This is a genomic window from Epilithonimonas sp. (assembly GCF_032054305.1).
Taxonomy (GTDB): domain Bacteria; phylum Bacteroidota; class Bacteroidia; order Flavobacteriales; family Weeksellaceae; genus Epilithonimonas.
Window position 1 is genome coordinate 115,344 of sequence record NZ_DAMBSX010000004.1, and the last position, 57,671, is coordinate 173,014.

The 57,671-nt window shown below is 36.1% G+C and carries 56 protein-coding genes (2 of these 56 cut by a window edge); 26 read left to right on the forward strand and 30 right to left on the reverse strand.

The annotated features are described in order from the left end of the window. From RTX21_RS09665 to RTX21_RS09745, 17 genes are all read right to left on the reverse strand, one after another. Positions 1 to 389, reverse strand: partial view of a hypothetical protein gene (locus RTX21_RS09665; RefSeq protein WP_312767199.1) — the 5' portion only. Its footprint begins 292 nt before the window's first position; 389 of the gene's 681 nt are visible here — the first part of the coding sequence; the start codon lies at positions 387 to 389; its stop codon lies off the left edge, out of view. Then, positions 382 to 1,251, reverse strand: a complete 870-nt coding sequence (gene rfbD / locus RTX21_RS09670) for a dTDP-4-dehydrorhamnose reductase (protein ID WP_312767201.1) — start codon at positions 1,249 to 1,251, stop codon at positions 382 to 384. Before rfbD ends, RTX21_RS09665 begins: the two co-directional genes overlap by 8 nt. A gap of 1 nt (position 1,252) precedes the next feature. Further along, positions 1,253 to 1,732, reverse strand: a complete 480-nt coding sequence (locus tag RTX21_RS09675) for an acyl-CoA thioesterase (protein WP_312767203.1) — start codon at positions 1,730 to 1,732, stop codon at positions 1,253 to 1,255. A gap of 58 nt (positions 1,733 to 1,790) precedes the next feature. Next, a complete protein-coding gene (locus RTX21_RS09680) occupies positions 1,791 to 2,291 on the reverse strand; it encodes an OmpH family outer membrane protein (protein WP_312767204.1) in 501 nt (166 codons plus the stop codon). Between the two features lie 38 nt (positions 2,292 to 2,329). Then, complete coding sequence (locus tag RTX21_RS09685) at positions 2,330 to 2,965, reverse strand: OmpH family outer membrane protein (RefSeq protein ID WP_312767205.1); 636 nt, start codon at positions 2,963 to 2,965, stop codon at positions 2,330 to 2,332. A 22-nt stretch (positions 2,966 to 2,987) separates the two neighbouring features. Next, positions 2,988 to 5,522 (reverse strand): outer membrane protein assembly factor BamA, encoded by a 2,535-nt coding sequence (gene bamA, locus RTX21_RS09690; protein ID WP_312767206.1) that lies wholly within the window; start codon positions 5,520 to 5,522, stop codon positions 2,988 to 2,990. A 27-nt stretch (positions 5,523 to 5,549) separates the two neighbouring features. Further along, entirely contained in the window at positions 5,550 to 6,296 is a 747-nt protein-coding gene (locus RTX21_RS09695) for an isoprenyl transferase (protein ID WP_312767209.1), read from the reverse strand. Between the two features lie 5 nt (positions 6,297 to 6,301). After that, positions 6,302 to 7,096: a DUF6089 family protein gene (locus tag RTX21_RS09700; RefSeq protein ID WP_312767212.1), complete on the reverse strand. Its 795-nt coding sequence runs from the start codon at positions 7,094 to 7,096 to the stop codon at positions 6,302 to 6,304. 178 nt (positions 7,097 to 7,274) lie between these two features. Beyond that, entirely contained in the window at positions 7,275 to 9,779 is a 2,505-nt protein-coding gene (locus tag RTX21_RS09705) for a polysaccharide biosynthesis tyrosine autokinase (RefSeq protein ID WP_312767213.1), read from the reverse strand. A gap of 2 nt (positions 9,780 to 9,781) precedes the next feature. Continuing rightward, positions 9,782 to 10,642, reverse strand: coding sequence for a polysaccharide biosynthesis/export family protein (locus RTX21_RS09710; RefSeq protein ID WP_312767216.1), 861 nt, complete (start codon positions 10,640 to 10,642; stop codon positions 9,782 to 9,784). A gap of 27 nt (positions 10,643 to 10,669) precedes the next feature. Beyond that, complete coding sequence (locus tag RTX21_RS09715) at positions 10,670 to 11,779, reverse strand: MraY family glycosyltransferase (RefSeq protein ID WP_312767218.1); 1,110 nt, start codon at positions 11,777 to 11,779, stop codon at positions 10,670 to 10,672. Between the two features lie 21 nt (positions 11,780 to 11,800). Continuing rightward, complete coding sequence (locus RTX21_RS09720) at positions 11,801 to 12,808, reverse strand: glycosyltransferase family 2 protein (RefSeq protein ID WP_312767220.1); 1,008 nt, start codon at positions 12,806 to 12,808, stop codon at positions 11,801 to 11,803. Between the two features lie 77 nt (positions 12,809 to 12,885). After that, on the reverse strand, positions 12,886 to 13,956 hold the full coding sequence (locus RTX21_RS09725) for a formimidoylglutamase (RefSeq protein WP_312767222.1): 1,071 nt from the start codon (positions 13,954 to 13,956) through the stop codon (positions 12,886 to 12,888). A gap of 4 nt (positions 13,957 to 13,960) precedes the next feature. Further along, the gene (locus RTX21_RS09730; RefSeq protein WP_312767224.1) at positions 13,961 to 15,529 is read right to left on the reverse strand and encodes an EpsG family protein; all 1,569 of its coding nucleotides are present in this window, start codon (positions 15,527 to 15,529) and stop codon (positions 13,961 to 13,963) included. Between the two features lie 7 nt (positions 15,530 to 15,536). Further along, positions 15,537 to 16,595, reverse strand: a complete 1,059-nt coding sequence (locus RTX21_RS09735; protein WP_312767226.1) for an EpsG family protein — start codon at positions 16,593 to 16,595, stop codon at positions 15,537 to 15,539. A 152-nt stretch (positions 16,596 to 16,747) separates the two neighbouring features. Further along, positions 16,748 to 18,097: a hypothetical protein gene (locus tag RTX21_RS09740; protein ID WP_312767227.1), complete on the reverse strand. Its 1,350-nt coding sequence runs from the start codon at positions 18,095 to 18,097 to the stop codon at positions 16,748 to 16,750. A 103-nt stretch (positions 18,098 to 18,200) separates the two neighbouring features. Continuing rightward, positions 18,201 to 19,283: a glycoside hydrolase family protein gene (locus tag RTX21_RS09745; protein ID WP_312767228.1), complete on the reverse strand. Its 1,083-nt coding sequence runs from the start codon at positions 19,281 to 19,283 to the stop codon at positions 18,201 to 18,203. A gap of 312 nt (positions 19,284 to 19,595) precedes the next feature. Between RTX21_RS09745 and RTX21_RS09750 the strand changes: the two genes are divergently transcribed. Genes RTX21_RS09750 through RTX21_RS09760 form a run of 3 tightly spaced genes read left to right on the forward strand, consistent with a single transcriptional unit; the run spans position 19,596 to position 20,199 of the window. Beyond that, complete coding sequence (locus RTX21_RS09750; RefSeq protein WP_312767229.1) at positions 19,596 to 19,742, forward strand: hypothetical protein; 147 nt, start codon at positions 19,596 to 19,598, stop codon at positions 19,740 to 19,742. After that, positions 19,739 to 19,903 (forward strand): transposase, encoded by a 165-nt coding sequence (locus RTX21_RS09755; RefSeq protein ID WP_312767230.1) that lies wholly within the window; start codon positions 19,739 to 19,741, stop codon positions 19,901 to 19,903. The genes RTX21_RS09750 and RTX21_RS09755 overlap by 4 nt, the downstream gene beginning before the upstream one ends. Beyond that, positions 19,900 to 20,199 carry a hypothetical protein gene (locus RTX21_RS09760; RefSeq protein WP_312767231.1) on the forward strand — a complete coding sequence of 100 codons (300 nt, stop codon included), beginning with the start codon at positions 19,900 to 19,902 and terminating at the stop codon, positions 20,197 to 20,199. Before RTX21_RS09755 ends, RTX21_RS09760 begins: the two co-directional genes overlap by 4 nt. A gap of 132 nt (positions 20,200 to 20,331) precedes the next feature. Here the strand turns inward: RTX21_RS09760 and topA are convergent, their stop codons facing one another. From topA to RTX21_RS09775, 3 genes are all read right to left on the reverse strand, one after another. Next, positions 20,332 to 22,890: a type I DNA topoisomerase gene (topA, locus tag RTX21_RS09765; protein WP_312767232.1), complete on the reverse strand. Its 2,559-nt coding sequence runs from the start codon at positions 22,888 to 22,890 to the stop codon at positions 20,332 to 20,334. A gap of 152 nt (positions 22,891 to 23,042) precedes the next feature. Beyond that, positions 23,043 to 25,061 (reverse strand): FG-GAP-like repeat-containing protein, encoded by a 2,019-nt coding sequence (locus RTX21_RS09770; RefSeq protein WP_312767233.1) that lies wholly within the window; start codon positions 25,059 to 25,061, stop codon positions 23,043 to 23,045. 17 nt (positions 25,062 to 25,078) lie between these two features. Beyond that, positions 25,079 to 26,185 (reverse strand): hypothetical protein, encoded by a 1,107-nt coding sequence (locus tag RTX21_RS09775; protein WP_312767234.1) that lies wholly within the window; start codon positions 26,183 to 26,185, stop codon positions 25,079 to 25,081. Between the two features lie 161 nt (positions 26,186 to 26,346). Here RTX21_RS09775 and RTX21_RS09780 point away from each other — a divergent pair, with 161 nt between their 5' ends. From RTX21_RS09780 to RTX21_RS09880, 21 genes are all read left to right on the forward strand, one after another. Then, positions 26,347 to 29,997 (forward strand): MMPL family transporter, encoded by a 3,651-nt coding sequence (locus tag RTX21_RS09780; protein WP_312767235.1) that lies wholly within the window; start codon positions 26,347 to 26,349, stop codon positions 29,995 to 29,997. Positions 29,998 to 30,038: 41 nt separating this feature from the next. Then, the gene (locus tag RTX21_RS09785; protein WP_312767237.1) at positions 30,039 to 30,953 is read left to right on the forward strand and encodes a dialkylrecorsinol condensing enzyme DarA; all 915 of its coding nucleotides are present in this window, start codon (positions 30,039 to 30,041) and stop codon (positions 30,951 to 30,953) included. Positions 30,954 to 30,972: 19 nt separating this feature from the next. Further along, the gene (locus tag RTX21_RS09790; RefSeq protein WP_312767729.1) at positions 30,973 to 32,097 is read left to right on the forward strand and encodes a beta-ketoacyl-ACP synthase III; all 1,125 of its coding nucleotides are present in this window, start codon (positions 30,973 to 30,975) and stop codon (positions 32,095 to 32,097) included. Beyond that, positions 32,097 to 32,528: a hypothetical protein gene (locus RTX21_RS09795; protein ID WP_312767238.1), complete on the forward strand. Its 432-nt coding sequence runs from the start codon at positions 32,097 to 32,099 to the stop codon at positions 32,526 to 32,528. Before RTX21_RS09790 ends, RTX21_RS09795 begins: the two co-directional genes overlap by 1 nt. A 6-nt stretch (positions 32,529 to 32,534) precedes the next feature. Continuing rightward, positions 32,535 to 32,978: an ABC transporter permease gene (locus RTX21_RS09800; protein WP_312767239.1), complete on the forward strand. Its 444-nt coding sequence runs from the start codon at positions 32,535 to 32,537 to the stop codon at positions 32,976 to 32,978. 2 nt (positions 32,979 to 32,980) lie between these two features. Then, positions 32,981 to 33,385: a hypothetical protein gene (locus RTX21_RS09805; protein WP_312767240.1), complete on the forward strand. Its 405-nt coding sequence runs from the start codon at positions 32,981 to 32,983 to the stop codon at positions 33,383 to 33,385. A gap of 2 nt (positions 33,386 to 33,387) precedes the next feature. Then, on the forward strand, positions 33,388 to 34,383 hold the full coding sequence (locus RTX21_RS09810) for a BtrH N-terminal domain-containing protein (RefSeq protein WP_312767241.1): 996 nt from the start codon (positions 33,388 to 33,390) through the stop codon (positions 34,381 to 34,383). Between the two features lies 1 nt (position 34,384). Then, a complete protein-coding gene (locus tag RTX21_RS09815) occupies positions 34,385 to 35,137 on the forward strand; it encodes an ABC transporter ATP-binding protein (RefSeq protein WP_312767242.1) in 753 nt (250 codons plus the stop codon). Next, the gene (locus RTX21_RS09820; RefSeq protein WP_312767243.1) at positions 35,127 to 36,386 is read left to right on the forward strand and encodes an ABC transporter permease; all 1,260 of its coding nucleotides are present in this window, start codon (positions 35,127 to 35,129) and stop codon (positions 36,384 to 36,386) included. Before RTX21_RS09815 ends, RTX21_RS09820 begins: the two co-directional genes overlap by 11 nt. Further along, positions 36,376 to 36,795 carry an acyl-CoA thioesterase gene (locus RTX21_RS09825; RefSeq protein ID WP_312767244.1) on the forward strand — a complete coding sequence of 140 codons (420 nt, stop codon included), beginning with the start codon at positions 36,376 to 36,378 and terminating at the stop codon, positions 36,793 to 36,795. Before RTX21_RS09820 ends, RTX21_RS09825 begins: the two co-directional genes overlap by 11 nt. Further along, a complete protein-coding gene (locus tag RTX21_RS09830; RefSeq protein WP_312767245.1) occupies positions 36,795 to 37,928 on the forward strand; it encodes a beta-ketoacyl synthase N-terminal-like domain-containing protein in 1,134 nt (377 codons plus the stop codon). Before RTX21_RS09825 ends, RTX21_RS09830 begins: the two co-directional genes overlap by 1 nt. 7 nt (positions 37,929 to 37,935) lie before the next feature. Then, entirely contained in the window at positions 37,936 to 38,478 is a 543-nt protein-coding gene (locus tag RTX21_RS09835) for a 3-oxoacyl-ACP synthase (protein WP_312767246.1), read from the forward strand. A gap of 60 nt (positions 38,479 to 38,538) precedes the next feature. Continuing rightward, positions 38,539 to 38,796 (forward strand): phosphopantetheine-binding protein, encoded by a 258-nt coding sequence (locus tag RTX21_RS09840; RefSeq protein ID WP_312767247.1) that lies wholly within the window; start codon positions 38,539 to 38,541, stop codon positions 38,794 to 38,796. Between the two features lie 3 nt (positions 38,797 to 38,799). Beyond that, positions 38,800 to 39,999 carry a beta-ketoacyl-[acyl-carrier-protein] synthase family protein gene (locus RTX21_RS09845; protein ID WP_312767248.1) on the forward strand — a complete coding sequence of 400 codons (1,200 nt, stop codon included), beginning with the start codon at positions 38,800 to 38,802 and terminating at the stop codon, positions 39,997 to 39,999. Continuing rightward, on the forward strand, positions 39,996 to 41,057 hold the full coding sequence (locus tag RTX21_RS09850) for a beta-ketoacyl synthase N-terminal-like domain-containing protein (RefSeq protein ID WP_312767249.1): 1,062 nt from the start codon (positions 39,996 to 39,998) through the stop codon (positions 41,055 to 41,057). Before RTX21_RS09845 ends, RTX21_RS09850 begins: the two co-directional genes overlap by 4 nt. A gap of 102 nt (positions 41,058 to 41,159) precedes the next feature. Continuing rightward, positions 41,160 to 41,915 (forward strand): polysaccharide deacetylase family protein, encoded by a 756-nt coding sequence (locus tag RTX21_RS09855; protein WP_312767250.1) that lies wholly within the window; start codon positions 41,160 to 41,162, stop codon positions 41,913 to 41,915. Beyond that, positions 41,908 to 42,534 carry an outer membrane lipoprotein carrier protein LolA gene (locus tag RTX21_RS09860; protein WP_312767251.1) on the forward strand — a complete coding sequence of 209 codons (627 nt, stop codon included), beginning with the start codon at positions 41,908 to 41,910 and terminating at the stop codon, positions 42,532 to 42,534. The genes RTX21_RS09855 and RTX21_RS09860 overlap by 8 nt, the downstream gene beginning before the upstream one ends. After that, positions 42,500 to 43,153, forward strand: coding sequence for a hypothetical protein (locus RTX21_RS09865; RefSeq protein WP_312767252.1), 654 nt, complete (start codon positions 42,500 to 42,502; stop codon positions 43,151 to 43,153). The genes RTX21_RS09860 and RTX21_RS09865 overlap by 35 nt, the downstream gene beginning before the upstream one ends. Before the next feature lie 2 nt (positions 43,154 to 43,155). Beyond that, positions 43,156 to 43,530 (forward strand): 3-hydroxyacyl-ACP dehydratase, encoded by a 375-nt coding sequence (locus tag RTX21_RS09870; protein WP_312767253.1) that lies wholly within the window; start codon positions 43,156 to 43,158, stop codon positions 43,528 to 43,530. Positions 43,531 to 43,532: 2 nt separating this feature from the next. Beyond that, complete coding sequence (locus RTX21_RS09875) at positions 43,533 to 44,015, forward strand: hypothetical protein (protein WP_312767254.1); 483 nt, start codon at positions 43,533 to 43,535, stop codon at positions 44,013 to 44,015. After that, positions 44,015 to 45,187, forward strand: coding sequence for a DUF2062 domain-containing protein (locus tag RTX21_RS09880; protein WP_312767256.1), 1,173 nt, complete (start codon positions 44,015 to 44,017; stop codon positions 45,185 to 45,187). Before RTX21_RS09875 ends, RTX21_RS09880 begins: the two co-directional genes overlap by 1 nt. A 1-nt stretch (position 45,188) precedes the next feature. Here RTX21_RS09880 and RTX21_RS09885 read toward each other — a convergent pair whose 3' ends face one another. The 7 genes from RTX21_RS09885 to RTX21_RS09915 all read right to left on the reverse strand — a co-directional run bounded on the left by RTX21_RS09885 (position 45,189) and on the right by RTX21_RS09915 (position 53,310). Next, positions 45,189 to 46,835: a C45 family autoproteolytic acyltransferase/hydolase gene (locus RTX21_RS09885; protein ID WP_312767257.1), complete on the reverse strand. Its 1,647-nt coding sequence runs from the start codon at positions 46,833 to 46,835 to the stop codon at positions 45,189 to 45,191. Beyond that, positions 46,835 to 48,361, reverse strand: coding sequence for an NAD(P)/FAD-dependent oxidoreductase (locus tag RTX21_RS09890; protein ID WP_312767259.1), 1,527 nt, complete (start codon positions 48,359 to 48,361; stop codon positions 46,835 to 46,837). Before RTX21_RS09890 ends, RTX21_RS09885 begins: the two co-directional genes overlap by 1 nt. 190 nt (positions 48,362 to 48,551) lie before the next feature. Next, positions 48,552 to 49,436 (reverse strand): lipid A biosynthesis acyltransferase, encoded by an 885-nt coding sequence (locus RTX21_RS09895; RefSeq protein WP_312767260.1) that lies wholly within the window; start codon positions 49,434 to 49,436, stop codon positions 48,552 to 48,554. A gap of 53 nt (positions 49,437 to 49,489) precedes the next feature. Next, the gene (locus tag RTX21_RS09900; protein WP_312767261.1) at positions 49,490 to 49,744 is read right to left on the reverse strand and encodes a phosphopantetheine-binding protein; all 255 of its coding nucleotides are present in this window, start codon (positions 49,742 to 49,744) and stop codon (positions 49,490 to 49,492) included. An 8-nt stretch (positions 49,745 to 49,752) separates the two neighbouring features. Beyond that, the gene (locus RTX21_RS09905; RefSeq protein WP_312767263.1) at positions 49,753 to 50,973 is read right to left on the reverse strand and encodes a beta-ketoacyl-[acyl-carrier-protein] synthase family protein; all 1,221 of its coding nucleotides are present in this window, start codon (positions 50,971 to 50,973) and stop codon (positions 49,753 to 49,755) included. Between the two features lie 74 nt (positions 50,974 to 51,047). Then, positions 51,048 to 51,779: a 3-oxoacyl-ACP reductase FabG gene (gene fabG / locus RTX21_RS09910; protein WP_312767265.1), complete on the reverse strand. Its 732-nt coding sequence runs from the start codon at positions 51,777 to 51,779 to the stop codon at positions 51,048 to 51,050. A gap of 10 nt (positions 51,780 to 51,789) precedes the next feature. Continuing rightward, positions 51,790 to 53,310: an aromatic amino acid ammonia-lyase gene (locus tag RTX21_RS09915; RefSeq protein WP_312767266.1), complete on the reverse strand. Its 1,521-nt coding sequence runs from the start codon at positions 53,308 to 53,310 to the stop codon at positions 51,790 to 51,792. Between the two features lie 85 nt (positions 53,311 to 53,395). On the opposite strand from RTX21_RS09915, the gene RTX21_RS09920 reads away from it, so the two are divergent. Further along, a complete protein-coding gene (locus RTX21_RS09920; protein WP_312767267.1) occupies positions 53,396 to 54,646 on the forward strand; it encodes an NAD(P)/FAD-dependent oxidoreductase in 1,251 nt (416 codons plus the stop codon). 42 nt (positions 54,647 to 54,688) lie between these two features. Here the strand turns inward: RTX21_RS09920 and RTX21_RS09925 are convergent, their stop codons facing one another. Genes RTX21_RS09925 through RTX21_RS09935 form a run of 3 tightly spaced genes read right to left on the reverse strand, consistent with a single transcriptional unit; the run spans position 54,689 to position 57,257 of the window. Next, positions 54,689 to 55,291 (reverse strand): hypothetical protein, encoded by a 603-nt coding sequence (locus tag RTX21_RS09925; protein WP_312767269.1) that lies wholly within the window; start codon positions 55,289 to 55,291, stop codon positions 54,689 to 54,691. A 44-nt stretch (positions 55,292 to 55,335) separates the two neighbouring features. After that, positions 55,336 to 55,944: a hypothetical protein gene (locus tag RTX21_RS09930; RefSeq protein ID WP_312767270.1), complete on the reverse strand. Its 609-nt coding sequence runs from the start codon at positions 55,942 to 55,944 to the stop codon at positions 55,336 to 55,338. A gap of 17 nt (positions 55,945 to 55,961) precedes the next feature. After that, a complete protein-coding gene (locus RTX21_RS09935) occupies positions 55,962 to 57,257 on the reverse strand; it encodes an AMP-binding protein (protein WP_312767271.1) in 1,296 nt (431 codons plus the stop codon). 164 nt (positions 57,258 to 57,421) lie between these two features. Here RTX21_RS09935 and ileS point away from each other — a divergent pair, with 164 nt between their 5' ends. Then, positions 57,422 to 57,671: the beginning of an isoleucine--tRNA ligase gene (gene ileS / locus RTX21_RS09940; RefSeq protein ID WP_312767272.1), read on the forward strand. Its footprint extends 3,203 nt past the window's final position; 250 of the gene's 3,453 nt are visible here — the first part of the coding sequence; the start codon lies at positions 57,422 to 57,424; its stop codon lies beyond the right edge, outside the window.

Genomic DNA, 57,671 nt, shown 5'->3' on the forward strand with positions numbered 1-57,671 from the left:
TTCTGCTTTTTATCCGAGGAAGAAACCAGGTAAGCCACATTCTCTTCGCTGGAGATATCGTCTGTTTTAGTATAATACAAATTTAGTATATAATAAGCCGGGTCAAATTTTTGGAAAGTCCCATCTACACTTTCGATTGGTTTCAGGGAAAATGTATTGGCTCCGACTTGTTTAGCTTTTTTATAGATCTCCCCAAAGATTTTGACATCATCATTTGAGAAACCATTCACCAAAATCTCGCCTAGAAATTCCGATTTTGAGGTTTCTGATATTCTATAAAAAAATTTGTCCTTGTTCTCATTGATCTTATCTACTTTGTTAAGTGTAATATTCTGAAGATAAAAGAACTGAAAACTAAAAACACAAATTAAAAATAATAATTTACGCATGTATGATCTTTAAAATTTCTACACAATCCCTAAGACTGTTTTCCCAATATTTTGGCTCTATTTTATAATCCTTCTCTATTTTATCAAGAGACATCGTGCTTCTTTTCGGACGTTTTGCCGGTGTTGGAAATTCTGCTGTAGTGATTGCTTTTAATACAACGGAAGAACCGGAGAATTCTTTTATTTTATTTGCAAAATCGAACCAAGTTGTTTCCGGATAATTCGAGAAATGATAGATCCCGAAGGTTTTATTTTTAGTATCAATGATTTCTAAGATCGCCTCTGCCAGATTGTTCGCATTAGTTGGTTGGCCAAACTGATCGCCGACGATGCCCAATTCATTCTTGACCTCGAACAAATGCAACATGGTCTTCACAAAATTCTTGTTGAACTCCGAATACAGCCATGATGTTCTGAGAATCACGGTTTCCAGATTGTTTTCCAAAGCCAGTTCTTCTCCTTTTCTTTTAGACGCTCCATAAACCCCGATCGGGGCTGTAAAATCATCTTCTGAATAGCTGAGATTAGTTTCTCCATCAAAAACATAATCTGTAGAAACATGGAGTAAAATAGCATCGTTGTCTTTGCAAACCCGAGCCAAGTTACCAACTCCTTCAGCATTGACGGCAAAAGCTTTTTCTGGTTCCTTCTCTGCCAGATCTACAGCAGTATAAGCAGAAGCATTGATGACAAAATCAGGCTGATATTCTGCAAAAACAGTATCAACTTGCTCATAATCTGTAATGTCTAAAACTGATGAACCAGTGAAATTGAAATCATACTGATCATGATATTTTGGCGCTAATTTTTGTAAGCAATGTCCCAGTTGCCCATTTCCACCTACTACAAGTATTCTTTTCATATTATTTTGATTTATTCTGAAGTCTCAAATAATTTACCCTCTCTTTGAATGTTTTATGATCGATCTCAACAAGAAATTCAGAAAATGTTTCCAATGTAGCATCAGGCATTTTTTCTGCTCGTCTGGTTTTCATGTTGAAGTATATTACTGTTAACCAAAAAACGGCGTGGACTACCCCATTTTTATCCTTCATCAGTAATTCTACAACAGCAGTGATATCATCTACAAAAATAGTTTTGCTCGTGATTTCAACAGTTGAATTATATCTCACTTCTTTGAGATAAGCAATTTCATTCTGGATCGTAACCCAGGTGCAACCTGTTTCTCTCGTATATTGCTCATAAGTGAATCCATAGTTCTCTTCCACATGGTCTTCTCTTGCATTGAGCATATACTCCAGATATTTCACATTATTGAGATGCCCTATCGGGTCGCAATCAGCAAAACGGATTTTTACTATAGATGAAAATTCTTTTTCCATAGTACAAAAATAAAAAAACCGCTCCGAAAAAGAGCGGTTTTTAAATAGTCTATATCAATTAAAGACCTAATTCTTTTCTAACTGCCGGTGTAGCATCTATCCCTGCTTTGTAAAGCAATGCTGGAGTAGAAGCATCAAAAACATATTCATAACCTGCTGCTTTAGAAACTTTTGTAATAGCATCGTTGATCTTTTTCTCTAGTGGAGCTAGACCTGCTTCTCTTTTTTCTGCAACATCTTTCTGAGCTGCGGCATAAACTTGTTGAAGGTTATCCTGAAGTTTTTGAACTTCCTGGCTTCTTTGTTCATTTATAGCTTGAGTTTGTGTTGCAGCTTCTTTTTGATATTTTGCCATCAAATCCTGAAGAGATTTACCTTGTTTTTCCAATTCTGCCTGTTTTGCCGTTTGTAAATTTTGCAATTGCTGATCAAGAGCTTTTGCTTCTGGCATAGCAGAGAAAATTGCATTGACATCTACAGAAGCAATTTTTTGTGCTTTTGCAAATCCTGTTGCAAAAACCATTACAACTGCAACTAATAATACATTTAATTTGTTCATTTTAAAAAGTTATGTTTATATATTAATTTTAATTCATTTTATTTTGTCGCTTCTGTGCCTCCTTTTTTCAACATTTTGGCTCTTGGCACAATTTTGTCTCCTGTTTTACCTCTGCTATTACCATTATTAGATGGAGAAATATTATTTTTCTCATCTGTCTTTGGTAATGTTTTTACAAGCAAGTTCAATACGGCTTCTGTGTAATCATATTTTTTATCCAAGAATATTACACTGATGTTGTTGCTTTTATCAAGAACTATGCCCAAGTTATTTTTGGTAGACACGGTTTTAATAGCGTTCCAGATCTGGTCTTGGTAAGGTTTTGTAAGATTGGACCTAAGCTGATTAACTTCACCATTTGAACCAAATCTTGCACCGATTGTATTGCGGATACTAGCTTCCATATCCAATACTTCTTTTTCTCTAAGCTTCAGCTGATCTCCCACAAGCAAAACCTTTTCGTTTTCAAAAGCTTCTCTTTTTCTTTCGTATTCCGACTGCAGTTTTTGCAAATCGGTCTGCCATTGAGTTACCTGTGTATTCAACCTGTTCTCAGCTTCTTTATACTGAGGCAGTTTGCTTAATACATAATTGGTATCTACTACGCCAATCTTCTGCGCATAGATTTGTGTAGCGGTAAAAAGAATTGTTACAATTAATGCAATTTTTTTCATCTGACAAAAATAATATTTATTTTTATAATGGTTGGTTCATCAAGAAGTGCGTTTGCCATCCTGATGGCTCAGAGCTTCCTAAAGTTTTATCAAATCCGTAAGCAAAATCAAATCCTATCAATCCAAAAGCTGACATTGATACTCTGATACCAAATCCAGCTGATCTTTTCAGTTTAAATGGATTATATGTTCCGAAACTATTCCATGCATTTCCTGCTTCTACAAATGTCAAGGCAAAAATCTTTGCTGTCTGGTTCATAGAGATTGGATATCTCAATTCTGCAGCGAATCTGTTATAAATAGTTGCCCCTCCATAAGGCGTGATATCATAGGTAGATGATGAACTGAACCCAGTAGAAGAAGCATTCTCATAACCTCTCAACGGAACTAATTCTCTACCATCAAATCTACCATTGAACAAACCTACACCTCCAACGTAATATCTTTCAAAAGGTGGTGGCCCTAATTCTTTGCTATAGCCATTCAGGAATCCCATTTCTCCGGTAGTTCTTAAAACAAGTTTACCAATTACCTCATTATAGAAATCTGCTTTCAATTTCACTTTATAGAATTCCATCCATTTGTACTTGTCCAAAGTACTCATGGTAGAATAATCTTTGTTGCTGAACCAAGAGTAAGGCGGCGTAAACTTCAAAGAAGCCTCTATATTAGAACCATAGGTTGGAAAAACCGGATCTAGACCAGCAGAGTTTCTACTCAAACCGATATTGAAACTGAATGATTTCGTACTACCATTATATTCCAGCGCATCTCCAAAATAGAAAGGATAATTACTAAAATTATAACTCTGAAACTGTATCCCCGTATAGAGTGAGAAGTAATCATCTGGCCATTTCAACATTCTTGTAAGACCAGCAGTAGCAGAGAATATATTCATTGTCTGATCTCCTGTCGAATAGGAATAATTAACTCTGGAATAATTCAACCCAACACTCAAAGCAGTCGGTCTTGTCCCAAATACCCAAGGCTCTGTAAAAGAAACTCCATAATTGGTAAAATATTGTCCTGCCTGTGCCTGTAATGACAAAGTTTGTCCATCACCTTGCGGAACCGGTTTGAAATCCTTGAATTTCAAGAAGTTTCTCAAAGAGAAGTTATTGAATGTCAAACCAAGAGTTCCAATAAACGACCCTCCACCATATCCAGCTTGCAACTGTACCTGGGAAGAACCTTTCTCTACCAATGTCCAGTGCATATTTACTGTATTATCCTGCGGATTCGGTTTCACATCCGTCCCGATCTGTTGAGGATCGAAGAATTGCATACCTGCCAATTCGAAATAAGTTCTCTTGATATCCGATTTAGCAAATAAAGTTCCTGGTTTTGTTCTAAGTGCTCTCAAGATAACATGATCATGGGTCGTGGTATTTCCGGACCAAGTCACACGGTTCCAGGTTGCTTTTTCCCCTTCATTGATTCTGATTTCCAAATTGATAGAATCTCCTTTTACAGATTTCTCAATTGGCGTAACATTTGAGAAAAGGAATCCATTGTTCATATAAATGGATTTAAGATCAGAGTCATCTTCTTTTCCTCCGTCTTCTCCTACTTTTTTGTTGAATCCTACTGCATCATAAATATCTCCTGTCTTATATCCTAAAATCTTCTGTAGAAACTCAGTAGAAAAGGTTGTATTTCCAATGAAATTAATATCACCGATGTAGTATTTTTTACCTTCATTAAGCTTTACCTTGATATTGTAACCTTTCTTATTTCTAGAAACCGAGTCTGAAACAATCGTTGCATCCCTGAATCCTAATGAGTTATAATAACTTATCAGGTTTCTCTTATCCTCATCGTATTTATCCTGAACAAATTTTGAAGGTTTGAAGATACCTTTTATGAACCTTTTCTGTTTAGTATCTTTGAAACCGTTGTTTCTAAGCTTTCTATCAGAAACCTGCTCGTTCCCATCAAACTCGATCTTATCGATCTTTACTTTTTTACCTTTTGCAACTTCTATTGTCCAATCTACAAGATTAGCATCATTACCATTGGCCTTTTCCTGAATGGTAATTTTTGCATCAGCAAAACCTTTTGCAACATATTCCTGCGGAATCTTGTTTTGTAAACTGGATATAAGATTATTATTGATCTTGGTTCCTGGTTTCAGGTTATTTTCCTTGATGAGTTTCTCATTTTTAGATTTCCCGATACCTTTTCCTGTAAATTTAACTTCCCCAAGTTCTTTAAGGTCCTGTAACTGGAATTGTAAAACGACATTTTGCCCTTCCACATCCTGAATATAAACCTCCACTTTTGAGAAAGACTGCGTTTCCCAAAGCTTTTTGATAGCATTGCTAACTCTCTGCCCGGGAATTTCTAACTTCTCTCCTTTCACAAGACCTGTAAAACGCAAGATCTGAGCTGGTGTATATCTTTTGACACCGTCTACAACGATATCTTTCAAAACATACTCTCCATTCTGACCTGCAACAAGTTCTGTGTTTTCTGCATTGTTACCCTGTGGAACAACCTGTGCATGGAAATATGCTGAAGCTGTCAACAAAATAATGGGTATAATTCTTAATTTCATTCTTGAAGTTCTCTTTTCTAAATATTTTTATGGAATCAGCTGTTCGCTTGTTTTCCCGTATCGTCTTTCTTTATTTTGATAATCTATTACACACTGAAAGAATGTATCTTTGGTAAAATCCGGCCAAAGCACATCCAAGAACTGAAGTTCTGCATATGCGATCTGCCAAAGCAAGAAGTTGCTAATACGAACCTCTCCACTTGTTCTTATCATGAGGTCTACCTCTGGGAAGTCTTTTGTGTAAAGATGGTCTTGGAAGACCTTCTCATCGATATCATCTATATCTATTTTTCCTTCTTTTACATCCTGACTGATTTCTTTTACGGCTTTCAGTATTTCTTTCTGAGAGCCATAATTCAAGGCAAGAATCAAATTGCCATTTTTATTATCCTTTGTAAGTTCAATAATATTCATCAATTGATCTCTTACCAGATCTGGAAGTTGACTTATATCCCCTATAACATGCATCCTCAAACCTTTTGTGAAAATCTCTTCAGCTTCCAACAACAATGTTTCTGACAGAAGGGACATCAAAGTATCTACTTCATCTTTTGGACGATTCCAATTCTCAGAAGAAAAAGTATAAAGTGTAAGATATGGAATATGGATCTCGTTACATGCATTGATCACATTACGCACAGCATTGATTGCATTTCTGTGACCAAATGTCCTTTCTTCTCCTCTAGACTTGGCCCATCTTCCATTACCATCCATGATGACGGCAACGTGTTTTGGAAGCTTATCCTGATTTATAAGTTTTTTTAAATCCTGCATGATTATTATTTACAATAACAAGGTGGTCTTCCAAAAGAATAAGACAAGATAATTGTTGCGGAATTGATCCAGTCTTTTGAGTTTGGATTCCCGATGTTTCTTTGATTTATAAAATCCTGAACGACAGCATTTGTCTGTTCTTTGTCGAGAGCAGTTTTCGTAACGCTAACATCCCCGTCCTTCAACACGCTATAATCTACCTGATCAGAGAAGGTAGGGCGGAATAAGAATTCTCCAGATATCGCCCAATTGTAATTGAATTTATATTTAAGTCCGATTCCAAACGGCAACCCCATTGTAAATACTTTTTCCTGAGCATAATTTACACTAACATTTGTAGCAGATGCAATGGTAAGTTGGGGTTTGGAAGCATTCATATATAATCCGGAAATCCCAGCAAAAATGTATGGACTAATCATACTACGCTGTTCCTCATTCACCGGAAAAAAATTGTATTCAAAAAGTAGGTCCGCTGAGAATACTGAGTTGGTACCCCATAATTTTCTCATTCTCCTAGAATCTTCTTTTGCGTATCTGTCGTCAAACTGTATGTTATTAAACCCTAAATTTAACCTTACAGTCTGATAGGGATTAAAATTCATACGGTACATTATCCCTCCATAAAAAGGAAGGCCTAGATCTGACACAGGAGCCATAGGTTTTTGAAGAATATAATTTGTTCTTCCAATATCTCCCACAAAATTGCTCATACCTATCTGCACACCCAACTCATGTCTTTGAGCTCTTAAGCCAAGAAAACAGAATAGTGCAATAAGTATATAAGCTGTATCTTTCTTCATTTTCAACACACTGAAACGTCTATTATTCAAAAATTTGGTGCAAATATAAAACATTTTTAGTTTAAGGAACTTCTTAAAGTTTAGTTAAATAAAGTAGAAAAAATATAATTTATTGTTATAAAAACGAACATATTATCAAAATAGTCTATAAAAAAAACAAAAGCCTTAATAAAGGCTCTTATTTTCTATCAAAAAATTTTTTCAATTTATTTCTGACCTTGATGATTGTAGGCTCTTTATAATTTTTGTCCTCTTCAAAATAACCGTAGCCGTAACCATAACCGTAGCCATAACCGTAGCCATAGCCGTAACCGTAGCCCTGCTTGACCACAAAATCATTATAAACGAATCCTAAATTGGAAATTTCTTTATTAAAATATTTTTCAGTGATCATTTTTAACATATGCTTTTCAGTGTACTCATGTCGAACGACATATATTGTAGTATCTGCCTTTTTAATAAGCTCAAAAGAATCTGCGACCAAACCAACTGGGGGAGAATCTATGATCACATATTCATACATCTCCTTCAACTTGTCTATGAACTGCATATTACTATCACTCATCAATAATTCTGAAGGATTTGGCGGTATAGGTCCGGATGTGATTACATCCAGACCAGGAATACCGGTTTTATTAATGATCTCTTCCAACTTTACTTGCCCTGTAAGATAGTTGGATATTCCATTTTTATTATTGATTTTGAAATCTCCAAAAATCTTAGGCTTTCTAAGGTCCATTCCTAAAAGAACCGCTTTCTTACCACTCAGCCCCAATACCGATGCTATATTGATTGACACATAAGTTTTACCTTCTCCACTAATAGATGAAGTTACTAAGATGACCTTGCTCTTCTGTTCTTCATCAAACAAAAATCGAAGATTGGCTCTTATCGCTCTGAAAGCTTCTGATATGGAAGATTTTGGCTCTTCCAAAACAGTTAGGTTATTATCATAACTATTATGCCCAACAACACCTAATAATGGGATCTTGGTTACGGTCAACAATTCTTTGATACTCCTGATTTTATTATCCAGCAGTTCCCCTATTGCCAAAAAGACAAGTGGTATCAATAACAACCCTCCAATGATCTGCATCTTGGTAGCGTTGACATTAGGAGCAATCGGGCCTTGTCCAAGGTTCTTTGCAGGATCTATTATGTTAAGGTTGCTTTGATTAGTTGCAACTCGCATTTGAGATTTGGACTGTTCAGATAAGAGAGTGTTATATGTTTTTTCTATCATATCATACCCTCTCTGGGCATCTAAAAATATCCTTTGTTTCTCAGGTAAAGTAATTAGTTCATGGTCTATTACCCCTATTTGAGAATTAAGGTCAGCAAGCCTATTATAATAGCCTTGGAAATACTTCCTTAGTCCTCCTTGTGAATTATTCCTCGCTTCATTAATCAATCGATTGATCTCTCTCATCGGCTCAGAATTAGGGGTATATATAAGCGCCATCTCTCTTCGCTTAGCATAAAGAGCTTTAAGCTCTGAAACAGAAGCATTAAAACTACCATCTTCTATACCTGCAACATTAAGATTAATCATTTTCTCTATGCTGTTTGTATCTACTGAGTTTTTAATATCAGCAAGAGAATTGAGCTTTGCAAGCAATTCAGCTTTTTGGGCCTCAAGTCCATTCAGCTTTTCTAATGTCTTCGAATCAATATTTTCCATATCGAAAAGACGATTATTTATCTTAAGATTATTAAGAACTGTAGCACTGGAATCAAGCTTTTTTCTGATTTTTATGAGATTATCGCTAAGATATTCCACAGTATTTTGATCGACTGTATTCTGATCTTGCAGTCTCTTTTTTTTAAGTTCAATAACAGAATTGTTTAGAAAACTTATCGTATTATTAAGATTATATCCTGACTTGCTAATTATCATAATAGAAGGAAGTTCCTTATCAAAATCTACGGTCAGGCTGCTTACAATACCGTTCACAGCTTGATTTACCGGGATGAAGCTTACTATGATATTTTGAAGTTCTATGTTTTGGTTGGGATTGGGATTAGAAACTAATCTGAATTTAAGATTTGGAGATTCATACCATTCGTTTATTTTGATAATGGTGTTCTTTTTTCTCTGATAAGATGGAACTATCTCATAGGCTTCCGTGTTATAATTATAAAGGTAGTTGGATTGTCCTTCTTCCGGAAGAGCTATCTCATAATTATTCTTTCCTTTTGGGATGATATTTATATTATAATTAACTTGTTGAAGATGCCCCTTATCAATCTCCAAAAAAACAGGACTATCTTCTTTGTCCAAGTAAGTTGTTTTGATTAATCCTTTTGTTGTATAATTTGTTATAAGGTCCAGTTTTTTGACCAAATATTCATTATGACTTCTAGATAGTAATATCTTTTTTAAATAAACCCCATCTTGATTCCCTCCTTGTCCCCAAATAAAGTTAATGGACTGGTTCGGCGTAAAATAACTAGCTGTATTATTTGAAATACTTAGAGATAAGCTGGAAGCATAGATTCTTTGAGCATAGTACTTGCTATAAACAAATGATATGCAATAACCTATAAAGCCTAAGATAACGAACCAATACCAATTCTTGATGACCCTTTGTACAAAATGAACTGGATCAAATAAATTAAATGACCCTATCTTTTCAGCCTCTTGCTCTACACCTTGCTTATTATTCTTTTTATCGGGAATCATTATTATAATTTCGTAATAATTAAATAAATAGACATTACTGTTGTAAGTAAAGATACTCCTGTAGTAATAGTCTGAAGAGGTTCTTTCCCAAATCCATTGATGCTCTTAGCATTGGTATTTAGATAGATAATATCCCCATTCTGTAGCCAATAATAGGGCGAGTTCATCGCATCTTCTCTTGTGAGATCGAGTTTGGCAACTTTTATCCCTTCCGGGTATTTTCTATGGATAGTAATGTTTTTTCTATCAACAGTACGATTAAGACCTCCATTCATTGCGATTGCTTGCATTATGCTAAGCTGTGTCGTGTATGCTACCTTCTCCCCGGTTATACTTATTGTCTCCATATCTCCCAGGAAATAATACCTTAAGCCGTCGAGATTGAGTCTAACCTCAGATTTGCCCTGTAAAAAATTTTCATTCACGCGTTCCTGGATCTCTTTTGTCATATCCTCCAAAGTTCTGCCCTCAGCTTTTATATAGCCTATCCCGAAAATATTGACATCACCATTCGAGTCCACCTTTAATCCGTTTAAATAATATGTCAAATTACCCCCATGTCCCGTACCGGTTTGAGCCCCAGCTCCTGAAACACCTGTAGTTCCAGAGTTACCAGACGCCGATGTATTGATAGAAGAATAAAACTGAGCTGCGTCTCCATTGGGTGTAGTAACTACATTCAGTTTCAGAATATCTCCTTTTGTAACTCTATATTCAGGAACATTGTAAGGAACCAAACCCTCTTCATTGATGGTCAAACTTTCACTAGGCTGTAGATATCTAATGTCCTTTTTCGAAACACAGGAAGAAATCCCAACCAATAGCAACAATAAAAATATGTTAAATGAATAACTCTTTCTCATTAAATGTTTTTTTACAAAAGTAAATATTTAATCTTTTTTAAATCTCAATAAAACAATCGGCAAATAAGCTCCTAAAAAACCTAGCAACATCACAATAACCAATAGTTGATTGATTTTCAAATGTCTTAAAAAGTAAGCTACGATAATGATGAAGATATAGTAGGTTACAATATATGCTGTTGAGCGGCGATGTGTAAGTCCCAGATTCAACAGTTTGTGATGTATATGATTCTTATCCGGTGATAATACTGATTTTTTATGATAAATTCTTGTAATAATAACAGTCAATGTATCTATGATAGGTAAAATCAAGATAGCAACCGCAATTACGGGTGCCGTTTGCAGATGATAAAATACATCATCATTCTTTGCTATGAAAATCTCTATGAAAGAAATTCCGGTAAAAGCCAACAAAAACCCCAAAATCATAGAACCGGTGTCTCCCATAAAAATCTTTGTACTTCTTTTACTAGAAAGGTTATAGATCAAAAACCCTAAAGTAGCTGCAATAATAATAGCACAAAGGATAACAAGCGGATCATTATGTGGCCCTAACCTGTAAAAGCTTATACCAAACAACACGCTCGTGGCTATCGTATAGCAACCGGCAAGCCCGTCTATGCCATCAATAAGATTAAAGGCATTGATCAAGATAATAAATGTTAAGATACTGAATATTACACTTAAATAATAATTGACCTCATATATGCCAAATACACCAAAAAGACTTCGTATCCTTACATCAGAACCTATCACGACCAAGGATGAAACTAAGATTTGCGCTAAAAGCTTCTTGTACGCACGTAAGACCATGATATCATCCATCACACCAACAAAAAATAAGATGATGAAAGACGCGAATAGGAACTTATAACGATCAAATAATTCGTAAGCAAAAATAGGGGCACAAACACCCAAAGAAAAAAAGATGGCAATTCCTCCCAGATTAGGTATCTTTCTAAGATGTGAACTTCTTGCGCCTGGTTCATCCATCAAATTTTTCCTTCTGGATATCTTTATAATTGTAGGTATTGCCGTATATGTTATCAAAAACGAAAATGCAAAGCCCACCAAAAGCTTAAAGTAAAAAAAGGAGATTCCGGTGCTTTCTATAAAAGTTTCGAAATTATTATTCATTTAGTGTTTTTGACTTTTTTATTATTTTGTCAACAGCCTGACAATTTTCCTAAATCTAAAAAGACTTAGAATGTAATAAATTTTTTTTCTCAAGGGCAAAGATAATAGATAATTCTTACCAAACCTCTTATAATTCAATATATCTTTAATTTTTAAGCCTTTGGCTTTTACAAAATCGTCCAATCCCTGTGACATTCTGTAAAAAACGTCATCCTCTTTTACAAAAGCCAAATAAGCCAGAAAAGTGTAAACACCTTCCAAGATCTGAAAATCTTTCAAGGCCTTTTTTTGCTGAGAAAAACGGCTTTGATTAAAAAATTCGCTTACTGTTTCTACTGCTTTTAATATATCCAAGCCTTTCTTCGTATGACTTTTGCTGATAGAATCCTGTCTTTCCAAATATTGATAATGGTAAATAGGAGTGAATGCTAAAATATGACAATCGAGTAAAAGTTGCGGAATCAATTCGATATCTTCGAAATGAATTCCTCTCTTGAATCTTTTATTTTGAAATAGTCCTTTCTTGAAAATCTTGTTACAAGCAAAATATGAAATATCAGAAAAGACTGAAAGATTATTTTCCAAAATGATTTTCTCCGGAAAGTTTGGAAGTTGTGTCAGTTTCTGAGTAATGTAACCATTTTCATCCACTTTCTGGAGGTTACAGATCGTCATTTCAGCTTGATGTCTTTCCGCAAGATTGTACATCTCTTCGAACATCGTTTCAGAAACATAATCATCGCTGTCTACAAAGCCGAGATATTGTCCTTTTGCTCTATCAATTCCGAAATTCCGAGCATCACTCAGACCTCCGTTTTCTTTGACGAAACCAAAAATTTTATTTGGATATTTTCGTTGAAATTTTTCTATGATTTGCTGAGAATTGTCTTTACTTCCATCATTCACAACAAGAATTTCTATTTCCTGCAAAGTTTGATTGACTAATGAGAACAGGCATTTTTCCAGATATAACTCAACGTTATAAACAGGAACAATGATCGAAACTTTGATTTTTAATTTTCCGGACATTACCAATATGTCGCTCCTTCGGAGCTCTTCTTTATGCGAACACTATTTTCCTACAAACATTTCACTCCTGCGGAGTTTTAATTTCTTGTAAATCTTGGACTTAGAAAACCACGTTTTGCTTCGTCAAAATCAGCACGGGAACAAGGGATGCAATTGTCAATATCTTCATCTTCCCCAAAATACCAAAGATTGCTGAACACTTCTCTTTTAAAAGCATATTGCTCATCATTGATCAAGACATAAAAAGTCTCATAAGATTTTTCTTTCGGATGTGATTTTTGAATATTGATTCCTTCTATCAGATACCAGATCATCTGTGCCAAAAGCTGGTGATTAAGCTGAGAATCAGAATAGATATTATAATTGAAAATCCCGACAGACTTTAGCCTCTCGCTCAGCCCGATTTCTTTCATATAAGCGCAAATTTCTCTTCTGTTGAGTCCATTCACTTGTGGATTCATAGAAAAAGCTTCGGCAAAACTTTCAATGGCATCGCAATTGATCGTTACCAGATCGGCTTTTCGAAAATAAGGTTCCGTTTTTTCTGTAGAATTCATCATTTCTGCCAATCGGATAATATCAAACTGAACTTCCTTGATGAGTTTTACAGAATCCATCTCGTTCAAATGTTTCTGATAACCAAGATGATGATAATTTTTTATGGAGAAATTTTTGGACCCCAATATTTTACTCAGGAAATTGGATTCGTGAATCTCCTCGTCTTGTTTCAAGGAAACAACATTGCTGATCTGTGTATAATTGATGTCTTTCTGATGAAAATCGAGCGCGGAAAAAAGTGAGAAAGCAAAATCATTGCTTCCACCAACGATTACAGGAATCGCTCCTTTGTAATGACAGGCCGACAAAACTTCCTGCAAAATATAATGAGAATCTTGTGGTGTTCTTCCTGAGACCAGATCTCCCAGATCTACAATCGGAATCTCAAAATCTAGTTGAGACAGCTTATAAAACTCTCTTCTGATCCCTGTAAAATCCTGGCTCTCTGCATCTCCGTCTGCGCCTCTGTAATCTGAAACGAAAAGCAGAACAATGCTATCTTCTTTGATTTCATTGATGATCTTGTCTCCGATTTGCCATTTCTCTGTTCGGATCTTTTTTGGTGCAATGATAAAGTCTTCAAATTCCATAGTTCTAATCTACAATTTTTACAATAACATCTTTTGGTGTTTCCTTAGAAAACTGAATCAGTTGATTTCTAAGTCTAAGTGTATTTTCTTTCTGCACAGAATAAAAAGAAACCGTAGCTCCTCCGGACATATAATTGTTTTGAATGGTGAGCGTTCCGACTTTTGAAAAATAATCCGGCATTTTTACCCATTCATCAAAAACCAAAGCTACATCGAACATCTCATTTTTTGCAGTTTCAGCAACATAATTCTGGAGATTTTTATTATCCAAGAATTTCCCGTGGTCGTTCTTCCTTAATTTTGCCACTTCGATACTTCCCAAACCGTAAGTGTCCAAAAGATGAATGTTATTAAAGTAAGTGATCGCACCAATATCATTGGCAACCACTCTGGAGTTTCTGTAATATTGATGAATGAAATTTGCCAACTGTATCTGTTGGTCAAAGATATTTTTAGATGCAATCGGCTGTTTTTCCAACATTGTTCCAAACCTGATATAAAGTGTAATGAGTAAAAGAAAAACTGTTCCGAATTTTAGAATTTTGTTAGCCGAGTTTTTCCTAAAAACGTCATCAATAAAAGGAATAATTGTAAATAAAATAACTACAACCAGATAGGATTCATATCTGATCAGCCAACCAAAGTTTGCAAATAACAGATGGACTACAAATCCACAGAACACCACAAAAGGGACAGCATTTTTTGGAAGCTTGAGAGTTTGAGAGTTTGAGGGTTTTGGAGTTTTTACGTTTCTGAAAATCTGAATCAATAATATTAAAATCAATACCAGAACTGAAATTCCACGATAGGCATTTCCTGCAACTCTGGTAAAGAATCCTACAATTCCGTCATTGGTATTTCCTTTTAGGATCAACGAATTTGGAAGGAAAAATGAACCATGCTCAACGGAAATCCAACCATATGCCAATACTGGCGTGATTGCAAATAATCCTAAGGCGATACTTATGACATAATCTCTTTTAACAAAGAAAAGGTAAACACAGATGAAGAAAATAAAAAACAAACTCTCATATCTGAAACCTACGGCAATGATAGAAAACAAAGCGAGATTCGAGAAATTTCTCGGGGCTTTATCTTCAAGATATTTTTGAAATCCGAGTAAAACCAAAATCATCGCCAAGCTATGAAAAACATGTTCCATTCCTGTCATAATCATCAGATGCAAAGGCATTAATAGAACCACTGATGATAATATAATGATGTAAGTTAACCGGGAAAATTGTTTTAAATATCGATGAAAAACCAAAATTAAACCAATCCCGGCAATACTATTGGCGACCAATGGAATATATTCCCAATTACCAAAAACCTTAATTAAAATTGCCAATAAAAATGTAAAAAGCGGAGAAGATGTTGTAGATGAAAATTCGTATTGCGTAATCCCCCAAGTTTGAAATTCAGCAAAATTCTTCGCCATAGAAAGGTGAATATAAGCATCGTCCAGCGGATAAATATATCGTCCTGCAAAATCTGCAACAACCTGAATATTGAAAAAGATCAATAATCCAAGAACTAGAAATATTATTAAAAGTATTATATTTTTTCTCATCATTTTAACATTAGTTGCCCCAAAGGAAATTCGTATATCTTTCTGGTGTAAAGCGGCCCGCATTACCCTGAAACTGGGCAAACACAAAATAATAGAACACCATAAAACAAACAAAGAACAGATGCCATAATCGCTTCATATTCAATTTCAAGGATCCAATGATATTGGGTATTATTATACAGGCAAAGCCAATATAAACCCCCACCAATCTTGTAGAGAATACCGGATTGTCCCTAAATATGAAGTACAGACATATTCCTAATACTACAATATTTCGCATATATTCATAATACAGGATTTTCTTACAGGCCAACCTATCATAAGCTATCAATAAAAAAGAATTCAAGATCATGGTCCCATCCATAAAGCTGGATGCCTTATCCTCATAACCGATATATCCATTGTAACCATTGGAAACATCTTGTAGATTGAGACTACCCAAGAATGAGGAAAACAAGTTATACACCTGGAATGGTGACAATATTACACTGATCATTATTGCATAAAAAATCCTACTGGAGTTCATAGGTATCAGTACAAGCCAGTATGCCGGCAAGAATATAATTGCAGATTTGTGAAAGCCATATGCAACATATAAACATAATAAGAACCACCATATTTTTCTTTCTTTTATGAATTGGTAAGACAACAAACACATTGTCATACCCAAAGCTTGCCTCATATGCCCGCTGTCTGCTATGAAAAATCCCGGGATAAAGAATAGAAGAACCGTGAATATTGGATAAACAGAGTTCTGATAATACACCCTCATCTTTATACCAATTGTAATGATCGCACTTACCAAGGTAAAAGATTGAAACGGTCCACCGAATGAAAAAACAATTTTGTTTAACATCACATACATCCATTCGACCTCTAAATTGGACTTTCGGAATAAAATCTTATCTATTAATTCGGAATAGTCTATTGTAGGAAAATATATAGAATACATTGTCCTGTAAATTGGGTAATCAGCACCCACATTTCCTCGGAATCCTATCAAAAGAATCATGAAAATAGCTACGATCCAAATCCCGAAAGTATATTTCTTACTATTATAAACCTCCATAAAACTAAAGATTATTAGTAATAAAAAGAGAATAGTAAAAACAGGATGAAGAAAGATCATGAATGTGTTTGCTTATTATTTAATCAACAAAGATAATTTTTATTTCAAGACATTAATATCAGGTAGCCTATAGAAGTTCTTTGAAAAAATCATTACCAATAAAAATTACCTATCATCTGCATCCCAAAAGTCTGGAAAAGACAGAGATAAAAAAGAATTTTGAATTGGCCAGAATCAATGTCCTTCAACAAGATCAGAAAATAAGGCACCAAAAACAGACAAGCCCGTGCTGTTTCACCTGTCCCATAAGCGCCGGTCAGAAGCATTGCCGTGATTGCTATAATCGCTGAGAAAAACAAAATGTTGACCTTTGGGTTTTCAAAAACTTCTGTTCCTGATCTTTTTGAAAAGAAAACAGCTAAAAACCCAAAAGACAGAAACAGAAAGATCTCACCAATATCCTCCAATCTTGTCATGAGATAAACAAATGGTTGATGAAAAAGCCTAAACCCATCAGGATTTTCAGACCGGGACGCTTTCAGAAAAGTATCTAAATGATCATACCCTGTCGTTGTATAGATAATTACAAAAGCCAAAACAAAAACAACCGCTGACATCAAGCTTAGCCAAACAAAATTCCACTTTCCCTTTAATACAAAGTAAAAACTGAAACATCCCAGAAATGCGAACAGAAACAATCCAGAGAATGTGATCAGATTAGTTAAGATCAGCCCCGATGAAATGAGTAGAAATGAGACGGAATCAATTTTATTCTGATGAAAAATCTTTGCAAGTCCTAAAAGAAAGATCAGTGTTGACACCAAAACCAGCGCATCAATCGAAACCAAGAGATAAATGTTAACAGAAGGGATAACCGCAAACAAAAGCATCATCCATTTCCTCCTTGTTTCTTCGAAGCCGAGATAGACTAAAATCCTATAAAACAAAGGAAATGACAAACATCCGATGGCAAAAAACACAATGGCCAACGTCTCGATATTAGAAATATTCAGGATCCAAAAATGGAGAAGGGTTACAAATGGTGGATGCGTTTTCGTATGCATTTGAAATTGCTCCAGATCCTTCGCAAAATCTCTCAGCCAAATCTGTCCGTCGGTAATGTTGATGGCGTCAGCATAATATTGTCGTCCTTTAAAATAAAATGGCCGGAGGAAAGCAATATCAAAATCTCCTTGACTCAGATTCCCTAATAAAACCAAAACAATAGCAATCAAAAAGAGAAAATACACATTCAGCTTTTCGGCATACTTGAAAGCAAAAATCCCCGACACCAAAAACAGAAAAGCAAACATGAATCCGCTCCACAAAAACTGATTAGGATAAATGACAGAGATTGGAAAAAGAATGCCCGTCCCGGTATACCCACCATTATTTTGGTAATAGAAGTTAGCACCGGCAAAAGCTATCCAAATAAAGATCGAAGCAAAAAAAACTACCCAAGGAAAGCTTCTAAGGTTGGTCCATTGTAATTTTTCACCCATTCAAAAAATGTGTTTTTGTTTTTAAAACCCAAAAGTATTAAAATAAATACTGATTGGGCATAAAAAATCCAATAACATCAATTATTAATAAAAAGTCTTCATCCTACAAAATCTCGAAGGCAAATGTGGTAGAAGTTTCAAATTTTCCACCCTGAGTCGCTCCAAACAAAAAGCGGGGCGTTTCTCCGTCTTTATCCAACAGCAACATGGGCCGCTCTAGTCTTCCAAATCGTTTCAGATGTTTTGGCGGATCAGCTTCTGAGACATAGCTTTTCATATCAAGGTAGGCAATTTTAGGCTTTGTCCATTGGATGCCGTCTGTTGAGGTAAGATGCAGACCATACTCATGATTGTAAAATCCCATATCACGAGCAATCATATGGAATTTTCCTTTTTGCTTCCAGACGAAGGCATCTTCCAATTGGGCATTGCCAGGTAAAGATGAAAAATCGATGACCGGGTTCTCGGAAACTTTCTCGTAAGGTCCGGTTGGAGAATCTGCTTTTGCCAATCCATACTTTCGGTTACCTCGGATCGGGCCTTTCTGTGTTTCATATTCCTGCGTGTTCCAGGATTTGTAGAACAGCCAGTATTTCCCATCGTTGCCTTTCACAAAAGCAGGATTGGTGGTACAATGGTCATCCCAGGCACCTTCTTTTCCCGGAAGAAGCAATGGTTTGTCTGGTCGAGTCCAGTCGCCATCGATCGTTTTGGAAGTTGCCAATCCTATTCTTTTAGTATTGGTTTTCCCATTGGAATTGCCCATAAAAAACAACAGATATTCTCCATCTACTTTTTTGATCAATGGATTATGGCAAGTGGTTGCATCCCAATATTCGCCGCCTCTCGGACTTAGAACAATCTGTTTATGTTCGAATTGGTGAAATGGCGAATCCGCCTCTGCACGGCAAATCTCAGACCCGTTGAGCCAACCGCCCATTCCTTTTTCCTTCTTCCAGCGGGAATAGAAAAGATGAACTTTCCCATCCTCTCCCCAAATGGGCGAACTGCACCAGATATAATAACCGTCCAACGAAAATTGCCGACCGATGGGTTTCAGATTAAAATAAGGTTTCTCCGAAAAATCAAATCCTTTGGTAAATGACGAACCAAAAAATACCGCTGCCATTCCCAGAGCAGAGGTTTGGAGAAAATCTTTTCGGTTAAAGTTTTTGGATGGGTTCATATTATATGACTTTCAGCTAAGTTATAGGAATTGGGCATAAGAAGTGTCCTGCGGTTTGATGTTAATTTGAACCAAATCACAATTACATTAAATAAATCAATATTAAAATCACTATCATATATTAAAATTTATTATTTTTAACCCGTTTAACAAATTAAATTCACAAACGATGAGCACAAAAAATCAAATCAGTGTAGAGATCCCAGAAACAGTGATCTCAGATGTCAACAAAAAATTACAGGAGTGCAGATCCCCGCTGCGCAAAGTCTCCTGACTTTGAGCAATCACACAATAAAACAAAGCAAAAAAAAAATGAAAGACGGTTACACAATAAAAGACCAGCATAGACCACATTTTATAACTTGCACGGTGGTAGATTGGGTGGATGTTTTCACAAGAAAGATTTATAGAGATATTGTGATTTCTTCATTGGATTATTGCATCAAAGAGAAAGGATGATTTTGTTCGGCTATGTGATTATGAGTAACCACATTCATCTGATAGTGCAGTCCAAAGATGGAAACTTATCCGAGTTGATCAGAGATTTTAAAAAGTTTACAAGCAAAAATTGTAGAAGCCATACAGACAGAGCCGGAAAGCGGAAAGGCGTGGATGCTTGACTTATTTAAAAAAGCCACAGAAAGCCCCCCATAGCAGAAATAAAAATTACCAGTTTTGGCACTACGGAAATCACGCAGAAGAAATATATACTTTACATTTTATGTGGGACAAACTCAATTACATTCACCTAAATCCCATCAGGGCGGGGATTGTAGAAAAAGCGCAACACTACATCTACTCTTCGGCAAGCAACTACGTGACCGGAAAAGGATTGTTAGAAGTTGAATTGGCGGATAACCCGATAGTTGATGTGACTAAAAGAAATGAATTTTGGAAGTATAATAATTATGAGTAAGATGTACTCAAAGTCAGGAGACTTTGCGCAGCGGGGGACCAATATTAAAAGCACGGATTACAAATCCACTCTATCTAATTTGACAAAAAAGCACAGACCAAAATCTGTGCTTTCTGTTTTATAAAATTTTAATTACTTTTTCTTAGCAGGCGCTTTTTTCGCAGCTGGCTTTTTCGCAGCAGTTGCTTTCTTTGCCGCTGGTTTTTTCTTTTCAGCAAAAGCTTTCGGGTCTTGGGCGGTAATCCACTTTTTCACCTCATCCAGAGAAACATCTTTCAGCTCGTCTGCTTCGTATTTAGAATCGTCTTTCTTTTTCGGGATCTTGTAGATGTTTTTACCGTGTTTTACAATAGGTCCCCATCTCGCATTCTCGATAGAGATCTTTTCTGCTTCCCAATGCTGGATGTATCGGTTGGCTTCTTTCTCCAGCTTCGCATCGATCAATTCATTGATGTCATTTTGAGAAAGATTATCGAAGTTATAACGTTTCGGAACGTTGATGAAAACACTTTTATATTTGATAAAAGGTCCGAATCTTCCTGTTCCTTTAGTTACAGGTTCACCTTTGTAATTGGCAATCGGTGCATCCGCCACTTTCTTTTCATTGATGATCTCCTCTGCACGGTTTTGATCTACAGACAATGGATCTTCCCCTTTCGGAATACTGATATAAGTCTCGCCCCATTTTACATAAGGCCCAAATCTTCCTACACCAACAGAAACAGGCTGACCATCCACTTCTTTCAAATCAAAAGGCAGCTTGAACAATTCCAAAGCCTCCTCTAAAGTAATGGTTGCAATATTCTGATTCGCCATCAGCGATGCAAAAGTTGGTTTCTCCTCATCATCCTGTTCCCCGATCTGGATCATCGCACCGAATCTTCCGATTCTTGCATGAACACGTTTACCCGTTTTGGGATCAACACCTAAGATTCTTTCACCATTCGCACGGTCTGCATTTTCCTCAACATCTTCAATTCTTGGATGGAATTTCGAATAGAAATCCGTCATCATTTCCTTCCACTTCTGGTCGCCGTTGGCAATCTCATCAAAGCTTTCTTCTACTCTCGCCGTGAATCCATAATCCAAAATCTCAGCAAAATTGTTGATCAGGAAATCATTCACAACTTCACCGATATCGGTTGGAACGAATTTATTTTTATCACCACCGAACTTCTCATCAAGAACTTCTTTTTTGACTCCGGTTTTGCTCAAAGTCATTTTTACGATTTCTCTCGTTTGCGGTTCTATTTCTCTTTTATCAACATATTCACGATTCTGGATGGTTTGGATGGTTGGCGCGTAAGTCGATGGACGACCGATTCCCAATTCTTCCAGTTTCTTGACCAACATCGCTTCTGTAAATCTTGCTGCCGGTCTCGTGAATTTTTCTGTAGCTGTAATTTTTTTATAATCTAAAGCTTCGCCAACTGTTACTTTCGGCAATAACTTTTCGTTGTTTTCATCATCGTCATCCTCAGTTTTCACGATGCCGTAAGCTTTTAGGAAACCATCGAAAACAATAACCTCACCTTGCGCTTCAAAATGTTGTGGTAATTTTGCATTCCCGATCTCGATAACCGTTTTTTCGATTTTCGCATTCTCCATTTGCGAAGCCAACGTTCTTCTGTAGATCAATTGATACAATTTGTTCAACTGCACATCCCCGATTGACTTCACAGAGAAATCTGTCGGACGGATCGCTTCGTGCGCTTCCTGAGCAGAAGATGATTTGGTAGTATAATTCCTTGGCTTAGAATAATTCTCGCCATATTCTGAGATGATCTGAGCTTTCGCTCCGTTGATGGCTTCCTGAGAAAGATTCACGGAATCGGTTCTCATATAAGTAATGAATCCCTCTTCGTAAAGTCTTTGAGCCAGACGCATCGTCGTCGTCACACCATAACCCAATCTGGAAGAAGCTTCCTGTTGCAAAGTTGAAGTTGTGAACGGCGCAGACGCTGTACGAGATCCTGGTTTGGTCTCAACATTCAGAACTTTGAAATCTGTTGTTTTGGCTAGATCAAGGAAGTTCTCTGCGTCAGATTCTTTATCAAAATCTTTTTTCAGTTTTGCCAAGATCTCTTGTTGAGCATTATTAAGAAAAATCCCTTCTAATTTGAAACTTGGTTTCGGAACAAATTCGCGAATTTCTTTTTCTCTCTCTACAACTAATCTTACAGCAACAGACTGAACTCGTCCCGCAGAAAGCCCTGTTTTCACTTTTTTCCAAAGAACTGGCGACATCTCAAAACCAACGATCCTGTCCAAAACTCTTCTTGCCTGTTGTGCATTAACCAAATTCTGGTCAATATCTCTCGGATTCTCGATGGCTTTCAGGATTGCATTTTTCGTGATTTCGTGGAAGACGATCCTTTTTCTATTTTCAGGCTTCAGTTTTAACTCATCTGCCAAATGCCAGGCAATCGCTTCTCCCTCGCGGTCTTCATCGGAAGCCAGCCAAACTGTTTCTGCTTTTTTAACAGCGGCTTTTAGCTCCGCCACCAATTTCTTCTTATCAGCAGACACTTCATAGTCCGGCGTGAAATTCGACAAGTCGATTCCCATCCCTTTTTTAGGCAGATCACGGATATGTCCGAAGCTGGACTTGACCTCGAAATCTGACCCTAAATATTTCTGAATTGTTTTCGCTTTTGCCGGAGACTCGACGATGACTAAATTTTTTGGCATCCTAGAAAAATTTTTGCAAAAGTAGGCGTTTTTTATTTTATATAGAATATTTGTGATGATTCAAAAAAACTATTGCACCAAAAGAACTGTATTTTTAAACAAAAAGCCTATATCAATTGATGCAGGCTTGATTGCTAATTATTAAGTGAAATTTATTTTTTTATAATTTTCTGAGAATAAACATTTCCTGCCTTATCATTCGCAACAAGAAGATATGCTCCTGAGCTTAATTGTTTAATAGATATCGAATTATCGACAACTTCTTTTTGTAAAACGATCTTCCCATTCATATCATACAATTTGGCTTCAATCGGCAAAAATCCTTTTTTTGTTTTGAAGTTAACAACATCGTTACTTGGATTAGGATAAACAGCAAATGCCTCTTTACCATCCTGAATGTCAGAAACTCCTAGCGTAGAACCTTCTACAATATTTAATGTTGTATTAGGCGTTACATTCTCAACAGTATCTACTTTTCCGGATGGCCATTTTACTACGACTTTGGCAATCGCAGTAGCTTGTCCAATCCCAAAATGGGTATTAAGTGTGCTCATATTTCCGAAACCTGTACCACTTTGCACATCACGGATCTGTTTTCCCCAAGTTCCATAGATCTCCACTCTTGCTCCGATTCCATTTCTGTTACTTTGAACTCCTTTTAGTGTAACCTTTAGCCATTTGTTACTATTTCCGTTACTTATCAAAATATTCTGCCCGCTTTGGATATCCAAAAACCCATCATTGTTTAGGTCTCCAACTGGTCTACGATAGATATTCAGATTGTAAGGATTGCCGTTGGGAGTAAAATGAAAATTTCCATCACCGAACATAATGGTATTTCCCGCACCCAATATGTCAAGGAAGCCATCGTTATCAAAGTCGTATGTTACATATTCTCTACTAGAGTCAGTGATGTTTTCATATCCAGAACCTGCGGTAACGTCTGTAAATGTTCCATCTCCGTTATTCTTCATGACCTTATTTAGTCCATCAGTATCAGAATTGATCCCGATCATCGTGTCCATCAAACCATCGTTATTGAAGTCGCCCCAAGCTGCGGACCAACTCTGGGAAGGCTCAGCCAAATTAGCCGTGTTAGCCACATTGGTAAAAGTCCCGTTTCCGTTATTTCTGTGCAGCTCATCAATATTTCCTCCAACTCCTGAACCGCCTTCTCCGCATTTTGCGATGAACAAATCCAAATCTCCATCATTATCATAGTCCACCCAAGTAGAAGCATAATTACCTCCCGAAGGAAAATCACCTAAACCACCACGATTATGATTCATATTGGTTCCGTCATTCAGATAATATCTGTTAGGACCATTGTCATCACACACAAAAGCATCCAATTTCCCATCGTTATTGATATCTACAAAATTGGTGCGCTGTGTCAAATAGTTTTGGGTCTTTCTTTCAATCGTATATCCTGTTCCTGTCGCATTTGCTTTCACAAAAGTGACACCAGTTGATGAACCATAGATCAGATCATTGAAGCCATTATTATCATAATCTCCTGCGGCAATGCTCCATTCCGGTTCTACTATGGTACTTGGGATCGTATAAGTAACATCAGTAAATCCTCCGTCCGGTTTTTGATGAGAGATTACAATTTTTGTTTTACTGACCACAGAAACAATATCATCCAGATAATCTCCATTCATGTCAACTATACAATTATTATATGCTGAAGAAGCCCCGTTTACTATTTGGGAAGTGAACGAAAGCCTGTCCGGTACCACTACAGATTCTGATAATTTGAATTGAAATCCTGAGCTGCTCCATTTATTATCAAAGACAATATAATATGTAGTGTTGGCAGAACCTCTGAAATTTACCTGCGCAGAATATCCGGAATAATCATCATTACTGACTAAACAAGCCAATGCTGTACAATCTCCGGAATACACCATTATTCTCGTATCATTTGTTTGTCCAGGAATTACTGTGGACACTGTCACATTCATTTCTTGGGTCGGCGTGTATTTGTACCATGCTCCGGCTGTTCCAATACCGTACTCCAATCCGCATGTAGAAGGAGCTGGCGTTCCGGTAATCCCACTGACCGTATATGTTCCTATACCAGTAAGATTCACCGCATTGTTACAGGATGTTTGTGCTATCACAATAGTTATAGAGCACAAGAAGGTAGATAGTAGTAGTTTTTTCATGTTTGTTATAAGTTTTTTTAATTGCAAGTTTGCGTTAATGAATTGATCCATTGTTGTACCAATAGCAGACCTTCGTCATGTACAACTGTTCTTCCCAATAATGGCATCATATTGCTTCCATCAGTGGATTGAAGTCTATAATGCATCACCGATTTATTATAATTTCCCGGAGCAACAATTTTTGAAATTGTAGAACTAGAACCCACAGGTTCTACCGCGGTGACACATACTCCGAGGTTTGCCAGGTTTGTGGTCTGGTTAAATTGTAATCTTAGGGCACGATAATCACAACGTGCATTTTGCTGATGGCAATGAGAACAGTTTGCATCCAGATAGGAGCGCAAACGTATATCCAAAGGTTTACTGGTATCGTGATAATCTACTGTAGAATTGATAGTAGCAGGATAACTCGCCAAATAACCTTCATCTACCAGTTTTTGTAACTGATTTTTAATATTCGTGGTAGAATAATTATAGAGGTTATTCAAATTTTGAGGCTTCGTACCAATCGGGATTGCTTTACCGTCTAATCTGTGGCAGGCAAAACAGTTATCTTCTGAAGGTATGCTATAATCTGTTGAGGCCACATCACCATTCGGTTTTTTGAACGTAATACTTTGTGTACTGCCATTTTCAAAATCTTCACCGGTTAAAAGACTCGCCTCTGTCTGGGCATCATTCCAAATATATTCTGCAAAGATCCAACCTGTAGATTTTCTTATCATCAGTCGGGTTTCTATGATCTTCATAGTATTATTTGGCTGTAAGGTGGTGTAATAGAAATTTTTTATCAAGGTGGTTCCAACTGGAAAATCGAGTGTTTTACCATCTTCTTCGTATATGGCTTTCGTACCTTCCGGCATCCAGATAAATCTTTTCTTCTGGGCATAATCCGTAAACAAAGAGCTAGCCGGTTCATAAGGAATCACTTTAGCTACTGGTGTCAAATTTTTAAGATCTCCACTAAAAAAAGAATAGGCTGACAATTTGGAATACGGGACAGCATTAATATCAAAATTGACAGTAGTACCCGAGATTGAAGAATCCACAACAGTTCCATCATCTTTGCAGGAAACCAACAATGAAAAGAGCATCAGAAAATACAGGTAATAGTTTTTTTTCATATTTTTATTTTATTCACAACGAATATAATAATTAATCCTGTTAGTCAGATTTTTTAAAACACAAAAATCACTAAATTCGCAAACTTAAGTTAGTCTGAAAAAAACAAAACAATTATAACCTTATCTCTATCTGTGATCATAGTTGCAGTATTGTATTCAGAATGCATCGCTTTTTCATCAAATTATATTATCTGATTTTCAAAAATCGTCTTGCTTCCATCGCTTTTGCTTTGGGAATCCTCTTCATTTGCGGATTTTCTGCTTCGAAAATCAATTTTGAGGAAGACATCAATCAGATCATTCCAAAAAATGAAAAATCTGATCTGACAGCAAAAGTTCTGAAACAGCTCAACTTTTCAGATAAGATCATCGTCATTATTGAGAACAGATCGAAAGATGATAACTTCCAGCTTTCTGAAACTGCCGATACTTTTTTAAATAAAACAGAACCGTTACAGAAATACATCAGTTCGGTCCAAGGGAAGGTAAACGACAATGAAATCTCCGAGACCTTTGATTTTGTAAATCAGAATCTCCCTTTGTTTCTGGATGAAAATGATTACAAAGAAATCGAAAGAAAACTCAATAAAGACAGCATTGCAAAACAGGTTGAAAACAATTATGTCTCGCTGGTTTCTCCAACAAGTTTGGTTACAAAAGAATTCATTAAAAAAGATCCACTTGGAATTACGTTTCTTGGAATCAAAAAACTGAATGCTTTGAATATCAGCAAAGATTTCAAACTGGAAGATAACTACATCGTTACCAAAGACGGGAAAAACCTTCTGCTTTTCATCGACCCGAAAAACAAAAGCAACGACACCAAGAACAATGAAGTTTTTGTTGATCAGCTCAACGAAATAAAAGATGACCTCAATACGCAATTCAAAGGAAAAACGGAGATCCGCTACTTTGGTTCGCCGGTAATCGCTGTTGCCAATGCTCAGCAGATCAAAAAAGATATTCAGAATACGGTCATTATCTCGATGACGGTTTTACTGGTATTGCTGATGTATTATTTCAGGAATTTCTTTACGCCTCTGATCGTTTTTTTACCGACCGTTTTTGCCGTTTTCATTTCGCTGATGATCTTATATTTCATTAAAGATAAAATTTCGGCAATTTCACTCAGTGTCGGAGCCATCCTCATCGGAATTACGATTGATTACGCCCTTCATATTTTGACGCATTACAAGCACAACAACAATATTGAAGAACTTTACAAGGAGATTACACAACCTATTATCCTGAGCAGTGCGACAACAGCCGTCTCATTTTTATGTCTGGTTTTTGTCCGTTCCGAAGCTTTAAAAGACCTCGGCCTTTTCGCAGCGATTACCGTTTTCCTATCTTCTTTTGCCGCCTTGATCATCGTTCCACAATTGTACCATCCGAAAGAAAACAGCGAGACCAATTCTAATTTTATTGATAAGATCGGAAATTATCCTTACGAAAAGAACAAACCTTTGATCATTGGCTGTTCTCTGATGATCATTGCCTGTCTGTTCGGATTTCGTCATGTTGGTTTCAATGAAGATATTGGTGATCTGAATTATATTCCGAAAGACCTGAAGATCAGCGAAGCCAAGCTTGAAAAATTATCGGATATTACTTCAAAATCGATTTACACAATCTCTTACGGAAATTCTGAAAGTGTAGCCTTGGCGAGAAATTCTAAGTTGAGCCAGTTTTTGGAAAAAGAAAAACGTGAAGGAAAAATATTAAGTTATAATTCGCTTGGAAATGTCGTTTTATCAAAAGAAGACCAACAAAAAAAGGTTGAAAGATGGAATAACTTCTGGAATCAAAACAAAAAAAATCAGACAATTTCTGAATTGGTTCAAAACGGGAACAAGTTCGGCTTCAATGCTGCTGCTTTTGACCAGTTCAATGAAAACTTAAACAAATCCTACTCTTCCTTAAGCTTAAAAGACTACGAAAAAATAAAGGCGCTCCAAATCTCAGAATTCCTGAGCAACGACAATGGTTTTTATACGGTTTCGAATGTGGTGAAAGTTGACGAAAAGAAACGAGATGCCTTCATCAGAGATGTGGAAAAAAACCATAAAGCTTTGGCAATCGACCGCCAACAAATGAACGAGAACTTTTTGGGCTTGCTGAAAAATGATTTCAACACCTTAATTAATTATTCTCTTTTAGCGATAATTTTAACCATTATTGTTTTCTTCAGAAATTTTGAATTGTCTGTTCTCACGATGTTCCCGATCGTTTTAACGGGAGTTGTGACCGCAGGAATTCTGTATTTTCTTGGTTTGGAATTAAATATTTTCAGCACCGTTGTCTGCACTTTGGTGTTCGGAGTCGGGGACGATTTCAGCATTTTCCTGACGAAAGCGATGCAAAAAGAACATACAACAGGGAAAAATGAACTTCCAACATACCGAATCTCGATTATTTTAGCCGTTTTCACAACGATTCTTTCGATTGGCTCTTTGATCTTTGCGAAACATCCGGCTTTGCATTCTTTGGCTCTGGTTGCTTTGATCGGAATGTTTTCCGTGATTGTCATTACCTCGACTTTATATCCGTTCTGGTTTAGGTTTTTAATTATCAACCGACAGAAAAAAGGATTATCACCGGTCACTTTTAGATTATTTTTAAATTCTGTTCTATCATTTTTATATTACGGTTTAGGCGGATCGATTTTTTCAGCGATTGGAAGTATCTTCGTGAAACGTTCGAAAGGAAGAACTTTAGATTTCATCAAATTAATTTTGGCAAAATTTCTGACATCCGTTTTATATTCAAATCCGTTTGTCAAGAAAAAAGTAATCAGGAATCCGAATGAAGATTTCGGTAAACCTGCGATCATCATTGCCAATCACACTTCTTTCCTTGACACATTGGCGATTGCAATGACAACACATAAGATCGTCTATCTTGTCAATGACTGGGTCTGGAACTCTCCTGTTTTTGGAAAATTGGTGAGGGCTTTAGGTTTTTTTCCTGTTTCCCAGGGCATCGAAAATGGAAAAGAAAAATTAAAAGAAAAAATAGATCAGGGTTATTCCCTCGTAGTTTTCCCGGAAGCGGAAAGGTCTTACACCAACAATATAAAACGATTCCACAAAGGTGCATTTTACCTGGCAGAAGAATACGATTTGGATATTCTTCCGATCTATATCCACGGAAATTCCGAAGTTTTACCGAAAGGCGACTTTGTCATATATGATGGAAGCATAACTGTAAAAGTAGGCACCAGAATTCACAAAGACGATTTGAGTTTTGGAAAAAATTATTCTGAAAGAACGAAAAAAATCAATGCTTATTTCCGTAAAGAATTTGCGAAACTGAGAGACGAAATTGAAGATGAAAATTATTTCAAGAAAAAATTATTCCTAAGTTTTCTTTATAAACAAACCGAGGTTATAAAAGCAATCAAAAAGGATTTTGAAATGAACAAATCAGTTTATTTCGAATTGAATAAGCATATTCCGGTTGACGCCAATATCTTGCATATTGCTGATGACTTTGGACAAAAAGATATTCTGATGACACTTCAACAAGCCGGAAGAAAAATATTCAGTTTAATAAAAAACAAAGAAAAAAGAGAAGTTGCCGAACAAAATTATCTTGTCAAAAGAAGGAAGATAAATTATATCAATAGCCTTTCAGAGATCTCAATAAACATTGATATTCTATTGGTATCTGACAAAAATTTTGACTTCAATGAAATTGAGATTTTACCAAAGAAAATCATTTTACTAAATGTTGATAATTCTTGTTTTCAAAATACCGATTTCAATTTAAAATTCGAATCAGACTCAATTAACATATTCTGCCGCGAATAATAAATATGAAAAGTATATTTTTGTATCAAATATACTTACTAATGCCAAAAAACATACTGGTCATTTATTATTCGCAAACGGGTCAATTAGAAGATATCGTAAAGAATATCGCAAGACCATTTGAAAATAAAAAAGACGAATATCAGGTCACATATTACAGCATCAAATTAAAAAAGGACTTTCCTTTTCCTTGGCCAAGCGATGTCTTTTTCAATACGTTTCCAGAATCCTATCTGCAAATACCAAGTGAGATCCTTCCTCCTCCGGAAGATGTTCTGAATCAAAAATTTGACCTTATCCTTTTCGGATATCAGGTTTGGTATTTGACACCTTCGATTCCGATCATTTCATTTCTGAAAAGCGGTTATGCAGAAAATATTTTGAAAGACACTCCTGTTGTTACCATCTCAGGAACCAGAAATATGTGGATGCTTTCTCAGGAAAAACTGAAAGTCTACCTGCGTGACCTCAAAGCTAAATTAGTTGGAAACATCGCGTTGGTTGACAGGCACGACAACTATACCAGCGTCCTTACCATTCTACGTTGGTTAACGACCGGCCAGAAAGAAAAATCCGGAATTTTACCAGCTGCCGGAATTTCTAATGAAGAAATTGCCGGTTCTGTAAAGTATGGTAAGATTATTGAAGAGCATTTCCGCAATAATAATTTAAAGAATCTCCAGCCCGATCTTGTGAAAAACGGAGCGGTAGAGATAAGACCTTTTCTGGTAAGAGTAGAGAAAGTCGGGAACAAAATCTTTACCGTCTGGTCCAATCTTATCATCAAGAAAAAAGAAAAACGCCCATTGCTGATAAAATTCTTTAAGGTATATTTGATGGCGGCGATCTGGGTCATTTCTCCCATCGTTTTAGTCTTTCATATATTATTAGCGCCGTTATTGTGGTTTAAAAGAAAAAAACAAAGAGAATATTTACAAGGAATTAATTTAAAATAGAAAATGAGTAACGTAGTATATCACCAAATCTTCTACATACCTGCCAAACGAACCGATAGCCAATGATGATATGGAAACCTATCTGGGTCTGGTAAACAATACACCTTCCAAAGCTAGAGCACTGATCTTGAGAAATAATCAGATCAAAACCAGATATTACGCCCTTGACAAAAATGGAAATCCAACTCATACCAACGCCCAGATTACAGCTAACGCAATCAATGGGCTTTTTGACGAGAATTTTAAAAAAGAAGATATGGAACTGTTGTCTTGCGGAACAACTTCTGCAGATCAGATCCAGCCGTCACACGCATCTATGGTTCACGGTGAATTGGGTATAAACAAATCTGTTGAGATCAACACATCAATGGGACTTTGCAACTCCGGGATGAATGCGCTTAACTACGGTTTCCTATCCGTAAAAGCTGGTGTGAAAAACAATGCTGTTTGTGTAGGTTCCGAGAGATTTTCTTCCTGGATGACAGCGGACAAATTTGACCACGAAGCGGAAAACCTGAAACTATTGGAAGAAAGACCAATTGTTGCTTTCAAAAGAGAATTTTTGAGATGGATGTTGTCTGATGGTGCCGGTGCATTTTTATTGGAAAATAAGCCGAGAGAAAACCAAACTTCTCTGAGAATAGAATGGATCGATTTCTATTCGTATGCTCACGAGATCGAAGCCTGCATGTATTCCGGATGTGAAAAACAGGAAGACGGAAGTCTGAGATCCTGGGCAGATTATCCTTCCGACGAGTGGTTGAAGCAATCGATCTTTGCTTTGAAACAAGACACAAAGATACTGGATCAATACATCCTTGTAAAAGGTGCACAGAGTCTGAGAACTTCTTTCGACAAACACCAATTGGATCCTGAAACTGTAGATCACGTTTTGGCGCACATTTCTTCCGGTTATTTCAAAGATGGACTAAAAGAAGAATTTGCAAAAGTTGGCCTGGATTTCCCTTGGGAAAAATGGTTCTATAATCTTTCCGAGGTTGGGAACATCGGTGCTGGATCCATCTTCATCGCTGTCGAACAACTGATGAATTCCGGAAAACTTAAAAAAGGAGAAAGAATTCTTCTTTGTGTTCCGGAAAGTGGGAGATTTGCCTATTCTTGTGCATTATTGACGGTTTGCTAATGGAAAACAAATTACCAGACTCCGACAAAGATTTCATAGAAAGTCTCATCCCGCAAAAGTTCCCTTTTGTAATGGTGAGTGGACTTCTGGAATATTCGGAAAATCATTTGATTTCCGAATTTGTCATTAAAGTAGATAATATCTTTGTTAATGAAAATACGTTTCAGGCTTCAGGTTTGATCGAGCATCAGGCGCAGAGTGTGGCTCTGCATACGGGTTATAAATATTTTCTTTTAGGCAAAGAATCTCCGACAGGCTACATCGGCGCTATCAAATCTTTTGAAGCTGAAAGTTTACCTCAAGTCGGAGACGTATTGAGATCGGAAGCTACAATCCTTAATGAAATGATGAGCGTAACGCTGGTAGAGATCATAACTAGAATCAATGATAAAGTGATTGCAAAATCGCAGATGAAAACCGTTGTGAAATAATTTTAAATGGAACTGAAGGACGAAAGCTTGATCAACATCCACAATTTTCTGCCTCATCGCGAACCAATGCTGATGACGGATTATATTTTGGAATTGAAGGAAGATAAAGTCATCACATCATTTAAAATCACTCAAGACAATATTTTTGTTTCTGATAACAAATTTATTGAAGCCGGATTAATAGAAAACCTGGCACAAACGTGTTCATCAATCCTCGGACAAAGTTTTTTTCAGAATCCGAATGTTGAGACAAAAGTGATTGGTTTCATTACGAATATCAAAAAAATAGAAATTTTTACATTGCCAAAAGTGGACGATATCATCATCTCAAAAGCGTCATTAATCTCTCAGTTTGAAAACATCTGCAACATTTTTTGTGAGACTTTTCTTGATGATGAAATATTAATCAGAGCCGAAATTAATTTGTTTATCCAAGAAGTAAAACAGTAACGATGAAAAAGCAAGATATTCCACAGGACGAAAGTAGTATGCAATCAGCAAATATGACCGAAATGTTATATGTGACTGATGAAAATAACAATTACACCACCGCACAAAGTATTGGTTGGGAAGCCAAAAAAGCAGCGTTGGACGAATCGATGGAACTCATCTACGAAAGAATTGAAGAAGCCAGACAAAATGTGGCCAACAATCTGGTGAGTCCAATCATTTATTTTATGGAACTGAATAAAATGGATTTACAAGTTCTTGCAGCTTATGTCGACAAATGGCAATGGACTGTGAAAAGACACGCAAAACCCAATATTTTCAAAAAACTCAGCGACTCTACACTGAAAAAATATGCAGATGCATTTGGCATTTCGGTAGACGAATTAAAAAACTTCGACGGTAAATAACAATGAAAATCAATTTTGAACATCACCAAACCGCACATTGCGAAAACGGTGTTGCCTCCAATCTATTACTGAATAAAGGTTTAAAACTCAGCGAACCAATGATTTTCGGAATCGGTTCCGGATTGTTTTTCGTGTATTTACCTTTCCTGAAAGTGAATTTTGCGCCGGGATTCAGCTACCGCCCGATGCCGGGTGCGATTTTCAGCAAAGCCGCAAAAAGGCTGGGAATTAAAATCAAAAGACAGAAATTCTCCAATCCAAAAGATGCGCAAACCGCTTTAGAGAAAAATTTAGAACAAAATATCCCGACAGGATTGCAGGTTGGTGTTTTCAACCTGACTTATTTTCCTGAAGAATATAAATTCCATTTTAATGCTCACAATCTTGTCGTTTACGGAAAAGAAAACGGAAGATTTTTAATCAGCGACCCTGTAATGGATTTTGCAACTTCCCTTACCGAAGCCGAATTGGAAAAAGTACGTTACGCAAAAGGTGCACTTCCACCGAAAGGTCATATGTATTTCCCAACGCACATTCCTGAAAATGTAAACTTGGAAGAAGCCATAAAAAAAGGAATTAAAGACACCTGCAAAAATATGCTCGCTCCGGTTCCTTTAATTGGTGTAAAAGCAATGCGCTGGGTGGCAAAAAGCATCCCGAAATGGGCAGATAAAAAAGGAACAAAAGTGACCAATCATTATTTGGGACAACTTATCAGAATGCAGGAAGAAATTGGAACAGGCGGTGGCGGATTCAGGTTTATTTACGGAGCTTTTTTACAGGAAGCTGCTGTCATTCTTAAAAACGACGAATTGAAAGAATTATCCAAAGAAATCACCGCAATTGGCGACCTTTGGAGAGATTTTGCTGTTGACATTGCGAGAGTTTACAAAAACAGAAATTCGAAAAGTGATATTTATAATCAGCTTTCAAAATCGATGCTTCACATCGCTGATTTGGAAGAAGCTTTTTACAAAAAACTGAGAAAAGCGATTTAGTTTGGAGAATATTATCGAAATAAAAAACCTTTATAAGAAATATAAAAATGCAGAAGAGTTTTCTGTAAATGATATTTCTTTAAATATATCTAAAAACGAAATCTACGGAATCCTTGGTCCAAATGGAGCCGGAAAAACAACTTTGATTTCTATGCTTTCAGGTTTAATTAAACCAACTTCGGGAAGTTTTACCATCAACGGACTTTCGCCTCAGAAAAACAGCACAAAACTCAAGCAGATTATTGGCGTTGTTCCACAGGAATATGCATTGTATCCAACTTTGACTGCCAAAGAAAATCTAATGTTCTTCGGAAGTCTTTACGGTTTAAGCCACAAAAAATTAAGAGATACAATTGATGAATCTTTAGAATTAATGGGTTTATCAAAATTTGCAGATAAAAAAGTCGACCAGTTTTCGGGAGGAATGAAACGTCGTTGCAATCTAATTGCAGGAACCCTTCACAATCCGAAAGTTTTGTTTCTGGACGAGCCGACAGTTGGAGTTGATGTTCAGTCTAAAAAAGCAATTATCGACTATCTTTTAGATTTAAATAAAAAAGGGACCTGCATCATTTATACTTCGCACCATTTATCGGAAGCGGAAGAATTTTGTACCCAAATTGCGATTATCGACCACGGAAAAATCCACGCAACCGGAACGCCTGAAGAATTGGTACAAAGAGTTACCAATGCAGAAAACTTAGAAGACGTTTTCATATCATTAACAGGAAAAGAACTGAGAGATGTTGTATAAACTGTGGAGAAGTTTTTTTAAGGAAATCCTTTTATTAAAGCGTGATATCGGAGGAATTGTCATTATATTTTTAATGCCTTTGTTGCTGATAATTACCATAACACTGATTCAAGATTCGACGTTTAAAAATCTGGAAGGTTCAAAAATTCCGATTATTTTCATTGACAACGACCATTCTGAGATTTCAAAAAGAATAGAATCCGAACTGAAAGCGAGCAAAAGTTTTCAGCTTTTGACCAATTACAATGAAAATTCGGCTAAAGAAGCTGTTTTTTCAGGGGAATATCAAATGGCAATTGTCATTCCTCAGAATTTGACGAAGGATATCAACTCAAATATCGATTCAAAAGTTCAGACGATTGTCAGTTCATTTGGATTAGAATCCGATTCGACTGCGACAAAAGTTGTAGCCTCAAAAGCAAAAGATATTCATTTATATTTTGACCCAGCAACAAACGCAGGATTCAAAAATTCTGTGATGAATGCCATCAACAAAATGGTTTTTGAGATTGAGAATAGAAAAATCTATAAAGCATTTCAAGACCAATTGGGGACGACAGAAGATTTGGATAACAAGAGTTTGATTACTTTTAAAGAAATTGCTCCGAAATCAGCTTTGGAAGCCAAACCCAACTCGGTTCAGCACAATGTTCCAGCTTGGGCGTTGTTTGCAATTTTCTTCATTGTGGTGCCTTTGTCGATTAATTTAGTTAAAGAAAAAAGTCAGGGAACGAGCGTTAGAGTTCGTGTGAGCCCGACTCCGTATTACATTCATATTTTAGGAAAAACATTTACATATCTGATTATTTGCGTCATTCAGTTTTTATTGATGGTTGCCGTTGGAATCTGGCTTTTCCCGTATATGGATTTACCGCAATTTGATGTGACCGGAAAAATGTTCAACCTTATCATCGTCACTTTGTTTGCTGGATTAGCCGCAATCGGATTCGGAGTTTTATTAGGAACAATTGCCGATACACAGGAACAGTCTGCTCCGTTTGGCGCAACTTCGGTTGTTGTTTTGGCTGCAGTCGGTGGAATTTGGGTTCCGGTATTTCTGATGCCTGAATTTATGCAGAAAATTGCAGCATTTTCTCCGATGAATTGGGGCTTGAATGCTTATTACGACATCATTTTAAGAAACAGCGGAATCGGCGAAATTGCCAAAGAATTGATTTTCTTATTTTTATTTTATGTAGCAATGGTTGCCATTGCATTATTTTACGAAAGAAAACAAAATGCAGTCTAAAGATTTAACTTGTACAGAAGAAGTACGCGTAAGATTCAATGAAACAGACCCGTTGGGAATTGTCTGGCACGGTCATTACATCGTGTATTTCGAAGATGGAAGAGAAGCTTTCGGAAGACAGCACGGTTTAACTTATCTTGATATCCAGAAAGCGGGATTTGTAACACCAATTGTGAAAAGTACCTGCGAACATTTTCTTCCTTTAAAATACGGAGAAACATTCAAGATTGTTACGACTTTCGTGAATTCAACTTCAGCGAAGTTGATTTATAAATACGAGCTTTTTAACGAAGAAAATAAATTGGTTTGTTCAGGAGAAACGATTCAGGTTTTCCTGGATTCTGACAATAATTTATGTTTGTATAATCCTGAGTTTTTTCAAACTTGGAAAGATAAAATGGGATTGTAATGAGGGAGGAAGTTTACATTACAGATTACAACTGCGTCACGCCTTTAGGTTTTGATCTTTCTTCGAACTGGAATGCCCTTTTGGAAGGCAAATCCGGTGTCGCTTTACATAAAATCATAGAAAATCAGGAGCCTTTTTATGCTTCGATGATTGACTTTGAGAAATTAGATGAAGAATTTAATAAAAACTTCAACAATCACAATTTTACTCGGCTTGAAAAAATGTTTTTGCTGAGTTTAAAACCTTTGGTAGAAAAACACTCAATTTCAGAAGACACCGCTTTTATTTTATCAACAACAAAAGGAAATATCAGCTTATTAAAAAATCAGAAAGCCTTACCGGAAGGCGTTTTTCTTTCAAAAATGGCTCAAAAGATTGCTGATTTTTTTGGATTTAAAACAAAACCGATTGTCGTTTCTAACGCCTGTGTTTCGGGAGTGATGGCGATTGCTGTAGCGAAGAATATGATTCAGTCGGGAAAATATAAAGATGCTTTTGTGATTGCCGGAGATGAAATTTCCGAGTTTGTGATTTCAGGATTCAATTCGTTCCAGGCAATTGGAATAGAAATTTGTAAGCCTTACGATAAAAACCGTAACGGAATCAATATTGGAGAAGCAACGGCAGCGGTTTACATCACTTCAGAATTAAATCAAAACGAAAAATTCAGTTTTAAAGTTCTTGGAGATTCAGCCATCAATGATGCCAATCATATTTCAGGACCTTCAAGAACAGGTGACGGATTATTTGCAAGCATCAGAAATGCAATGACAGAAGCAAACGTTTCAGCAGAAAAAATTGATTTTATTTCCGCACACGGGACTGCAACAATATATAACGATGAAATGGAAGCCATCGCTTTCAACAGAATGGAATTACAAAATGCCCCACTGAACAGTATGAAAGGTTATTACGGGCATTGTTTGGGCGCATCAGGATTATTGGAAAGCATTATTTCAATGGAAAGTGCTTTGAACAATATGTTAATTCCATCTAAAAACTTCAAAGAAACGGGAACTTCTCAACCTTTGAATATTATTAAAGAAAATCAATCTGCGGAAATCAAATATATTTTGAAAACAGCTTCAGGTTTTGGTGGGTGTAATGCGGCAATTATTTTAGAAAAATGCTAAAATGAAAATGATGAAGAAAACAGACATTTGCACCATAGAAAATTCAAAAATCGTTCTCAACAACGACATTATTTTTGAAACCCACACTGAAAATTTTTTAGATTTTGCGAAAGAAGCCTACAAAAGTTTAGAGCTGAATTATCCTAAATTCCACAAAATGGATAATTTGAGTAAGCTTGCTTTTCTCGCTTCTGAAATGATTTTAAAAGACGAAGACCATAGCAGAACAGCTTTGGTTTTCGCCAATAGATCATCAAGCCTTGACACTGATTTTAAATACCAGGAAAGCATCAATTCCCAGGACAATTACTTCCCTAGTCCTGCCGTTTTTGTGTATACTTTACCGAATATTTGCGTTGGCGAAGTCAGCATCAAACACAAAATGCAGACAGAGAATGCTTTTTTTGTCTTGGACAATTTGGATGAAGAATTTCTAAACAATTATTCGGAACAGATTTTGCAGTCCGGGAAAGCCGAAAAAGTCTTATGCGGCTGGGTAGAACTATATCAGGAAAGTTATCAAGCTTTTGTATATTTGCTAAACAAGTAAAAAATTAACTATCAATAAAGTGTATCAGACTAAAAATCTATACGTTGACAAATAAAAATTATGAGCGACTTAAAATTAGAATTAAAAAACAAAATCGTAGAAGTTCTTAACCTTGAAGATGTTGCTGTAGAAGACATCAAAGACAACGACCCATTATTCGGAGGTGGTCTTGGATTGGATTCTATCGATGCTCTGGAACTTATCGTTCTTCTCGAAAAAGAATATGGAATCAAATTATCTGATCCGAAAAAAGGAAAAGAGATCTTCCAATCTATAGAAGTCATGGCGAAATTCATCGAAGAAAATCGCACAAAATAATTGATGGGTCAAAAAATTGCCATAACAGGAATGGGCATCGTCTCTGCGATCGGAAACAATGTTGGGGAAAATCTAAGTTCGCTAAAATCCGGAAAACACGGAATCTCGGATATCAGCTTATTTGAGACACGTCATTCTGGAAATATCAAAACCGGCGAAATCAAATTGTCTAATGAAGAATTGGTGCAAAAACTTCAGTTAAATGAAGATAATAATGCGACAAGAACCTCTTTATTAGGAATGGTTGCTGCAAAAGAAGCCGTAGAAAGTGCCGGAATTTCAGATATTAATGAATATAAAACAGGTCTTATTTCCTCAACAAGCGTTGGCGGAATGGATGTTACCGAAAAATATTTCTACACCTACGAAGACTTCCCTGAAAAGCAAAAATATATCGACGGTCACGATGCGGGGAATTCATCTCTTCAAATCGCTGATTATCTCGGCTTAAAAGGTATGGTTTCGACCATCAGCACAGCTTGTTCATCTGCTGCTAATGCGATTATGATAGGTGCAAAGCTTATTAAAAATGGAATTCTAGACAGAGTAATTGTCGGTGGAACGGATTCTCTTTCAAAATTTACTTTGAACGGGTTCAATACATTGATGATTCTTACTGATTCTTACAACACACCTTTTGACAATGACAGAAAAGGTCTTAATCTGGGCGAAGCAGCCGCTTTCATCATTTTGGAATCTGACGAAGTCGTGAAAAAAGAAAATAAAAAAGTTTTGGGTTATCTTTCGGGATACGGAAATGCCAACGATGCACATCATCAAACTGCTTCTTCGGAGAACGGACAAGGTGCTTATTTAGCCATGGAAAAAGCGTTGAAAGTTTCAGGTTTGGATAAAGAAAACATCGATTATATAAACGTTCACGGAACAGCAACTCCTAATAATGACCTATCCGAAGGCATTGCTATGATTCGGATTTTCGGAGAAAACCAAGTTCCGGAATTCAGCTCTACAAAAGCTTTTACTGGCCATACTTTGGCTGCGGCGGCAGGGATTGAAGCGGTTTATTCGCTGTTGGCCATTCAAAACAATCTCATTTTCCCGAATCTGAATTTTAAAACTAAAATGCAAGAATTTGATTTGAAACCTGTGACTGAACTCAAAGAGAAAAATATCGATCATGTCCTTTCCAACTCATTTGGTTTTGGAGGAAATTGTTCAACTTTAATTTTCTCAAAATCGTGAGTGCAGTTTATATCAACAGTGTAGCCTGTATCTCGGTTCAGGACACTTTAAATGAAAATTTCTTCGAGAATTTACAACCTCAGAAATCTTTTCAGGTTTTAAAAGCTATCGAACCGAATTACAAAGAATTCATTCCACCTGCAATGAGCAGAAGAATGTCCAAAACTGTAAAAATGAGTTCTGTAGCTTCACAATACGCTTTGAAAGAAGCCGGAATCGAAAATCCTGATGCCATCATTGTCGGAACAGGAATGGGTTGTTCCCAGGATTCTGAAAAGTTTTTGAAAAATGTGATTGATAACAATGAAGAATTTCTGACGCCTACATTTTTTATCCAGTCCACACATAATACGGTTGCTGGACAGATTGCTTTAGGATTGCAATGCCACGCTTACAACTTCACTTACGTGAATACATCTTCGTCTTTGGAATTTTCTATGTTAGATGCAAAACTTCAAATCAATGATGACGAAGCCGAAAATGTCTTGGTAGGCTCTACAGACGAGCAAACCGACAGAACGATGGAATTGTACAAACTCAACAATACCATTAAGAAAGAAGAGAATCTTCCGGTTGAATATCTTAATTCAAAAACAGAAGGTGTCATTTGGGGAGAGGGCGCCAGCTTTTTTGTTTTAGGAAAAGATAAAACAGAAAATTCTTATGCACAACTAAGAGATATTCAAATCATTAATAAATCAGAATTAGCAGAAACTCAACAATTCGTTGGGGATTTTTTAGCTAAAAATAATTTGAAAAATGATGAAATTGATGCTGTGATTTTAGGTTACAGTGGAGATTCGGAATCTGATGTTTATTATCAAAAAGCCTCACAATTATTTCTAGATTCATCTTTATTATATTACAAACATCTGAGTGGAGAGTTCAACACAGCAAGCGGTTTTTCAACATTTATGGCTTGTCATATTCTGAAAAGACAAGAAATTCCGGAGGTAATGGAAATTAATTCTGTGAAAAAGGAAGAAATTAAAAACATTCTTCTTTACAATCATCTTGGAGGAAACGACCATAGCTTGGTCTTGCTGGAGAAAGCTTAATAATTCTGGGCAATATTAAAAAGTAACTTTGTCATTCCGTAGGAATCTAAACAAAGCTGTCGAGATTCCTACGGAATGACAAGACAGGTTAAAAATCGGAAAATGAAATACTATTCTTTCATCTTACTTTATCTTTTTTGGAACAGCTTCATTTATGTTTTCAATGGAAGTATCTGGATGTATATTTTCTGTTTCATCCTCTTTTCAGCAACTGTGGTTTGGGGTTCATTTGATATTCAATTGAAATATTTCATTAATTCTATCACACAAAAAAGAACCAAAATCAAAGAAGTTGCTTTGACTTTTGATGACGGACCAACTGAACTGACTCCGAAATTTTTGGATCTATTAAAAGAAAAGAATATAAAAGCAACTTTTTTCTGCATAGGAAAACAGATTGAAAAATATCCCGAAACGTTTCAAAGAATTATTGCAGAAGGCCACGCAATAGGGAATCATACTTATTCTCATTCCAATAACACCGGATTTTTATCGAGTTCGAAAATGCTTGGGGAAATCAAAAAATGTGATGAAGTAATTTTTAAAATCGGGAATATTAAAACCAATCTGTATCGTCCGCCTTTCGGGGTCACCAATCCGAATATTGCAAAAGCTATCAAAAAAACTCAGAAAAAAAGTATTGGCTGGAACGTCCGTTCATTGGATACTGTAACTAACAACGAAAAGAAAATCTACAATAGAATCACGAAAAATCTTAATAAAGGGAGTATTATTCTGCTCCACGACACTTCGGAGAAAACTCACAATGTTTTGGTCGAATTATTGTTATTTTTGGAGCGTGAAAAGTACTCGACTTTCACGATGGATTCAATGACTAATTCTACAAATAATGATTAGAAATATAGCTTTAAGCTCCTTTTTATTGATCTCAGGTTTCGTCTTTGCGCAAAATACAGCGATGACTTCTGCAGAATCTAAAGCATTTGTAACGAAAGTTTCTTCTGAAACAAAAGAAATCAAAACATTACAAGCAGATTTCACGCAAACAAAAAAGATGGATTTTCTGGATAAAAGCATTGTGACTTACGGAAAAATGTCTTTAAAATCTCCAAATTCATTGAGCTGGAAATATACAAAACCCTACCAGTACAGCATTATTTTCAAAGACAACAAGATTTACATCAACGACCAGGGGAAAAAATCTTCTGTTGATGCAAAAAGCAAGACCTTCGAAAAAATCAATAAACTGATTGTTGGAAGTTCAAACGGACAAATGTTCAATGACCCGGAATTTTCTGTGAGTTATTTCAAAAATGCCAGCTTCAACATTGCCAAATTCACTCCGAAATCTGCTCAGCTATTGAAATATATCAAACAAATCGAATTGCAATTCCCAAAAAATGAATCAACTGTTTCTCAGGTCAATATGACGGAAGCATCAGGAGATACTACGAATATTGTTTTCAAAAATACAAAGATCAATGCGTCGATTGCTGCTTCAGAGTTTTCTTTATAGTCCGATTTTTTTGCTGTTGACTTCTTGTAAAACTTACAAGCTGGAAAATGTAGAACCTTTGCCAATTCACAAAAGTTTCAAGTCCGAGAATCTTTACTTCACTTCATCTCAGGATTACGTTTATAAATGCCAGATGGAAGTTTATGGTAATGATATCAGCGGAATTCTTATCATTAAAAAAATTTCCGAAACGGCACATCGCGTTGTAATGACCTCTGATTTTGGAAACAAAATGATTGATTTTGAGATCGGCGAGAACAATTATTTCAAACTCAATTATGTCTTGGCAGATCTGGATAAAAAAATGGTCATCAATTTCCTTAAAAACGACTTCCAGGAATTACTGAGAAAAAGCTATCCCATTTCTGAAAGATTTGAGAACAACGAATCTATCATTGATATTTCTAAGATTGATAAAAATATCTACTATCTGTTTTTTGATAAGAAAAACGACATCCTCACTCAAATCATTTACATCAAAAACAACAGAGAAAAAATCAATTTCTCTTTTGATGCGAAAAAGTCTACTTTTGCAGAGATAATCAATCTTCAGCACAAAGATTTTAAAATCAATATCAACCTGAATCAAATTACTGAAACAGAACAAGAAACAGAATAACCATGCAAACCATACTTACAGATTTTTACACTTTACATTCTTATGAAAAGGCCGATAACGGAAATTTCTTGGCCAATATCCTGTTGAACAAAGAACACGATATTTTTAAAGGTCATTTTCCGGGAAATCCTGTCACTCCAGGCGTTTGTATGATGCAGATCGTAAAAGACCTGACAGAAAAATTCACTGGCTCAAAATTATTCTTGAAATCGGCTTCCAATGTCAAGTTTATGGCAATCATCAATCCATTTGAAACACCAGATTTAGTTTTGGATTTGGATATCAATGAAACTGAGGACGAGATAAAAGTAAAGAATACAACAATTTTTGGCGAAACTATTGCATTGAAACTATCGGTTACTTATAAAAAATTGTAGTTATGAAACTGATGCTATCAATATTTGCATTTTTCGTGATGTTCTTTCAATCTTCGGATCTGGAAACTTTGAGAGACAGTTATGCAATAGCAAATCAATCCAAAGAAAATGCTAAAAACTTCATCGAAATTGCTGACAAAAAAACGTCTTCCGACCCTGTAATCTCCGGCTACAAAGCAGCAGCCAAAGTTTTGGAGGCAAAGGTAACAACAGACGGTAAAAGAAAAGCACTCGTAAAAACTGGAGCAACTAGTTTAGAAAGCATTATTAAAAGTAATCCTAATAATGCTGAATTACGTGTGATAAGAATGAGCGTTCAGGAAAATATTCCAAAAATTGTAGGTTACAATAAGAATCTTAAAGAAGATAAAGAATTCATTCTCAGCAACTACAGTAAGCAAAATTCTGCATTGAAAAGCTACATCAAAAAATTTGCGACACAATCCAAGACAATGACCGCTGCAGAAAAAGCGACCTTAAAATAATGACCATCCACGAAGTACAAAATGCAATCTTCGAAAAGAAAATTTGCGTTTTAATCCCTACTTACAACAACGAAAAAACTCTGAAAAGAGTAATAGATGGTGTATTAGTTTACACCGAAAGCATTATTGTGATCAATGATGGTTCTACAGATTCCACAAAGGAGATTCTTAAAGATTATCCTCAAATTTCAATCCTTAATTTACCCGAAAACAAAGGGAAAGGAAATGCGCTTAAAATTGGTTTCAGGAAGGCAAAAGAATTAGGTTTTGATTTTGTGATCACCATTGATTCTGACGGGCAACATTACCCTGATGACATCCCAGTTTTTGTAGAAGCTTTACTTGAGGAAAAAGAAGATGTTCTTCTGATTGGAAATCGCAATATGTCGCAAGACGGTATCCCAAGAAAAAGTAGCTTTGGAAATAATTTTTCTAATTTTTGGTTTTGGTTCGAAACCGGAATCAAATTAGAAGACACTCAGTCCGGTTACAGACTTTATCCATTAAATAAAATTCCGGAAAAATATTTCACGCCGAAATTTGAATTCGAAATTGAAATCATCGTGAGAACCGCATGGCGACATATTCCAGTTAAAAATGTTCCGGTAAAAGTTTTGTACGACCCGGCTGAACGTGTTTCCCATTTCCGACCGTTTCGGGATTTCACCAGAATTAGTATTTTGAATACGATATTGGTTTTCATCACTTTGGTTTATATCATTCCTAGAAACTTCATCAGGAATTTCAAAAAAAAAAGTCTTAGAAAATTTATAAAAGAAGATGTTCTGGAAAGCGACGGGAGCAATCGTAACAAAGCTTTTTCTATTGCTTTGGGGATTTTTTTCGGGCTTTCTCCGTTTTGGGGATTTCAGACTGCGATTGTAATTTCTCTGTCAGTGCTTTTTAAGCTGAATAAAGTTTTGGCATTTGTTGCCTCAAATATCAGTTTGCCGCCTTTTATTCCTTTCATCATTGCTGGTTCTTTGTTTATTGGAGCTCCTTTTGTAAGCGGTGAGAATAATTTTTTCAATCAGGATTTGAATTTTGAATTGGTTAAAAACAATCTCCTTCAATACATCATTGGAAGTTTTATTCTGGCAACAATAGCTTCTATAATTGTCGGAATTGGTTCTTATGTCCTTTTGAAAAAGATAGACCCGAAAAACGGCTAGATCACTTTAATTTTTTCAACGTTTTCTTCAGATATTTTTCAACATTTTTTTTATCCGGAACTGTTGTAATTTCTTTTGTTAAAGCTTTTTCGAATTCAATTTTTGCTTTCTGATATTCTTTTTGTTTAAAATAATATTTTCCAGCTTGATAATAAACCCACCAAAAATCTGGATTCAGAGATTGATAGCGCTCAATAAATTGATCCGAGAGAATTTTATTGTCATCATCAAACTGAGAGCCTAATTTTTTGTATTCTTCATAATTCTTGAATTCCTGAGAATCTACAAAAGAGTCTTTCCTGATATTCAATTCTGATTTGGCAAATTTTCCGTTTTCCAATCGCTTATCAGAAAAGATTTCATTCAAATCATAACAAACAAATTCTCCTAACTGATATGGATTTGAAGATACCCAAACCAATCTTTTCTCTGGTGAAAAAATCACAGCGTGATGCGCTAAAAGTTGATTGAGCGCTTTCTCATTTCCATAACCAATCTTCTCCCCCTTCAAGCCAGATTTATCTCGAAGAATCGAAGCCATTTTTTCCGGGTTGAGTTTCGGATTCTCTTTTAAAAGTTCCTGCAATTTTTCATAACGATATTCCGAATGACTTTCTACAATCTGCTTTTGATTCCTTTTATCATCTTTGTAAGCATGGGATTGAAAATGATTCGTACAAACCAATTTACTGGAGTTTTCGACTTTGTAAACGCCAAAATTATCCGGAGAAACCTCTATAATTACCGCATTTTTATCATTTGCACTTCCTACAAGAATCGATTCGGAGACAAAAACTTTTCTCTTTTTGGCAATCGCAATAGCTTCGTCAATATTTTTTGCAAACTGAAGAATTTCCCTTGTTACAAAAGAAATCGGTGTTTTTGCAGTTAAAGGAATTTTAGATTTTCCAGCGTTGATTGTCACTGTAATTCCTTCTTTATTCATTCCGGAAACTACGCCAATCATTCCTGGCCAACTTACTGAAATATAGGGGATTCCGTTTTCCGGTTCTACAAATTCTATTAATTTATTTTTAGCAAAATCATCGCCGACATAAAAATCGAAATTCCGTCCGATCAACAAATTGCCATCTTCAGTATTCTCATCCCAAACAGCCAAAGACGAACAACCAACCATCATCAGATCCTGCATTGCATGACCAATGTCGTGAGCGCCGTGCAAGTACAAACTTCGAAGATACTTTGGTGCGATGAAATCATATTTATCAGATGAATATTGGGATAAACCGTACAATTCTGCCTGAAAATCTTCACGAACATTCTGGTACATTTTCCGGTTGTACCATTTCAGAAAACTTCTTAATAATTTTTGTTTGAATTTTGACGGAACAAAACCCTCGACTTTGGAAAAGAAGATCTCTTCCTGCTTCTGCATCAGATTTTGTGTCAATGCTCCATTATTATAACCCAGCTGCAAAGGATTTCCTTTGATATAAAGCTCCCAAAACTGCTGTTTACTTTTGGTCAAATAATTTTGATCAAAGCTAAAAGTCGAGTCATTGATTTTATTAATATTCGGAATTTCGAGTGAGTATTGATTGACTTCCGGAACATGATGAATCGATTTGGAAATCCCACAAGAAATGAGACTTACAATCAATAAAAGATAAAGTAAAACTCTATTCATCAATTCTTATTTATGACTTTCATTAATCTTTCGTCAATCAGTTCTTTTCCCAAAATCTCCGAACAAGTGACAAATGCCCCGATCGTAACGCCAAGAATTCCGTGCATATTGATACTCTGTCCAGTCAAAAACAAATTACTGATTTTGGTTTTTGGAGAAATAATGGTTTTCAAAGGATTGCTGGAATCTTTCACATAACCATACATATTTCCTTTGTAACCACCGATATAATCTCTGTAAGATAACGGCGACGAAGTATAAACCTCTTTGATTTGAAAACGCAAATCAGGGAACTTTTTCTCTATTTCGCTGATCAATTTTTCGGCTTTTACTTTCTTAAAATCTTCATACTCTTGTCCTCTTTCGTGATGTTCCGCAACTGTGTTGAAAGAGTTCTCCCATTTTTTGACTTCATCATAATTCATATAAGTTATGGCAGTCAAACTCTCAGAAAAATCTGGATTTTGCTTTGAAGAACAGGACGAAAGCATATAACAATCTGGCCAGTTTTCTTGATGGAAATCAGATTGATGCCAAACCAAATCTTCTGACCTATAATGGTAATAATTATGATTAAAATGCTTGAAAGTATTGGGTTTCAAAACAATATAAACACTGAAACACGAACTGATCGGTTCCAGGTCATAGATCCTTTTTGTAAATGACTTTTTGTATCGCTCTTGTCCCACCAGATCCAATGTTGTCCTGATCTCAATATTCGAGATGAATTTCTTGGCAAAGAATTCTTTGCCAGATTTGGTCTTGACCGATTTCAGAACATTTTCATCATCGAAAACAAACTCGTTAACTTCGGAATGTTTATAAACTTCTGCACCGTATTTTCTGAGTTCTTTTATAATCAATCTGGAGATCTGACTTCCGCCATTGATGCATTTGTAAGAGCTCTGGATGTAGGAATTAACCGTCAAAGCGTGAACATACAAAGGTGTTTTATTAGCAACACCGGCGTATAAGAAATTAGAACCGGAAAGCACAGCCTGAAGTTTTTTGTTAGGTGTGACAGATTCTATAAATTTTTGAGCATTGATGTAAAGAATATCATCATTATATTTTCCTTTTCCAACAAGATTATATCTAGGAAAATCATTACAAATACTTTGAATTTTTTCAATATACTTGGTCAAATTTTCTCTTTCGTCAGGAAATATTTTAGATAATTGATCAACAAAATTTTCATAACCTTGGGAATGCGGATATTCAATTTGATCATTATCGAATGTGATTCTGTCAAAACCGTTTTCATCCAGTTTTTTCAAGTTCAGATCCTGAATTATTCCAAGATAGGTGAAATATTGATTGAGATTTTGACCTTCGGAAAGTCCGCCTAAATAATGAACGCCTGTGTCAAAAATTAGTTTGTCTCTGGAAAATGTTTGAAGATTTCCGCCATATTGATTATTCTTTTCCAGAACGCACACCTTAAGACCTTCTTTCGCCAAAATAAGAGCTGAAACAAGTCCTCCCAAACCGCTTCCGATAACCAATATGTCGTATTCTTTTTCCAATTTTTACAGAAGTGAGATGTTAGACTTTAAATGTTAGATTAAAAAGTATGCTTTAACGTCGAATCACTCGCAGCCCGGCTTGAGCGAAAATCCTTTTTGTGGAGCAAAGCGGAACAAAAAGATTGGGAGCCCTTCGACTTCGCTCAGGATAAACTACAGGTGGATTAAGCTGCCATAAAAATATTGAAAATTAATCAATATCGTCCCAAAAGTCAAAGTAATTGAACCATTGGAGCGGATATTTTTTTATCATCGACTCCAGATTTTGAACGTAAGAATTAAGTAAGCCTTGAGAATCACGGTTTTTGATATTTTGAGCAACTCTTGCATAGAGATGATAGTGGAGATTTTTTTCCTTCATCACATAGACATAAACTACAGGAACGCCCAATCTTGAGGCAATCAAAAAAGGTCCGGCAGGAAATTTTGCTGACTTGCCAAGCAATTCAGTTTCAAGGAATTTGGAACCTTCGAAATAGCGATCACCCGTGAAACAGATCAATTCATTTTTGGACAAAGCTTCATTGATCTCAAAAATATGTGACATATCATCTTTGACATAGATGAATTTGATATTGCTTTTCTTTACCACAATACTTTCCATATATTCCCGAATAACCGTAACTTCTTGGTCTGTTGTGACCAAATTGATCTGAGCATCAAAATCGATGTCGGCAAAAAAGTGTTCTGCGATTTCAAAATTCCCGATATGAGCGCTGATAAGAACACCGCCTTTCTTTTGGTCAAGAAGGTTTTTGAGGTTTTCTATTCCATCAAATTCGTAAGTGAATCGATTGCGCAATCCTATAGAAATAGCCGTTTTATCAATCAAAACCTTACCGAAGACAAAGTAACTTTTGAAAATCGACAACTTCGATTTCCAAGAACTGTAAGTTAATCTTTTTTTGAAATAATATGAAATGTATTGATTGCTCTTCTTCTCGAAAATGAAGTAATAAGCAGCAACAAAATAAAGAACAAAATAGGAACTGCGAACGCCGAGATTCTTAATACACCAAACAAAGATCTGGTAACCTAATATCGTTCCTTTGGATTTGCCTTTCCATTTGTTCATAATGCAGATGTTAGAATTTAGATACTAGATATTAGACTAATAACATCTTTGGGTTATGCCGTTTTTTCAGAAATTTTTTGTTCTATTGTATCGTAAAAATCAGTAAAAGTCACAATCTGCTTGAAGTCCGCTTCTCCTAACTTCACACCAAAATTGGACTCTATGATCACCACCATATCGATATAATCTAAGCTATCAAGACCTAGAGTTTCTTTGAGGTTTGCTTCGTCTGCGATATCATCCCTATCTACCTCAAATTCGTTGACAAGAAAATCATTAACAATCGTAATAATTTTATCTTTTTCCATAACTTTATTTAAACAAATTTCTTAACAATTAGTGCTGAATTGGTTCCTCCAAAACCAAAAGAATTCGACAAAAATACGTCAATTTTTTGATTTTTTGTTTTTGTTATGAGATTTATCTTTTTTGCATCGTCGTCCGGATTCTCAAGATTGATGTTTGGTGCGACAAAATCGTTCTGCATCATCAATATAGAATAGATAATTTCACTTGCACCAGCCATCCAACATTCGTGTCCAGTCATTGATTTGGTGGAACTTACAGGAACTTCGTTTCCGAAAATTTCGTAAATAGCTTTTGCTTCATTGGCATCTCCCAAAGGTGTAGAAGTGGCGTGCGCATTGATATAATCGATGTCTTTCGCTGTTAATCCAGCTTGATTCAGAGACCTTTCCATTGCCAAAGCCGGTCCGTCCACATTGGGTGTGGAAATATGCCCGCCATTGGACGAGAAGCCATAACCAGCAATTTCTGCAATAATATTGGCACCTCTTCTTTGTGCAGAATCCAGACTTTCAACAATCAAAGTTGCGGCTCCACCACTTGGAATGAGTCCGTCTCTTGCTGAATCAAATGGTCTTGAAGCTTTTGTCGGGTCATCTTCTCTTGCAGAAAAAACGCCTAATCCATCAAAACTTGCCATTGAAAACTTGTTGGTTTCCTGTGCTCCTCCACAAATCACCATATCCTGCAATCCATTTTTAATCAACAAATAAGCTAGTCCCAAAGAATGTGATCCACTTGCACAAGCCGCACTGATTGTTAGATTAATTCCCCTCAATTTGAAAATCGTAGAAAGATTCATTGTGACAGTGGAGTTCATAGATTTGAAAATCGCACCAGAACCCATCAATTGGGTATCTTTTTTTTCTCTGACAATATCTGTAGCCTCTATAACGGCCTGAGAAACACTATCATTACCATACAAAATTCCGACTTCATTATTATCTAAGAAATCTTGCCCTATTCCAGCTTGTTTTAAAGCATCAATCGTAGCCAAGTAAGCATATTCGCTTTCTTCGCCCATACTGATCCGCTGTCTTCTGTTGAGAAGACTTTTGAGTTCAGGTTTTGGAACACGACCTGTTAAACCAGATCTGTAACCAAATTCCTTTCTATCCTGGTCCAGAACGATTCCAGATTTTCCCTCATAAAGTGATTCTTTGACCTCATCCAAAGAAACCCCAATGCAAGAATAAATTCCCATTCCGGTAATTACAACTCTATTTTCCATTTAAAATCTCTAGGTTGTAGGTTGCAGATTTTTAGATTGCAATCATCACTGCTACTTATAATCTACTACCTAATTTATGAATAAATCCCTCCGTTTATGTTAATCACTTCACCTGTAATGTAAGATGATTTTTTTGAAGCTAAAAATGCTACCAAATCTGCAACTTCCTCTGCTTCGCCAAAACGGTTGGCTGGAATCATTGCTTTCAACTCATCTTCATTAAAATCCTGGGTCATATCGGTTTTGATGAATCCAGGTGCAACGGCATTCACCGTAATATTTCTTTTAGCAATTTCCTGAGCCAAAGCTTTTGTCGCTCCAATCACCGCTGCTTTTGCTGCAGAATAATTGGTTTGTCCGGCAGTTCCTTTCACGCCGGAAACTGAAACCATATTGATGATTCTGCCATATTTGTTACGCAACAACTTTTGGATAAAGAAATTAGTCACATTGAAAAATCCATTTAGACTTGTATTGACAACATTGTTCCAATCCTCGTGTTTCATCCACATAAACAATCCGTCTCTTGTGATTCCAGCGTTATTCACGATAACTTCAACTACATAATCAGGATTTTTCTCCTGCCAATCGCCAAGAACCGTTTGTACTTCTTCGGCATTTCCTACATCAAATTTAAGAATTTCTCCTGTAGAGCCCAATTCTTGAACTTGCATCAAAGTTTCTTCGGCCGCAATTTGATTGGATGTATAATTGATAAGAATATGATAGTTTTTTTCTTCTGCTAATTTTAGACAAATAGCTCTACCAATTCCCCTGGAACCGCCTGTTATAATTGCACACTTCATCTGGTAATTTTTAGGTTGTCTTTAAATATTCTTTAACCCTATCCAAATACGGGTACATTACCATATCATCAGAAAAAGGAGGGATTATTTTTCTGACCTCATCATACAACTCCTTAGTTGATGATGAGATTTGATCCTGAAAACCAAGATATTCGATAGCCTGAACAATAGTGATCAATTCAATTGATAAAACTTCAAAAGCATTTTCGATTACTTTTCTGCAAATCACGGCTGCATTGGTTCCCATACTTACAATATCCTGATTATCATTATTATTAGGAATACTGTGAACGTACATTGGATTGGACAACATTTGACTTTCTGCCGTTGTAGAAGTTGCCGTAAACTGAACACCTTGCATCCCAAAATTGAAACCTAATTTCCCCAGATTTACAAAGGGAGGTAGGATTTCGTTGATCTTAGAATTCAGAAGGTAATTTAATTGTCTTTCTGCTAACATTGTCAGTTTTGTCACGACAATTTTCAGCTTGTCCATTTCGAGAGAAATATAATCGCCGTGGAAGTTTCCTCCATGATAAACGTGCTGATCTTCAACATTGATGATTGGATTATCATTCGCTGAATTGATCTCGTTTTCCAACACTTTTTCTGTGTATTCCAGCGTATCCAAAACAGGTCCCAAAATCTGTGGGACACATCTGATCGAATAATATTCCTGAACTTTTTCTTTGAAAACCTTATCCTGCTCTTCAAAATGGGTGTACAAATGATCCGCTCTTTTTCTCACAAGTTTGCTGTCAGACAAATGAGCTCGCATTTTTGCTGCAATTTTCTGCTGACCTGCGTGAAGCTTTGTTCCATTCAGAACTTCGGACAAATGGTCGTCATAAGCCTGAACAATTTCATTAATAGCACAAGAAAGCTTAAGTGAAATTTCGGTCAATTGATTGGCTTTGTAAGCGTTTACAATCCCGATCCCAGACATCACAGAAGTTCCGTTCATCAAAGCCAAACCTTCCCTGATCTCAACATTGATCGGATGAAGTCCTTCGATTTCGAAAACCTCTTTTGCTGATTTTCTTTCGCCTTTATAAAAAACTTCACCTTCGCCAATTAAGACTAAAGCTAAATGTGCCAGTTGAACCAGATCTCCACTTGCTCCAACGCCTCCATGTTCGAAAATCAGTGGAGTAATATCCCTGTTAATTAATTCTTTAAGCAAATTAACGACAGAATTATGAACCCCTGAATTTCCAAGGGACAAAGTATTCAGCCTAGCTAACATACAAGCTTTAACTTCGGATGCAGGCAAAGGATTTCCGATTCCGGAAGAATGACTTCTTATCAGATTATATTGTAACTGATGCGTATCATTATCGTTGATCTTAAATTGTGCCATAGGTCCGAAACCTGTATTCACACCATAGATCACTTTATTTTTTGAAAACTCTTTCAGGAACTGAAAACTTTTATCAACTCTTTGTAATAGTTCTTCATCCAGTTCTATTTTTTGGTTCTCGATTATTATCTTTTGGAAATCTCGGATATTTAGATGGTTGCTAATTTTCATTAATTATAGTAATAAAATACAAATTTCTTATATAATTGAATATTTGTGATTAATTTTGCGCAAAGATAAAAGTTTTATTAAACAAATGAGTAAAGAATTTGTTGATGTTCTAGTCATTGGTGCCGGACCTTCGGGTTGTGTTTCCTCTGCTTTTCTGAAAAATAACAACATCAATGTAAAAGTTGTCGAAAAAACGAAATTCCCAAGAATCGTTGTTGGCGAAAGTCTAATTCCAAGAGTAATGGACCATTTTGATGAAGCCGGGCTTTTTCCTGCACTCGATAAAATGGGCTTTGAAAAGAAACTTGGCGCACGTTTTATGCGAGGTGACGAAGTTTGTATTTTCGATTTCAGCAACAAATTCGGGGAAGGCTGGGACTGGACTTGGCAAGTTCCGAGAGCAGATTTTGACAACACCTTAGCTCAAGAAGTGATCAATAAAGGAATCGATCTGGAATTTGAAACCGAAGTTGTCGGGATTGAATTCAATGGAACTGATTCTATCACCACTGTTAAAACGAAAGATGGCGAAACGAAAGAAATCCACGCCAAGTTTGTGATTGATTCCAGTGGCTACGGACGCGTTTTACCGAGACTTTTAGACTTAGAAAAACCTTCGAAATTATCTCCACATTCAGCAATTTTTTCTCACGTTAAAGATATTAATCGTGAAGAAGGTGTTGAAGGAACATTGATTTCATTTGATATTATAGAAACCGAAGTCTGGCTTTGGGTGATTCCTTTTTCCGACGGCAATACAAGTCTGGGAATCGTTGGACCAACTGAATATATAGACAAACTTTCTGAGACTGGCGATACTGCTGAAGCTTTGAGAAAAGCCATTTCTCTTTCGGATTATTATGTAAAACGTTTTGGCAATGTTGATTTTCTTTTTGAGCCTAGACATCTGAAAGATTACTCCTGCTCTGTAAAAAGCCTATTCGGAGACGGATTTGCTTTGACAGGAAACGCTTCGGAATTCCTGGATCCCGTTTTCTCATCAGGAATGGCTTTTGCCACAGAATCCGGAATGCTCGCCGCAAAATTAGCCTTAAGACAATTGAACGGTGAAACAATCGACTGGCAAAAAGAATATTCGGATCACATCCTATATGGTGTGAATGTTTTCACAACGTATGTAAAAGAATGGTACACGGGAAATCTTCAGGAATTGTTTTTTCACCAACCGGAAAATCCTGATGTGAAAAGGAAAATTTGTGCGGTTCTTGCAGGTTATGTCTGGAACAAAAAGAACCCATTTGTGAGATTACACGATTCTGCAGTTGTAAATCTTGCAAATTATATCAAGATAGAAAAACTGGAACAGCAACAATAAAAAAAGACCGCAATTGGCGGTCTTTTTATTCAATGGAAGTCATTATTTAACTTCTTTTACAATTTTTTGCGATAAAGATTTTCCTGTTTTAGCAAAACCTTCTCCTACTCTATACTCGTTACTGAAATTATTTCCCCATTGGTCACCAGGAGCTTCCTGACTGCTGATCTCACAAACAACATTCTTAGTTTGAGAATCTATAAAAATAAGTTGTGTGCTCACTTTTGCAGGTTGCTTCATAATACCAGCATCCCAACCCGGATATATCCATTTCACTTTAACTTCCAATGTATAAGGCGAATCAACTCCTTCTTTGAACCTCAATGGATTTTTTTCTTTTGTAAGAACCGTGTTGGCAATAGATAAAAACTTAGGATTCCAGATATTTTCTTTGCTTGTTGTCCATTGTTTTTTCCAAGAATCTCCATTTCCATCCACTTTAGCATTGAGCTCAGCAGAATGTTTTTCCACATATTGTGCTTCTGTCATATTCTCTTTCATCAATTTCACATCAGAGTAGTCAAAAACGACATTCACCACATTCTGACCTTTCAGGAAAGACAAATCTCCTTTTTCAGTTTTCATTTTCTGAGCCATTGCAAAAGATGAAATAGTTATCAATCCTGCCAACACTAATTTTTTCATAGTTCTTTGTTTATTATATTTTTATTTAAATTTTTAATTTTCTCTTATCTAAGTTTATTATAAATAATTTTTGCCAAAGTTTTACCTGTACTTCCAAAAGCTTCTCCAATGCGCGCTTCGTCATTGAAAAGATTGCTCCAATTTCCATTTCCCCCCAAAGCTTCTCTGCTATCAATTTCTGTTAAAACAGCTTTGGTTTTAGAATCTATAAACAAAAGCTTTGTAGAAACCTTTGATGGCTGCTTCATTACAGCAGCATCCCACCCGGAGTACATCCAAACAACTTTCACGACAAGTGTGTAGTCGGATTCAACGTTTTCTTTAAATTTCAATGGAGTATCCAATTTCTCCAAAAAAAGATTAGCTTTTGTTAGAAAACTTGGATTCCAAATTCCTTCTTTAGCAACATTCCATTGTTTTTCCCAAGTATCTCCATTTCCTTCCACCTTCTCATTAAGTACTTTTACTTTATTTTCGACAAAAGTCTTCTCAGGCAAATTATCTTTTGTCAATTTCAGATCAGAATAATCAAAAACGACTGATACTTGTGATTGTCCTTTTAAGAAATTCAAATCTCCTGTGATAAATTTCATTTTCTGAGCAAAACTCATTACAGACAACAAAATAAATAAAGAAAATAATTGTTTTTTCATAGTTATTAAATAAAATTTTAAGCTCGTAAATCTATAAAATTAATTGGTTTCCTGCTATTAGGATTAAAAACAGCTTTAGATAAAATCTCAAAATCCAAAACTTCGATTTTTGGACTCACTCTAAGTTTTGCCCGGAAATGGTCTCGCACTTCATTTACAAAACCCTCATCCTCATTGTCTGTACTTAATTTGATAATGATCTCATCCAAGCCGATTTCATCCGACTGAATAACGATCTGATAACATAAAATATTATTGAAATCATTCAGAATATCATTCATCGCTGGCGGATAAAGCGTCGTCCCTTTATATTTTATCATCTGCTGTTTTCTTCCGATAACAGGACTTAAGCGCATTGTATTTCGTCCACATTTACAAGGTTCGTAATGCGCTTTTACCAAATCTCCGGTTTTAAATCTCAATAACGGAAGTGCTTCAACACCCAAAGTCGTAATTGTCAATTCTCCACTTTCTCCTTCTTTCACAGGATCTTCGTTTTCATCAAGAATCTCCGTGATAATCAATTCCGGATGATGATGACCACCAACTTGGAATTCACATTCAGTAAAAGCCGTGCTCATTTCTGTAGAAGCATAAGTCGAAAACAATTGAATATCCCACCTTTCTTTTATTTTTTTTGATAGAATATTATCTGTGAAATCCTGATTCTTGAGTCCTTCTCCAATACAAATTGCGCCATAAACGCTGGAGTTTTTATAATCAATATGATGTTTCTCGGCGTAATCTATCATTTTCAAAAGAAAAGACGGAACGGTTATCAGATATTTTGGCTTGTATCTGCAAATCGAATCCCACTGCAATTCCGGGATTCCAGGCCCCATTCTCACAACACTTGCTCCCATTTTTCTGAGTCCAAGAAAATAAGCCAAGCCTGCCATAAATCTTTTATCGATAGTTGTGATCATCTGTACAATATCGCCTTTCTGAACTCCAGCGCAAGCGAAGGAAATAGCTTCGTTATAAGCTAATCTCTCCAAATCTTTGTCAGACAATCCGAAAGTCACAGGATCACCCAAAGTTCCCGAGGTCGTGCTGTAATCAACAATCTCACTTTGCGGAACACAGAAAAAATCATCATTATTCTGCTGAATATCATTTTTAGAGGTCGTGGGGATTTTCTGCAAGTCTTCTAAAAAATTAATATGACTGATATCGATATTATTTTCTTTAAAAAGTTTCTGATAATATGGCGAATGATTTTCCAGATAAATTAAAAGCTCCCTCAATTTGCCTTCCTGAAAGCTTTTGATTGAATCTGAATCTGATTTTTCAATAATTGGGTATAGTTCCAAGGATGTAATTTTATGACACAAATTTATAAAACATAATACAATTTTATGGTTCTGAATTTGAAGTTTTTAACAATCAAAAACCACCCAAAAGATGTGCTAAAAATCGACAAAAATCACTAAATTCGCAAACTTAATCTACAAGAAACAGATTTGACACATTAAAAATGAGCAAGTTTACCGAATATAAAAATCTTAGTCTTACCGAAACTGCTAAAAACATTGCAGAATTCTGGAAAAATAACGACACTTTCAAAAAATCCGTAGAACTTCGTGAGGGACAACCGGAGTTTGTGTTTTATGAAGGACCACCTTCCGCCAACGGAATGCCTGGAATTCACCACGTTATGGCGAGAGCGATTAAGGATATTTTTTGCCGTTACCAGACGCAAAATGGGAAACAGGTTTTCCGTAAAG

Coding starts and splice junctions, on each gene's coding strand:
- RTX21_RS09925 (WP_312767269.1), bottom strand. CDS start 55,291: ATGAAAAAATTAGTGTTGGCAGGATTGATAACTATTTCATCTTTTGCA.
- RTX21_RS09860 (WP_312767251.1), top strand. CDS start 41,908: ATGATTAGAAATATAGCTTTAAGCTCCTTTTTATTGATCTCAGGTTTC.
- RTX21_RS09735 (WP_312767226.1), bottom strand. CDS start 16,595: ATGGAGGTTTATAATAGTAAGAAATATACTTTCGGGATTTGGATCGTA.
- RTX21_RS09710 (WP_312767216.1), bottom strand. CDS start 10,642: ATGAGAAAGAGTTATTCATTTAACATATTTTTATTGTTGCTATTGGTT.
- rfbD (WP_312767201.1), bottom strand. CDS start 1,251: ATGAAAAGAATACTTGTAGTAGGTGGAAATGGGCAACTGGGACATTGC.
- RTX21_RS09695 (WP_312767209.1), bottom strand. CDS start 6,296: ATGCAGGATTTAAAAAAACTTATAAATCAGGATAAGCTTCCAAAACAC.
- RTX21_RS09870 (WP_312767253.1), top strand. CDS start 43,156: ATGCAAACCATACTTACAGATTTTTACACTTTACATTCTTATGAAAAG.
- RTX21_RS09920 (WP_312767267.1), top strand. CDS start 53,396: ATGAGTAAAGAATTTGTTGATGTTCTAGTCATTGGTGCCGGACCTTCG.
- RTX21_RS09810 (WP_312767241.1), top strand. CDS start 33,388: ATGAAAATCAATTTTGAACATCACCAAACCGCACATTGCGAAAACGGT.
- RTX21_RS09775 (WP_312767234.1), bottom strand. CDS start 26,185: ATGAAAAAAAACTATTACCTGTATTTTCTGATGCTCTTTTCATTGTTG.
- RTX21_RS09785 (WP_312767237.1), top strand. CDS start 30,039: ATGCCAAAAAACATACTGGTCATTTATTATTCGCAAACGGGTCAATTA.
- topA (WP_312767232.1), bottom strand. CDS start 22,890: ATGCCAAAAAATTTAGTCATCGTCGAGTCTCCGGCAAAAGCGAAAACA.
- RTX21_RS09835 (WP_312767246.1), top strand. CDS start 37,936: ATGATGAAGAAAACAGACATTTGCACCATAGAAAATTCAAAAATCGTT.
- RTX21_RS09885 (WP_312767257.1), bottom strand. CDS start 46,835: ATGAATAGAGTTTTACTTTATCTTTTATTGATTGTAAGTCTCATTTCT.
- RTX21_RS09875 (WP_312767254.1), top strand. CDS start 43,533: ATGAAACTGATGCTATCAATATTTGCATTTTTCGTGATGTTCTTTCAA.
- RTX21_RS09720 (WP_312767220.1), bottom strand. CDS start 12,808: ATGTCCGGAAAATTAAAAATCAAAGTTTCGATCATTGTTCCTGTTTAT.
- RTX21_RS09905 (WP_312767263.1), bottom strand. CDS start 50,973: ATGGAAAATAGAGTTGTAATTACCGGAATGGGAATTTATTCTTGCATT.
- RTX21_RS09700 (WP_312767212.1), bottom strand. CDS start 7,096: ATGAAGAAAGATACAGCTTATATACTTATTGCACTATTCTGTTTTCTT.
- RTX21_RS09795 (WP_312767238.1), top strand. CDS start 32,097: ATGGAAAACAAATTACCAGACTCCGACAAAGATTTCATAGAAAGTCTC.
- RTX21_RS09840 (WP_312767247.1), top strand. CDS start 38,539: ATGAGCGACTTAAAATTAGAATTAAAAAACAAAATCGTAGAAGTTCTT.
- RTX21_RS09820 (WP_312767243.1), top strand. CDS start 35,127: ATGTTGTATAAACTGTGGAGAAGTTTTTTTAAGGAAATCCTTTTATTA.
- RTX21_RS09865 (WP_312767252.1), top strand. CDS start 42,500: ATGCGTCGATTGCTGCTTCAGAGTTTTCTTTATAGTCCGATTTTTTTG.
- RTX21_RS09715 (WP_312767218.1), bottom strand. CDS start 11,779: ATGAATAATAATTTCGAAACTTTTATAGAAAGCACCGGAATCTCCTTT.
- RTX21_RS09755 (WP_312767230.1), top strand. CDS start 19,739: ATGATTTTGTTCGGCTATGTGATTATGAGTAACCACATTCATCTGATA.
- RTX21_RS09680 (WP_312767204.1), bottom strand. CDS start 2,291: ATGAACAAATTAAATGTATTATTAGTTGCAGTTGTAATGGTTTTTGCA.
- RTX21_RS09725 (WP_312767222.1), bottom strand. CDS start 13,956: ATGGAATTTGAAGACTTTATCATTGCACCAAAAAAGATCCGAACAGAG.
- RTX21_RS09685 (WP_312767205.1), bottom strand. CDS start 2,965: ATGAAAAAAATTGCATTAATTGTAACAATTCTTTTTACCGCTACACAA.
- RTX21_RS09745 (WP_312767228.1), bottom strand. CDS start 19,283: ATGAACCCATCCAAAAACTTTAACCGAAAAGATTTTCTCCAAACCTCT.
- RTX21_RS09675 (WP_312767203.1), bottom strand. CDS start 1,732: ATGGAAAAAGAATTTTCATCTATAGTAAAAATCCGTTTTGCTGATTGC.
- RTX21_RS09855 (WP_312767250.1), top strand. CDS start 41,160: ATGAAATACTATTCTTTCATCTTACTTTATCTTTTTTGGAACAGCTTC.
- RTX21_RS09845 (WP_312767248.1), top strand. CDS start 38,800: ATGGGTCAAAAAATTGCCATAACAGGAATGGGCATCGTCTCTGCGATC.
- RTX21_RS09825 (WP_312767244.1), top strand. CDS start 36,376: ATGCAGTCTAAAGATTTAACTTGTACAGAAGAAGTACGCGTAAGATTC.
- RTX21_RS09800 (WP_312767239.1), top strand. CDS start 32,535: ATGGAACTGAAGGACGAAAGCTTGATCAACATCCACAATTTTCTGCCT.
- bamA (WP_312767206.1), bottom strand. CDS start 5,522: ATGAAATTAAGAATTATACCCATTATTTTGTTGACAGCTTCAGCATAT.
- RTX21_RS09880 (WP_312767256.1), top strand. CDS start 44,015: ATGACCATCCACGAAGTACAAAATGCAATCTTCGAAAAGAAAATTTGC.
- RTX21_RS09900 (WP_312767261.1), bottom strand. CDS start 49,744: ATGGAAAAAGATAAAATTATTACGATTGTTAATGATTTTCTTGTCAAC.
- fabG (WP_312767265.1), bottom strand. CDS start 51,779: ATGAAGTGTGCAATTATAACAGGCGGTTCCAGGGGAATTGGTAGAGCT.
- RTX21_RS09730 (WP_312767224.1), bottom strand. CDS start 15,529: ATGATGAGAAAAAATATAATACTTTTAATAATATTTCTAGTTCTTGGA.
- RTX21_RS09930 (WP_312767270.1), bottom strand. CDS start 55,944: ATGAAAAAACAATTATTTTCTTTATTTATTTTGTTGTCTGTAATGAGT.
- RTX21_RS09915 (WP_312767266.1), bottom strand. CDS start 53,310: ATGAAAATTAGCAACCATCTAAATATCCGAGATTTCCAAAAGATAATA.
- RTX21_RS09705 (WP_312767213.1), bottom strand. CDS start 9,779: ATGATTCCCGATAAAAAGAATAATAAGCAAGGTGTAGAGCAAGAGGCT.
- RTX21_RS09740 (WP_312767227.1), bottom strand. CDS start 18,097: ATGGGTGAAAAATTACAATGGACCAACCTTAGAAGCTTTCCTTGGGTA.
- RTX21_RS09750 (WP_312767229.1), top strand. CDS start 19,596: ATGAAAGACGGTTACACAATAAAAGACCAGCATAGACCACATTTTATA.
- RTX21_RS09770 (WP_312767233.1), bottom strand. CDS start 25,061: ATGAAAAAACTACTACTATCTACCTTCTTGTGCTCTATAACTATTGTG.
- RTX21_RS09830 (WP_312767245.1), top strand. CDS start 36,795: ATGAGGGAGGAAGTTTACATTACAGATTACAACTGCGTCACGCCTTTA.
- RTX21_RS09780 (WP_312767235.1), top strand. CDS start 26,347: ATGCATCGCTTTTTCATCAAATTATATTATCTGATTTTCAAAAATCGT.
- RTX21_RS09805 (WP_312767240.1), top strand. CDS start 32,981: ATGAAAAAGCAAGATATTCCACAGGACGAAAGTAGTATGCAATCAGCA.
- RTX21_RS09895 (WP_312767260.1), bottom strand. CDS start 49,436: ATGAACAAATGGAAAGGCAAATCCAAAGGAACGATATTAGGTTACCAG.